The 45,362-nt window shown below is 64.3% G+C and carries 45 protein-coding genes; 20 read left to right on the forward strand and 25 right to left on the reverse strand.

All coding sequences use genetic code 11. The features are described from left to right. Window positions 1-207 precede the first annotated feature (207 nt). Both ACNFCI_RS21860 and rlmF read left to right on the forward strand, forming a co-directional pair. The gene (locus ACNFCI_RS21860; protein WP_416768215.1) at window positions 208-3,054 is read left to right on the forward strand and encodes a valine--tRNA ligase; all 2,847 of its coding nucleotides are present in this window, start codon (window positions 208-210) and stop codon (window positions 3,052-3,054) included. Between the two features lie 137 nt (window positions 3,055-3,191). Further along, window positions 3,192-4,148 carry a 23S rRNA (adenine(1618)-N(6))-methyltransferase RlmF gene (gene rlmF / locus ACNFCI_RS21865; RefSeq protein WP_324816890.1) on the forward strand — a complete coding sequence of 319 codons (957 nt, stop codon included), beginning with the start codon at window positions 3,192-3,194 and terminating at the stop codon, window positions 4,146-4,148. 51 nt (window positions 4,149-4,199) lie between these two features. Here rlmF and ACNFCI_RS21870 read toward each other — a convergent pair whose 3' ends face one another. Next, entirely contained in the window at window positions 4,200-4,481 is a 282-nt protein-coding gene (locus ACNFCI_RS21870; RefSeq protein WP_043210728.1) for an HU family DNA-binding protein, read from the reverse strand. 393 nt (window positions 4,482-4,874) lie between these two features. On the opposite strand from ACNFCI_RS21870, the gene yejK reads away from it, so the two are divergent. Further along, entirely contained in the window at window positions 4,875-5,882 is a 1,008-nt protein-coding gene (yejK, locus tag ACNFCI_RS21875) for a nucleoid-associated protein YejK (protein ID WP_084854523.1), read from the forward strand. A 43-nt stretch (window positions 5,883-5,925) separates the two neighbouring features. Here yejK and ACNFCI_RS21880 read toward each other — a convergent pair whose 3' ends face one another. Beyond that, a complete protein-coding gene (locus ACNFCI_RS21880) occupies window positions 5,926-6,207 on the reverse strand; it encodes a GIY-YIG nuclease family protein (RefSeq protein WP_143515157.1) in 282 nt (93 codons plus the stop codon). Between the two features lie 182 nt (window positions 6,208-6,389). Between ACNFCI_RS21880 and ACNFCI_RS21885 the strand changes: the two genes are divergently transcribed. Beyond that, window positions 6,390-7,163 carry a hypothetical protein gene (locus ACNFCI_RS21885; RefSeq protein ID WP_324816894.1) on the forward strand — a complete coding sequence of 258 codons (774 nt, stop codon included), beginning with the start codon at window positions 6,390-6,392 and terminating at the stop codon, window positions 7,161-7,163. A 2-nt stretch (window positions 7,164-7,165) separates the two neighbouring features. Here ACNFCI_RS21885 and ACNFCI_RS21890 read toward each other — a convergent pair whose 3' ends face one another. From ACNFCI_RS21890 to ACNFCI_RS21945, 12 genes are all read right to left on the reverse strand, one after another. Further along, a complete protein-coding gene (locus ACNFCI_RS21890) occupies window positions 7,166-7,633 on the reverse strand; it encodes a nuclear transport factor 2 family protein (protein WP_084854526.1) in 468 nt (155 codons plus the stop codon). Window positions 7,634-7,711: 78 nt separating this feature from the next. After that, window positions 7,712-8,989: a CynX/NimT family MFS transporter gene (locus ACNFCI_RS21895; RefSeq protein WP_416768216.1), complete on the reverse strand. Its 1,278-nt coding sequence runs from the start codon at window positions 8,987-8,989 to the stop codon at window positions 7,712-7,714. 113 nt (window positions 8,990-9,102) lie between these two features. Beyond that, the gene (hisC, locus tag ACNFCI_RS21900) at window positions 9,103-10,152 is read right to left on the reverse strand and encodes a histidinol-phosphate transaminase (protein WP_084854528.1); all 1,050 of its coding nucleotides are present in this window, start codon (window positions 10,150-10,152) and stop codon (window positions 9,103-9,105) included. 2 nt (window positions 10,153-10,154) lie between these two features. Beyond that, on the reverse strand, window positions 10,155-11,480 hold the full coding sequence (hisD, locus tag ACNFCI_RS21905) for a histidinol dehydrogenase (protein WP_084854529.1): 1,326 nt from the start codon (window positions 11,478-11,480) through the stop codon (window positions 10,155-10,157). A 125-nt stretch (window positions 11,481-11,605) separates the two neighbouring features. Beyond that, a complete protein-coding gene (gene hisG / locus ACNFCI_RS21910; protein ID WP_043213301.1) occupies window positions 11,606-12,241 on the reverse strand; it encodes an ATP phosphoribosyltransferase in 636 nt (211 codons plus the stop codon). Between the two features lie 114 nt (window positions 12,242-12,355). Next, on the reverse strand, window positions 12,356-13,621 hold the full coding sequence (gene murA / locus ACNFCI_RS21915) for a UDP-N-acetylglucosamine 1-carboxyvinyltransferase (protein WP_084854530.1): 1,266 nt from the start codon (window positions 13,619-13,621) through the stop codon (window positions 12,356-12,358). Between the two features lie 24 nt (window positions 13,622-13,645). Next, window positions 13,646-13,885 carry a BolA family protein gene (locus ACNFCI_RS21920; protein WP_029613593.1) on the reverse strand — a complete coding sequence of 80 codons (240 nt, stop codon included), beginning with the start codon at window positions 13,883-13,885 and terminating at the stop codon, window positions 13,646-13,648. A gap of 118 nt (window positions 13,886-14,003) precedes the next feature. Further along, window positions 14,004-14,306, reverse strand: coding sequence for an STAS domain-containing protein (locus ACNFCI_RS21925; RefSeq protein ID WP_224456808.1), 303 nt, complete (start codon window positions 14,304-14,306; stop codon window positions 14,004-14,006). Then, window positions 14,303-14,956 carry an MlaC/ttg2D family ABC transporter substrate-binding protein gene (locus ACNFCI_RS21930; protein ID WP_084854532.1) on the reverse strand — a complete coding sequence of 218 codons (654 nt, stop codon included), beginning with the start codon at window positions 14,954-14,956 and terminating at the stop codon, window positions 14,303-14,305. Before ACNFCI_RS21930 ends, ACNFCI_RS21925 begins: the two co-directional genes overlap by 4 nt. A gap of 9 nt (window positions 14,957-14,965) precedes the next feature. After that, window positions 14,966-15,451, reverse strand: a complete 486-nt coding sequence (gene mlaD, locus ACNFCI_RS21935; RefSeq protein WP_084854533.1) for an outer membrane lipid asymmetry maintenance protein MlaD — start codon at window positions 15,449-15,451, stop codon at window positions 14,966-14,968. Beyond that, the gene (gene mlaE / locus ACNFCI_RS21940; RefSeq protein ID WP_084854534.1) at window positions 15,451-16,248 is read right to left on the reverse strand and encodes a lipid asymmetry maintenance ABC transporter permease subunit MlaE; all 798 of its coding nucleotides are present in this window, start codon (window positions 16,246-16,248) and stop codon (window positions 15,451-15,453) included. The genes mlaD and mlaE overlap by 1 nt, the downstream gene beginning before the upstream one ends. Next, complete coding sequence (locus ACNFCI_RS21945; RefSeq protein WP_084854535.1) at window positions 16,248-17,057, reverse strand: ATP-binding cassette domain-containing protein; 810 nt, start codon at window positions 17,055-17,057, stop codon at window positions 16,248-16,250. The genes mlaE and ACNFCI_RS21945 overlap by 1 nt, the downstream gene beginning before the upstream one ends. A 232-nt stretch (window positions 17,058-17,289) precedes the next feature. On the opposite strand from ACNFCI_RS21945, the gene ACNFCI_RS21950 reads away from it, so the two are divergent. The 10 genes from ACNFCI_RS21950 (at window position 17,290) to ACNFCI_RS21995 (ending at window position 24,287) form a co-directional block, all read left to right on the forward strand. Continuing rightward, on the forward strand, window positions 17,290-18,267 hold the full coding sequence (locus ACNFCI_RS21950; RefSeq protein WP_084854536.1) for a KpsF/GutQ family sugar-phosphate isomerase: 978 nt from the start codon (window positions 17,290-17,292) through the stop codon (window positions 18,265-18,267). 14 nt (window positions 18,268-18,281) lie between these two features. Next, on the forward strand, window positions 18,282-18,806 hold the full coding sequence (locus ACNFCI_RS21955) for a KdsC family phosphatase (protein ID WP_084854596.1): 525 nt from the start codon (window positions 18,282-18,284) through the stop codon (window positions 18,804-18,806). 8 nt (window positions 18,807-18,814) lie between these two features. Beyond that, a complete protein-coding gene (lptC, locus tag ACNFCI_RS21960; protein WP_084854537.1) occupies window positions 18,815-19,387 on the forward strand; it encodes an LPS export ABC transporter periplasmic protein LptC in 573 nt (190 codons plus the stop codon). Continuing rightward, complete coding sequence (gene lptA / locus ACNFCI_RS21965) at window positions 19,374-19,898, forward strand: lipopolysaccharide transport periplasmic protein LptA (protein ID WP_324817955.1); 525 nt, start codon at window positions 19,374-19,376, stop codon at window positions 19,896-19,898. Before lptC ends, lptA begins: the two co-directional genes overlap by 14 nt. Further along, the gene (gene lptB, locus ACNFCI_RS21970) at window positions 19,899-20,624 is read left to right on the forward strand and encodes an LPS export ABC transporter ATP-binding protein (RefSeq protein ID WP_084854539.1); all 726 of its coding nucleotides are present in this window, start codon (window positions 19,899-19,901) and stop codon (window positions 20,622-20,624) included. Between the two features lie 156 nt (window positions 20,625-20,780). Further along, window positions 20,781-22,274, forward strand: a complete 1,494-nt coding sequence (locus ACNFCI_RS21975) for an RNA polymerase factor sigma-54 (RefSeq protein ID WP_084854540.1) — start codon at window positions 20,781-20,783, stop codon at window positions 22,272-22,274. A gap of 77 nt (window positions 22,275-22,351) precedes the next feature. Then, on the forward strand, window positions 22,352-22,660 hold the full coding sequence (gene hpf / locus ACNFCI_RS21980) for a ribosome hibernation-promoting factor, HPF/YfiA family (protein WP_043213265.1): 309 nt from the start codon (window positions 22,352-22,354) through the stop codon (window positions 22,658-22,660). Between the two features lie 12 nt (window positions 22,661-22,672). After that, complete coding sequence (ptsN, locus tag ACNFCI_RS21985) at window positions 22,673-23,137, forward strand: PTS IIA-like nitrogen regulatory protein PtsN (protein WP_084854541.1); 465 nt, start codon at window positions 22,673-22,675, stop codon at window positions 23,135-23,137. Window position 23,138: 1 nt separating this feature from the next. Next, the gene (rapZ, locus tag ACNFCI_RS21990; protein WP_084854542.1) at window positions 23,139-23,993 is read left to right on the forward strand and encodes an RNase adapter RapZ; all 855 of its coding nucleotides are present in this window, start codon (window positions 23,139-23,141) and stop codon (window positions 23,991-23,993) included. A 21-nt stretch (window positions 23,994-24,014) separates the two neighbouring features. Next, window positions 24,015-24,287, forward strand: coding sequence for an HPr family phosphocarrier protein (locus ACNFCI_RS21995; RefSeq protein WP_084854543.1), 273 nt, complete (start codon window positions 24,015-24,017; stop codon window positions 24,285-24,287). A 66-nt stretch (window positions 24,288-24,353) separates the two neighbouring features. Here ACNFCI_RS21995 and pmbA read toward each other — a convergent pair whose 3' ends face one another. Then, window positions 24,354-25,700, reverse strand: coding sequence for a metalloprotease PmbA (gene pmbA, locus ACNFCI_RS22000; protein WP_084854544.1), 1,347 nt, complete (start codon window positions 25,698-25,700; stop codon window positions 24,354-24,356). A gap of 109 nt (window positions 25,701-25,809) precedes the next feature. Here pmbA and yjgA point away from each other — a divergent pair, with 109 nt between their 5' ends. Then, complete coding sequence (gene yjgA / locus ACNFCI_RS22005) at window positions 25,810-26,331, forward strand: ribosome biogenesis factor YjgA (RefSeq protein WP_084854545.1); 522 nt, start codon at window positions 25,810-25,812, stop codon at window positions 26,329-26,331. A gap of 118 nt (window positions 26,332-26,449) precedes the next feature. Here the strand turns inward: yjgA and tldD are convergent, their stop codons facing one another. The 8 genes from tldD to mreB form a co-directional block, all read right to left on the reverse strand. Continuing rightward, window positions 26,450-27,889: a metalloprotease TldD gene (tldD, locus tag ACNFCI_RS22010; RefSeq protein WP_416768218.1), complete on the reverse strand. Its 1,440-nt coding sequence runs from the start codon at window positions 27,887-27,889 to the stop codon at window positions 26,450-26,452. Between the two features lie 2 nt (window positions 27,890-27,891). Continuing rightward, window positions 27,892-28,743 (reverse strand): carbon-nitrogen hydrolase family protein, encoded by an 852-nt coding sequence (locus ACNFCI_RS22015; protein ID WP_416768219.1) that lies wholly within the window; start codon window positions 28,741-28,743, stop codon window positions 27,892-27,894. Further along, window positions 28,740-32,549 (reverse strand): YhdP family protein, encoded by a 3,810-nt coding sequence (locus ACNFCI_RS22020; protein WP_416768220.1) that lies wholly within the window; start codon window positions 32,547-32,549, stop codon window positions 28,740-28,742. Before ACNFCI_RS22020 ends, ACNFCI_RS22015 begins: the two co-directional genes overlap by 4 nt. An 82-nt stretch (window positions 32,550-32,631) precedes the next feature. Continuing rightward, window positions 32,632-34,089 (reverse strand): ribonuclease G, encoded by a 1,458-nt coding sequence (gene rng / locus ACNFCI_RS22025; RefSeq protein ID WP_084854549.1) that lies wholly within the window; start codon window positions 34,087-34,089, stop codon window positions 32,632-32,634. 54 nt (window positions 34,090-34,143) lie between these two features. Further along, the gene (locus ACNFCI_RS22030) at window positions 34,144-34,743 is read right to left on the reverse strand and encodes a Maf family protein (RefSeq protein WP_416768222.1); all 600 of its coding nucleotides are present in this window, start codon (window positions 34,741-34,743) and stop codon (window positions 34,144-34,146) included. A gap of 31 nt (window positions 34,744-34,774) precedes the next feature. Then, on the reverse strand, window positions 34,775-35,263 hold the full coding sequence (gene mreD / locus ACNFCI_RS22035; protein WP_084854551.1) for a rod shape-determining protein MreD: 489 nt from the start codon (window positions 35,261-35,263) through the stop codon (window positions 34,775-34,777). Continuing rightward, a complete protein-coding gene (gene mreC / locus ACNFCI_RS22040; RefSeq protein ID WP_253249303.1) occupies window positions 35,263-36,324 on the reverse strand; it encodes a rod shape-determining protein MreC in 1,062 nt (353 codons plus the stop codon). Before mreC ends, mreD begins: the two co-directional genes overlap by 1 nt. 212 nt (window positions 36,325-36,536) lie before the next feature. Further along, on the reverse strand, window positions 36,537-37,574 hold the full coding sequence (gene mreB / locus ACNFCI_RS22045; protein WP_003255163.1) for a rod shape-determining protein MreB: 1,038 nt from the start codon (window positions 37,572-37,574) through the stop codon (window positions 36,537-36,539). A gap of 201 nt (window positions 37,575-37,775) precedes the next feature. On the opposite strand from mreB, the gene gatC reads away from it, so the two are divergent. The 5 genes from gatC (at window position 37,776) to ACNFCI_RS22070 (ending at window position 42,619) form a co-directional block, all read left to right on the forward strand. Further along, window positions 37,776-38,063 (forward strand): Asp-tRNA(Asn)/Glu-tRNA(Gln) amidotransferase subunit GatC, encoded by a 288-nt coding sequence (gene gatC, locus ACNFCI_RS22050; protein WP_084854553.1) that lies wholly within the window; start codon window positions 37,776-37,778, stop codon window positions 38,061-38,063. Between the two features lie 15 nt (window positions 38,064-38,078). Then, window positions 38,079-39,530 carry an Asp-tRNA(Asn)/Glu-tRNA(Gln) amidotransferase subunit GatA gene (gene gatA, locus ACNFCI_RS22055; protein WP_084854554.1) on the forward strand — a complete coding sequence of 484 codons (1,452 nt, stop codon included), beginning with the start codon at window positions 38,079-38,081 and terminating at the stop codon, window positions 39,528-39,530. Between the two features lie 11 nt (window positions 39,531-39,541). Further along, the gene (gene gatB, locus ACNFCI_RS22060; protein ID WP_084854555.1) at window positions 39,542-40,987 is read left to right on the forward strand and encodes an Asp-tRNA(Asn)/Glu-tRNA(Gln) amidotransferase subunit GatB; all 1,446 of its coding nucleotides are present in this window, start codon (window positions 39,542-39,544) and stop codon (window positions 40,985-40,987) included. 140 nt (window positions 40,988-41,127) lie between these two features. After that, complete coding sequence (locus ACNFCI_RS22065; RefSeq protein ID WP_416768224.1) at window positions 41,128-41,514, forward strand: septal ring lytic transglycosylase RlpA family protein; 387 nt, start codon at window positions 41,128-41,130, stop codon at window positions 41,512-41,514. A gap of 61 nt (window positions 41,515-41,575) precedes the next feature. After that, window positions 41,576-42,619 carry a calcium/sodium antiporter gene (locus ACNFCI_RS22070; protein WP_084854556.1) on the forward strand — a complete coding sequence of 348 codons (1,044 nt, stop codon included), beginning with the start codon at window positions 41,576-41,578 and terminating at the stop codon, window positions 42,617-42,619. Between the two features lie 40 nt (window positions 42,620-42,659). On the opposite strand, the gene ACNFCI_RS22075 is transcribed toward ACNFCI_RS22070, so the two are convergent. Both ACNFCI_RS22075 and ACNFCI_RS22080 read right to left on the reverse strand, forming a co-directional pair. Further along, a complete protein-coding gene (locus tag ACNFCI_RS22075; RefSeq protein WP_084854557.1) occupies window positions 42,660-44,021 on the reverse strand; it encodes an amino acid permease in 1,362 nt (453 codons plus the stop codon). 56 nt (window positions 44,022-44,077) lie between these two features. Further along, window positions 44,078-45,019 (reverse strand): AEC family transporter, encoded by a 942-nt coding sequence (locus tag ACNFCI_RS22080; RefSeq protein ID WP_084854558.1) that lies wholly within the window; start codon window positions 45,017-45,019, stop codon window positions 44,078-44,080. Window positions 45,020-45,362 lie beyond the last annotated feature (343 nt).

Here is a 45,362-nt window from a genome sequence, read left to right on the forward strand (position 1 = left end):
CGTATAAACGCGGCGCTTTACCCGCCGGGGGCCGCGGGGCGGCCCTTCCGCGCCACCCCGCCGCCCCACCCCCCCCCGGGGCCCGTGTCGGTGGGGGGTTGGCCCGCGAAAGGGCTGCAAAGCAGCCCCTGCTCCTGTCGCCTCAACCCCCCAGCTTGGTTATACTTCCCGGCTTTCCCGAATTAATGCCATAGGGTCCCGCCGCGCATGGATAAGACCTACCAGCCGCACGCCATCGAAACTTCCTGGTACAACACCTGGGAGTCCGAGAACTATTTCGCTCCACAAGGTGCAGGCGAGTCCTACACCATCATGATCCCGCCGCCGAACGTGACCGGCAGCCTGCACATGGGCCACGGCTTCAACAACGCGATCATGGATGCCCTGATCCGTTTCCGCCGCATGCAAGGCCGCGACACCCTGTGGCAACCCGGCACCGACCACGCGGGCATCGCCACCCAGATGCTGGTGGAACGCCAGCTCGAGGCCAAGGGCCAGAGCCGTCATGACCTGGGCCGCGAAAAGTTCCTGGAGAAGGTCTGGGAGTGGAAGGAGCAGTCCGGTGGCAACATCAGCCGCCAGATCCGCCGCCTGGGCTCGTCGGTAGACTGGAGCCGCGAACGCTTCACCATGGACGACGGCCTCTCCGAGGCGGTCAAGGAAGCCTTCGTGCGCCTGCATGAAGACGGCCTGATCTACCGCGGCAAGCGCCTGGTCAACTGGGACACCAAGCTGCACACCGCCATCTCCGACCTCGAAGTGGAAAACCACGACGAGAAGGGCCACCTGTGGAACCTGCGCTACCCGCTGGCCGATGGCGCCAAGACCGCCGAAGGCAAGGACCATCTGGTGGTCGCCACCACCCGTCCGGAAACCCTGCTCGGTGACGCGGCCGTTGCCGTGAACCCGAACGACGAGCGCTACCAGGCCCTGATCGGCAAGTTCGTCGAGCTGCCCCTGGTGGGCCGCCGCATCCCGATCATCGCCGACGACTACTGCGACCCGGAGTTCGGCACCGGCTGCGTGAAGATCACTCCGGCCCACGACTTCAATGACTATGAAGTCGGCAAGCGCCACAACCTGCCGCTGCTCAACATCTTCGACAAGAACGCCCTGGTGCTGGCAAGCGCCCAGGCCTTCAACCTCGACGGCAGTGTCAACGAAAGCATCGACACCACCCTGCCCGCCCAATACGCCGGCCTCGACCGTTTCGTCGCGCGCAAGCAGATCGTCGCCGACCTGGATGCCCAGGGCCTGCTGGTCAGCATCGACGACCACGCCCTGAAGGTGCCGAAGGGCGACCGCTCCGGCACTGTCATCGAGCCGTGGCTGACCGACCAATGGTACGTCTCCACCAAGCCACTGGCCGAGCCTGCCATCGCCGCCGTGGAAGATGGCCGCATCCAGTTCGTGCCCAAGCAGTACGAGAACATGTACTTCTCCTGGATGCGTGACATCCAGGACTGGTGCATCAGCCGCCAGCTGTGGTGGGGCCATCGCATCCCGGCCTGGTACGACGAGGCCGGCCAGGTCTATGTCGGTCGCAACGAGGCCGAGGTGCGCGCCAAGCACAACCTGGGCGCCGACGTGGCCCTGCGCCAGGACGACGACGTGCTCGACACCTGGTTCAGCTCGGGCCTGTGGACCTTCTCCACCCTGGGCTGGCCGGAGCAGACCGAATTCCTTAAGAAGTTCCACTCCACCGACGTGTTGGTCACCGGCTTCGACATCATCTTCTTCTGGGTCGCCCGGATGATCATGCTGACGATGCACCTGATCAAGAACGAGGATGGCACCCCGCAGGTACCGTTCAAGACCGTCTATGTCCATGGCCTGGTGCGTGACGGCCAAGGCCAGAAGATGTCCAAGTCCAAGGGCAACGTGCTCGACCCACTAGACATCGTCGACGGCATCACCCTCGAGGCCCTGCTGGAAAAACGCACCAGCGGCATGATGCAGCCAAAGCTTGCCGAGAAGATCGCCAAGCAGACCAAGGCCGAGTTCCCGGAGGGCATCGCCAGCTACGGCACCGACGCCCTGCGCTTCACCTTCTGCTCGCTGGCCTCCACCGGCCGCGACATCAAGTTCGACATGGGCCGCGTCGAAGGCTACCGCAACTTCTGCAACAAGATCTGGAACGCCGCCCGCTACGTGCTGGACAAGGGCGAGGACTGCGGCCAGAACGGCGAGGCCTACGAGCTGTCGCTGGCCGACCGCTGGATCATCTCGCAGCTGCAGCGCACCGAGGCCGAGGTCACCCGCCAGCTCGAGCAGTTCCGCTTCGACCTGGCCAGCCAGGCCCTGTACGAGTTCATCTGGAACCAGTACTGCGACTGGTACCTGGAGCTGTCCAAGCCGGTGCTGTGGGATGAGAACGCCCCGGTCGAGCGCGCCCGCGGCACCCGTCGCACCCTGGTACGCGTGCTGGAAGTGGCCCTGCGCCTGGCCCATCCGTTCATGCCGTTCATCACCGAAGAGATCTGGCAGCGCATCGCGCCGCTGGCCGGCATCGACGGCAAGACCATCATGCTGCAACCGTGGCCGGTGGCCAACGAGAGCCGTATCGACACTGCTGCCGAAGGCGACATCGAGTGGCTGCAGCAGCTGATGGTCGGCCTGCGCAACATCCGCGCCGAGATGAACATCGGCCCTGGCAAGCCGCTGCCGCTGTTCCTCAAGAACGCCAATGCCGACGACCAGCGTCGTCTGCAGGAAAACGAGGCACTGCTCAAGAAGCTGGCCAAGGTCGAATCGTTCACCGTACTGGGCGAGCAGGACGAAGCGCCGCTGTCGGCCACCGCGCTGGTGGGCGACCTGCAGGTCCTGGTGCCGATGGCCGGCCTGATCGACAAGGATGCCGAGCTTGCGCGCCTGAACAAGGAAATCCAGCGCCTGCAAGGCGAAGTCCAGCGCGTGGGCGGCAAGCTGTCCAACGCCGCGTTCGTCGACAAGGCCCCGCCTGCCGTGATCGAGAAAGAGCGCGCCAAGCTGGCCGAGTCCGAACAGGCCCTGGCCAACCTGACCGAGCAGCATGCGCGGATCGCGGCGCTGTAACATCGAGTGAAGCCATAGCGGGCTGCCCTGCAGCCCATCGCCGGCAAGCCGGCTCTCACAGGTAAAGTGCAAACCCTGAACCTTGCACCTGACCTGTGGGAGCCGGCTTGCCGGCGATGCTTTTTCAGGACCCTACCATGACCCAGAAACCCACCCTGCACCCGCGCAACCGTCACAAGGGCCACTACGACTTCCCCAGCTTGATCAAGGCCCACCCGGACCTGGCCCGCTTCACCCTCACCAACCCCTACGGCAAGCCCAGCATCGACTTCGCCAACCCCGAGGCCGTACGGGTGTTCAACCGCGCCCTGCTCAAGGCCCAGTACGGTATCCAGCACTGGGACATCCCGGCCGACTACCTGTGCCCGCCGATCCCAGGTCGGGCCGACTATATCCACGTGCTGGCCGACCTGCTGGCCGAAGACTGCGGCGGCGCCATCCCCCGCGGGGCCCAGGTACACGCGCTGGACATCGGCGTTGGCGCCAACTGTATCTATCCGTTGCTCGGCCATAGCGACTATCGCTGGCGCTTCCTCGGTTCGGACATCGACCCGGTCGCCCTGGCCTCGGCCAAGGCGATCGTGCAGGCCAATGGCTTGGCCAAGACGATCACCCTACGCCAGCAAGGCAACCCACGACATATCCTCGACGGGCTGCTGCAAGGCGATGAGCGTTTCGATGTGACCCTGTGCAACCCACCCTTCCATGCCTCCCGGGACGAAGCCACCCGCGGCAGCCAGCGCAAGTGGAAGAACCTGGGCAAGCAGGACCCCAAGCGCAAGCTACCGGTGTTGAATTTCGGCGGGCAGAACAACGAGCTGTGGTGCGAAGGCGGCGAGATCCGCTTCGTGAGCCAGCTGGTGGCCGAAAGTGCGCAATACGGGGAGCAGGTGCTGTGGTTCAGCAGCCTGGTATCGAAGGCCAGCAACCTGCCAGGTATCGAGGCCGCTCTGAAGAAGGCGGGCGCGAAGGCGCAACGTGTGGTCGCCATGGGCCAGGGCCAGAAGCAGAGCCGCATGGTCGCCTGGAGCTTCCAGGACGATGCCGCCCGCCAGGCCTGGCATGCCCGGCGCGAAGGCAAATCGCGGGCATGAAAAAACCGCGCCCGGGCAAGCCGGGCGCGGTTCGTTCAACGCATCAACGCATTACTTGTTGACGGCGTCGTTCAGGACCTTGGCAGGTACGAACTTGACGACTTTCTTGGCAGCGATTTCGATGGCAGCGCCGGTCGAAGGGTTGCGGCCGGTACGGGCAGGACGCTCGGAGACTTTCAGCTTGCCGATGCCTGGCAGGGTGATTTCAGCGCCGTTTTCCAGTTGGTCGGCGACGATCTGGCCCAGTTGCTCCAGGGCGTTGCGCGCGGTGGTCTTCGGCGCGTCGATGGCTTCGGCGATATCGGCAATCAGTTGGTCTTTGGTCAATGCCATGGTGGTGTTCCTTCCCTATCAAATTCAGTGATTATGCAGTGTGCCAGGTCGTAATCGGGCCAGCCCTGGGCGGCCAGGCGGGCCGCGCCAATCGCGTATGTAGATACGAAAATCAGCGTTTGGTTCGACACGGCCAGGCGATCTGCCGGCAATGCGCCACCCAAGGGGCGCAAGACCGCGCAAAGCTACCACAGGAATGGATAAATATCCGCTGCCGGCTTCGATTTTATGCAGGTTTTTCGGGGGCTTTAGCGGAAAACGCAAAAAATTGAACAAAAAACGAACAACAGGCATTTCCGCCAACATCTGGCCACTGCATCGCCCCTGCCCTGGGTTAAACTGGGCGACTTTGCAGCGCGGTCCGCTACCGCCCGAGACCTATTCGAGAGATCCATGCCAATCCGTCATTGCATCGTTCACCTGATCGACAAGAAGCCCGATGGCAGCCCGGCAGTACTGCATGCGCGCGACTCCGAACTCGCCGCCTCCGACGCCATCGAAAACCTGCTGGCCGACCTCAACGACAGCTACAACGCCAAACAGGGCAAGGCCTGGGGCTTCTTCCACGGCGAGTCCGGCGCCTACCCGCTCAGCGGGTGGCTGAAACAATACCTGGACGGAGAAAAGGACTTCACCGCCTTCAGCCGTGTCGCCGTCGAGCATCTGCAAAAGCTGATGGAGGAATCCAACCTGTCCACCGGCGGCCACATCCTCTTCGCCCATTACCAGCAAGGCATGACCGAGTACCTGGCCATCGCCTTGCTGCACCACAGCGAAGGCGTGGCGGTGAACGCCGAGCTCGACGTCACCCCGTCGCGCCACCTGGACCTCGGCCAACTGCACCTGGCGGCGCGTATCAACCTGTCGGAGTGGAAGAACAACCAGAACTCCAAACAGTACATCTCGTTCATCAAGGGCAAGAACGGCAAGAAGGTCTCGGACTACTTCCGCGACTTCATCGGTTGCCAGGAGGGCGTGGACGGCCCCGGTGAAACCCGCACGCTGCTCAAGGCCTTCAGCGACTTCGTCGAAAGCGAGGACCTGCCCGAGGAAGCGGCCCGGGAAAAAACCCAGACCCTGGTCGACTACGCCACCACCCAGACCAAGCTGGGCGAGCCGGTGACCCTGGAGGAGCTGTCGAGCCTCATCGATGAGGACCGCCCGAAGGCGTTCTACGACCACATCCGCAACAAGGACTATGGCCTGTCGCCGGAGATCCCGGCGGACAAGCGCACCCTCAACCAGTTCCGCCGTTTCACCGGCCGGGCTGAAGGCCTGTCGATCAGCTTCGAGGCGCACCTGCTCGGCTCCAAGGTGGAGTACGACGAGGAAGCCGGCACCCTGATCATCAAGGGCCTGCCGACCCAGCTGGTCGACCAGCTCAAGCGCCGCAAGGATTGAGGCTGCGCCCTATCGCCGGCAAGCCGGCGATAGCTGACGCCCCCTACCCTTCTGCCCCTTTGGCATAAGCCACCACCAGCGCCTCCTTGGCCGACTTGCGCAGCTTCTTCACCAAGCGCTCCTGGCGCAATGCCTCGGCCTTGTCCGGCCATTGCTCGACATACACCAGCGCCTGGGCCGGGCTGGTCTTGAAATAGCGCGCCCCCTGCCCCTTCTGATGCTTCAGGAAACGCCGCTGGGGGTCATCGCTGATACCGCAATACAACGAACCATTCGCCGCGCGAACCAAGTAGACATACCAGGGCTTTGCTCCCTGGACCGGCATTTCTTCACTCAAGACCTGTGCTCTTTGCGTCATTAGTTTGGTGAGCCCATCCACGAAAGGGCTGCACCATGTTCAAAACCCTACCCATCGCGACCCTCGTCGCAACAACCCTCCTTACCGCCCACGCATCGCCCGGCAAAACGTCGGCACACACATCGCTCGGCCAGCGCACCGCCGCCCAGATGCAACAAAACTACGATGCCACGCCGGCGCGCTGCGAAGGCAATGCAGTTCCGGCCCATGCATGCTCCGGCGTACTGCTCAGGGCCACCAAGCCAGGGCCGGGCTACCACACCTGGCATCATAGCCCCAACACCAAGGCCAAGGGCGGTCTGTCGTTTTCCTACATTCGGGCCGATATACCGACGTCCCGGCTTGCCGCCGACGGCCGCAGCGGCTTCACGCTGTATCCACAGCTGCAACGCCCGCGAGGCTCGTCGTACTACGAAGTGCTATGCGCATGGCCAACCGATGGCGATACCTGGACGCGCAACAGCAATGGCTGTGGCGACAATTCCCAGACCCCTCAGGTGGAGCAGGCCTGCCACCAAAAAGGGATCGACACCGCCGAGCAGTGGATCGCCGAGTTCAGGCGCAGCGGCGACTACAAGCAGCAGTGCGCCTTCGATGTACGTTATGCCCGCATCCCGGGCAGGGCCGATGCGTTCCATCAGAGCCTGCGTGCCAAGCAACTGTTCGGCAAGGAACTGCCTTTCCAGTGGAACGAGCTGATCCTGCGGGCCTGGGATGAATCCACTTCAGCCAGGCTGCCGATCCAGTCGTTCTTCCACATCGAAGGGATGCCCGGGGCCTTGCAACAGGCCCAGACCGACCAGCGCGACTGGTACAAGACCAATGGCACATTCATCCCGGTGATCCGGATACGCCTGCCAAGCGAAGGGAGCAAGCAGGCCAGGTTTACCTACCATGAGCATGAGCAGGCCGTTGCGCGCTGATCTCAGGCCTGCTGGAACCCCCGCAGCCCTTTGAAGGCTTGCCGGCGCACCTTGTCCTGCAGCCATGGCGACCAGCCCAGTACCAGCCCCGGCAAACCCAGAGCCTGGCGAGACCAGCGCCAGAAATCGAAACTGTCGTCATGCTGCAGGATCAGGCCATCGCGGATCACGAAGCGCGCCTGGATGTCGTTGACCACCGTGCGGCCGGTCTGGCTGAACAGGTAGCGCGCCACCCAATGGGCGCTGGCGCTGTCCTGACTGGCTTGGACGTGGTCGAAGGTCAGGGAGAAGTCCTTGGCCCGTGTGGTCAGCATCCGCCACATGTCGCCGACGTCCTGGCCTCGTAGAGTGCCGAACACCGGATCGCTGAAGGTGATGTCTTCGCTGTAGCAAGCCACCATGGCCTCGGCGTCCAAGCGCTGGAAAGCCTGATAGAAACGGGTGATCAATGCTTGGTTGGCGTCGCTCATGGCGCAATCCGTCGAGAAGTGGAAGCCTGAACGATAATCCGTGATGCGCACTGGCGCCATGCCCGTTCGAGCCTTCGGCTAAACCCGCTCGCTGTTCACCTGCACATGCAATGCCCGCCCAGCCCCCAGGCCGAACACGATGGCCCCAATGCCCAACGCCGCAAAGATCCACCCCACGGCAGCCCAACCGCCGGTCAGGTCATGCACCAGCCCCACCGCGAACGGCCCCATGGACGCCAAGGTGTAGCCCACCCCTTGCGCCATGCTCGACAGGTTGGCCGCGACATGGGCATCCCTGGAGCGCAGCACGATCAAGGTCAGGGCCAAGGCGAAGGTACCGCCCTGCCCCAACCCGAGCACCACCGCCCAACCCCAGAGGCCGGACAGCGGCGCATACAGGCAACCGAACAACCCCGCCAGGGTGATCAGCATGACGATGACGATCGCCAGACGTTGATCCTTGCCCCGGGTTGCCAACCAAGGCGCGCTGAGCGAACTGACCAGCTGCACGATCACCGAGCCGGACAGCACCAGGCCCGCTTCCGTCGGGCTCAGGCCACGGCCGATCAGGATCGAAGGCAGCCAGCCGAACACGATATAGGCCAACGACGATTGCAGGCCCATGTACAGGGTGACCTGCCAGGCCAGTGGATCGCGCCACAACCCGCGCACCCGGTAGGCCACCTTGTGCAGGCCATGCCCCTGGCGCGCCTGGGGCAGCCATACCAGCATCGCCAGCAGCGCGGGAAGCAGCCAGAAGCCAAGCCCCACAGGCCAGCTGTCGGCGAAATGGCGGGTCAATGGCACGGTCGCACCGGCGGCCAGCGCAGCTCCCAGGCACAAGGCCATGGTGTAGACGCCGGTCAGGGTGCCGGCATGCTGGGGGAAGTCGCGCTTGACGATGCCTGGCAACAGCACGCCGATGATGCCGATACTCGCGCCGGCCATGACGCTGCCCAGAAATACCCCGGTCACGCCCAGGGCACTGCGCACGAGAATGCCCAACGCCAGGGTCAGCAAGATGCCGAGGATCACGCGCTCGCTGCCAAAGCGCCTGGCCAGCGCCGGCGCCAGCGGCGCGAACAGGCCCAGGCACAGTACCGGCAAGGTGGTCAGCAAACCAGCCTGGGCGGCATTGAGCCCCAGGCTGCCGGAGACTTGCCCCAACAGCGGAGCCAGGCTCGACAATGCCGGGCGCAGGTTCAGCGCCACCAGCACCAGCCCTAGCAGCAACAGCCATGGGCGGCGCAGGGCCACAGGCTGCTGCACCTGTTCGTCGTCGGCCTCGGCGTCGATCAACAGTTCGTCGAGTTCCGTCTCGTGGGGCGGGCTGCGGTGGGTCGTGCGTTCGTCCATGGTTCTCTCGTGGTCAGGGTTCGTTGACGGCGGCGGTGATAGGGGCAGGCTAGAGGGTGAAGACACAACGCAACCCAAGCGCCGCTGCACGAACCTACGCCTGACCCGCCCGCTTATCCAAGCGCATCGAGCAACGCCTGGTTCATCTCCGGCGTGCCGATGGTGATCCGCAGGAACTGCGCAATCCGTTCCTGCTTGAAGTGCCGGACAATCACCCCCTGCTCACGCAACCGCGCCGCGATCCCAGCGGCATCCTGCTGTGGATGCCGGGCGAAGATGAAGTTGGCTGCCGAAGGCAGTACTTCGAATCCACGGGCGCACAATTCACCAACCAACGCCTCGCGGCTGTCGATGACCTTGCGGCACGTCTCGTCGAAGTAGGCTCGGTCCTCGAACGCCGCTGCCGCCCCCACGATCGCCATACGATCGAGCGGGTAGGAGTTGAAGCTGTTCTTGATCCGTTCCAGCGCCTCGATCAGGTCCGGGTGCCCCACCGCCAGGCCAACCCGCAGGCCAGCCAGGGAACGCGACTTGGACAGCGTCTGGGTCACCAGCAGGTTGTCGTAGCGGCCCACCAGGCTGATGGCCGTTTCGCCACCAAAATCGATGTAGGCCTCATCCACCACCACCACCGAATCGCGGTTGGCCTGCAGCAATTGCTCTACCGCCTGCAACGGCAGCAGGCAGCCGGTCGGCGCGTTGGGGTTGGGGAAGATGATCCCGGCGTTGGGCTTGTTGTAGTCCGCGATGCGGATCTGGAACTGCTCGTCCAGCGCCACCGGCTCGAACGGGATGCCGTACAGGCCGCAGTACACCGGGTAGAAGCTGTAGCTGATGTCCGGGAACAGCAGCGGGCCACGGTCGTGCTGGAACAGGCCGTGGAAGATGTGCGCCAGCACCTCGTCCGAGCCGTTGCCGACGAACACCTGCTGCGCCGTCACACCGTAGTACTCGGCTACCGCCTGCTTGAGGCGATCGCCGTTGGGGTCCGGGTACAGGCGCAGGTTGTCGTTCAGTTCCCCTTGCATGGCCGCCAGCGCCTTGGGCGATGGGCCATAGGGGTTCTCGTTGGTGTTGAGCTTGACCAGGCGGGCCAGCTTGGGCTGCTCGCCCGGCACGTAGGGCACCAGGTCCTTGACGAAGGGGCTCCAGAATCGGCTCATGTTCAGTTCCCCTTGTTTTCGGTGAGGATTCGGTATTCGGCGCTGCGCGCGTGGGCGGTCAGCGATTCGCCACGGGCCAGGACCGACGCGGTGCGGCCCAGCTCGGAAGCGGCCTGTTCGGAGCAGAAGATGATCGACGAACGCTTCTGGAAGTCATACACCCCCAGTGGCGAAGAGAACCGCGCAGTGCCGGAAGTGGGCAGCACGTGGTTGGGGCCGGCGCAGTAATCGCCCAGGGCTTCGCTGGTGTGGCGGCCCATGAAGATCGCGCCGGCATGGCGGATGTGCGGCAGCCAGGCCTGCGGGTCGGCCACCGACAGCTCCAGGTGCTCTGGGGCGATGCGGTTGGCGACGTCCATCGCCTGCTGCATGTCGCTTACCTGGATCAACGCACCACGGCCGTTGATCGACTTTTCGATGATCTCGGCACGTTCCATGGTCGGCAACAGCTTGCCGATGCTGGCGGCGACGCGGTCCAGGAACGCCGCGTCCGGGCTGACCAGGATCGCCTGGGCGTCTTCGTCGTGCTCGGCCTGGGAGAACAAGTCCATGGCGATCCAGTCCGGGTCGGTCTGGCCGTCGCACACCACCAGGATCTCCGAGGGCCCGGCGATCATGTCGATGCCGACCTGGCCGAAGACGTGGCGCTTGGCGGTGGCCACGTAGATGTTGCCCGGGCCGACGATCTTGTCTACCTGAGGCACGCTCTGGGTGCCATAGGCCAGGGCCGCGACCGCCTGGGCGCCACCGATGGTGAAGACGCGGTCGACCCCGGCGATGCAGGCCGCGGCCAGCACCAGTTCGTTGACTTCGCCACGTGGGGTCGGCACCACCATCACCACCTCGGACACGCCGGCGACCTTCGCCGGGATGGCATTCATCAGTACCGACGAAGGGTACGATGCCTTGCCGCCCGGGACATACAGCCCAGCACGGTCCAGCGGTGTGACCTTTTGGCCGAGCACGGTGCCGTCGGCCTCGGTGTATTGCCAGGAATCCTGCTTCTGCCGCTCGTGGTAGCTGCGCACACGGTTGGCGGCGGTCTCCAGGGCTTGGCGCTGGGCCTCGGTGATGCGGGTCAGCGCCAGTTCCAGGCGCTCGCGGTCGAGGATAAGGTCTTCGATGCCATTGGCATCGACCCCATCGAAGCGCTGGGTGAATTCCACAAGAGCGGCGTCGCCGCGCTCGCGCACGGCCTTGATGATGTCGAGCACGCGTTGGTTGACCGCGTCATCGGACACGCTTTCCCAGCTCAGCAGATGATCCAGATGTCGGGCGAAATCCGGATCAGCAGCGTTGAGACGGGCAATTGCAGTGGACACGGTCATGGCGAGGGCCTCGTTTTATTGGCGAATGCTCAGGCGCCCTAGGCTACCAGTCCATCCGCGCGGGCACCCGAGAAAGTTGGCTATGACGCGGATAGACGGGCGCGACGAGAAGTCGCGCGCAAAGGTCAGCCGCGGTGTCGGGACTCGACGGCCTGGCGCAGGGTGTCGATCAGGCTCTGGATGCGGGCGTGCTGCATTTTCATGGAGGCCTTGTTGACCACCAGGCGCGAGCTGATCGTGGCGATCAGTTCCTGGGGCTCCAGGCCGTTGGCACGCAGGGTGTTGCCGGTGTCGACCACGTCGATGATCTTGTCGGCCAGGCCGATCAGCGGCGCCAGCTCCATCGAGCCGTACAGCTTGATGATATCGACCTGACGGCCCTGCTCGGCGTAGTAGCGCTTGGCTACGTTGACGAACTTGGTGGCCACGCGCAGCCGGCCCTTGGGCTCCGGTGCGCCCACGGCACCTGCGGTCATCAGCTTGCAACGGGCGATCTGCAGGTCCAGGGGCTCGTACAGGCCCTGGCCGCCGTACTCCATCAGCACGTCCTTGCCGGCCACCCCGAGGTCGGCCGCGCCATGCTCGACATAGGTCGGCACGTCGGTGGCACGCACGATCAGCAGGCGCACGTCGTCCTGGGTCGTGGGGATGATCAGCTTGCGGCTCTTGTCCGGATTCTCGGTCGGCACGATACCAGCCTCAGCCAGCAATGGCAGGGTATCGTCGAGGATTCGGCCCTTCGATAGCGCGATGGTCAACATGGGAAACGTCGGTCCTTAAGCGGCTACTGCCGGCCAGGTCCTGGACCTGGCCGCATTTGATTCGTGTGTGGGAGCGAGCCTGGCCCGCTTCCACACCCAGCGCCAGTCAGATGACTAGCCCGGTACGCGGCGAATTTTCGCGCCCAGCATCTGCAGTTTTTCCTCGATGCACTCGTAACCACGGTCGATGTGGTAGATGCGATCGATCAGGGTATCGCCATCAGCGACCAGGGCCGACAGGACCAGGCTGGCCGAAGCCCGCAGGTCGGTGGCCATGACCGGTGCGCCCTTGAGTGCCTTGACCCCGGTGACGATGGCAGTGTTGCCCTCGACCTGGATCTGTGCGCCCATGCGGTGCATTTCGTAGACGTGCATGAAGCGGTTCTCGAAGATCGTCTCGATCACCGCACCTGTGCCTTCGGCGATGGCGTTGAGCGAGATGAACTGCGCCTGCATGTCGGTCGGGAAGGCCGGGTACGGAGCGGTACGCAGGTTGACGGCCTTGGGCCGCTTGCCATGCATGTCCAGCTCGATCCAGTCTTCGCCGGCAGTGACTTCGGCACCGGCTTCCTTGAGCTTCTCCAACACCGCCTCGAGGATGGTCGGATCGGTGTCCTTGACCTTCACACGGCCACCGGTCACGGCAGCAGCGACCAGGTAGGTACCGGTCTCGATACGGTCGGGCATCACGCGGTAGGTGGCCGAGTGCAGGCGCTCGACACCATCGATGACGATGGTGTCGGTACCGGCGCCCTGGATCTTGCCGCCCATGGCGTTGATGAAGTTGGCCAGGTCGACCACTTCCGGCTCGCGCGCAGCGTTCTGCAGGACGCTGCGGCCCTTGGCCAGGGCAGCGGCCATCATGATGTTCTCGGTACCGGTCACGCTGACGGTGTCGAAGAAGAAGTGCGCACCACGCAGGCCGCCTTCAGGGGCCTCGGCCTTGATATAGCCGCCTTCGACTTCGATCTTCGCTCCCATGGCCTCCAGGCCACGGATGTGCAGGTCGACTGGGCGCGAACCGATCGCGCACCCACCGGGCAGGGCGACTTCAGCCTTGCCGAAACGGGCGACCATCGGGCCGAGCACCAGGATCGAGGCGCGCATGGTCTTGACCAGCTCGTAGGGTGCGACCAGGGTCTTGATGGTGCGCGGGTCGATTTCCACCGAGAGCTTCTCGTCGATCACAGGCTCGATGCCCATGCGACCGAACAGCTCGATCATGGTGGTGATGTCGTGCAGATGCGGCAGGTTGCCCACGGTGACCGGGCCGTCAGCCAGCAAGGTCGCCGAGAGAATCGGCAGGGCGGCGTTCTTCGCCCCGGAAATGCGGATCTCGCCATCGAGACGCGCGCCGCCAGTGATAATCAGTTTGTCCATTGCAATCTCGCCGCCAACGTTGGCTCAGGTGCGCTCAGCCCAGGCTGCGCTGCTGAAAAATTTCATGGTTACCGCATGGATGCTGCCATCGGCGATCCACGGATTCAGGTGAGCATAGATCGCCTGCTGGCGCTTGACCGGGCTCTGGCCGGCCAGCTCGTCGCTGATCACGTTCAACTGGAAGTTGCAGCCTTCGCCTTCAACTTCGACCCGGGTTCCCGGCAATTTCTCTTCAAGGAAGCTTTTAACTTCTACGGCCTGCATGCTCAACCTCAATCGGCGCCCAGTGCGCGCGGGTCGGCCATCATACAAAAAAGCCCCCCGCCTGCGAAGCCCATGGTGGGGCCTGCTGACCGAGGGGCCATCCCTTAACGGCGAGCCATCAGCCCGCCAGCACTTCATCGAGGTCGTAGACCTCGGCAATATCGCGCATGTCGTCGGGCATGCCGCGCAGCTCCCAGCCCTTGCCGGCGGCCTGGGCGTCACGGATGAAGCCCAGCAGCAGCGAGAGGCCGACGCTGGTGGAGCGGGCCACGGACGAACAGTCGAGCACCACCTTCGATTCGCGACAGGCGGCGATCAATGCCTTGCCTTCCTTGCGCAGGGCTGGGCCGCTGCGGTAGTCCAGCACACCGGCCAGACGCAGGACGCCCGGCTCGGTCATGGTCACGCCGGTGTCGCTCATTTCACTTCCTTGTCGGGCGATTTGTCGGCAGCTTCCTTGGCCTTGGCCACTTCGCCGGCCCAGCCGTCGATGGTCTTGTCCAGGTCGTTGCCGTTGCGCTGCATGGCATCGGCGAACTGGTCGCGGAACAGCTTGCCGATGTTGATGCCGTTGACGATCACGTTGCGCACCTTCCACTCGCCACCGAGCTTGACCAGGGTGTACTGCACCGGATAGACAGCGCCGTTGTTGCCGGTGACCTTCATGCCGACGCTGGTACGATCGCCTTCTTCACCCTTGGCCGGGTCGACAGTGATGCCTTGGTTGTTGTACTCGAGCAGCGCATTGCCATAGAACTGTATCAGGCTGCGCTTGAAGTTCTCCTGGAAGCGCTGCATCTGCTCAGGGGTGGCCTTGCGCGAGTACTTGACGGTCATGATGCTCTTGGAGACGCCATCGGCATCGACCACAGGGCCCAGGATGCGGTTGAGGGCGTCGTAGAACGCCTGAGGGTTGCTCTTGTACTGCTCCTTGTTGGCCTTCAGGTCCGATAACAGCTCGGTGGTGGTGCCCTGTACCACGTCACGGGCAGACTGGCCCGGCGCGGCCATGGCCAGCAGGGGGAAGGCCGCCAGGAGAACCAGCAGGCCGCGTCGCAGGATCGAAATCATGGAAACTCCTTAATTAGCGGGTTGGGCTTCTTTGGGTTCCTTGCCCACGGTATTGAGCAGGAACTTGCCAATCAGATCCTCCAGCACCAGCGCCGACTGGGTGTCATGGATGGTGGAACCATCCTTGAGCACGTCCTCTTCACCGCCCACGCTGATACCGATGTACTTCTCGCCGAGCAGCCCTGCGGTCAGGATCGAGGCAGTGGAGTCGGTCGGCAGGTTGTCGACGTTCTTGTCCAGCTGCAAGGTCACCCGACCGGTATAGGAGTCGCGGTCCAGATCGATGGCCGTGACCTTGCCGATGGTCACACCGGCCATGGTCACTTTAGCTCTGACCGTCAAACCGGCGATATTGTCGAAGTACGCATAAACTTTGTATGTGTCGCTGCTCGGGCTGGCGGACAGCCCGCTGACGCGCAGGGCCAGCAGCAGCAACGCCAGGATCCCGGCCAGGAGGAACAGGCCGACACCGATTTCCAGGGTGCGGTTTTGCATCAGAAATCTCCAAACATCAAGGCGGTCAGAATAAAGTCCAGACCCAGGACTGCCAACGAGGCGTAGACCACGGTCTTGGTGGTGGCACGGCTGATCCCTTCTGAGGTGGGCTCGCAGTCATACCCCTGGAATACGGCGATCCAGGTCACGACGAAGGCGAACACCAGGCTCTTGACCAGCCCGTTGAGCACGTCGTCGGTAAAGGAAACACTGTTCTGCATGTTGGCCCAGAACGAGCCTTCGTAGACCCCCAGCCAGTCCACCGCCACCCAGGACCCGCCCCAGATGCCGACCACGCTGAAGATCAGCGCCAGCAGCGGCAGTGAGATGAACCCGGCCCACAGACGCGGGGCAACGATGTACTTGAGCGGGTCGACGCCGATCATCTCCAGGCTCGAGAGCTGCTCGGTGGACTTCATGTTGCCGATCTCGGCGGTCAACGCCGAACCCGCGCGGCCGGCGAAGAGCAAGGCGGTGACCACCGGCCCCAGCTCGCGCAGCAGGGTCAGGGCGATCATCTGCCCCACGGCCTGTTCGGAGCCGTACTTGGTGAGGATGCTGTAGCCCTGCAGCGACAGCACCATGCCGATGAAGATGCCGGAGACAACGATGATCGCCAGCGACAGCACCCCCACCGCATAGAGCTGCTTGACCAACAGCTGGAAGCTGCCGCCGATGCCGCCACGCCCACCCAGGGCATGGACCAGGAACAGGCAGGAGCGACCGAGCACGGCCAGGACATCGATGGCCGCGCGGCCGAACAAGCGGATACGTTCGAGTACGGATTTTCTGCGCATCACCGCGCTCCCAGCAGGTCGGCGCGATAGTCAGGCGCAGGGAAGTGGAAAGGCACCGGGCCGTCCGGGTCGCCCTTCATGAACTGGCGGATGCGCGGGTTGTCCGAGCCCATCAGCTCGTCGGGCGTGCCCTGCCCCAGCACCTGGCCATCCCCCACCACATAGATATAGTCGGCGATGCTCGCGGTCTCGGCCAGGTCGTGGGACACCACGATGCTGGTGATGCCCAGGGCATCGTTGAGCAGGCGGATCAGGCGCACGAGCACGCCCATGGCGATCGGGTCCTGGCCGACGAACGGTTCGTCGTACATGAGAATCTGCGGGTCCAGCGCGATGGCACGGGCCAACGCCACGCGGCGCTTCATGCCGCCGGAGAGTTCGTCCGGCATCAGGTCGATGGCCCCGCGCAGGCCCACGGCCTGCAGCTTCATCAGGACGATGTCGCGGATCATCTCGTCCGACAGCTGGGTATGGACCCGCAACGGGAAGGCGACGTTCTCGAACACATCGAGATCGGTGAACAGGGCGCCGCTCTGGAACAGCACGCCCATCTGCTTGCGCGCATCGAACAGGTCGCCCCGCGACAGGCTCGGCAGGTTCTGCCCTGCGACCCAGACTTCGCCGGCCGAAGGGCGCAACTGTGCGCCCATCAGGCGCAGCAGCGTGGTCTTGCCGCACCCGGAAGGCCCCATGATGCCAGTGACCTTGCCACGGGGGATGCGTATGTCCACATTGCTGAAAATGCTGCGCGAACCGCGCTTGAAGGTGACACCCTTCAACTCGACCGCGTAGGCGCTATCCACACTCATCTAGACTCCTTGCGATGCAGCCTCGTCTCAATGGACGCCTGCCCTCTTCGTGAAGGCACACGCGCCACCGGCGGGCCGAATAGCGGCGAACTATAGCACCGCTGCAACGCGCGCCCCAAGGCCATCACGCAGGCTGTTCAGGTCAACGACAGCCAGTACGACAATCGATGGATGAGCCTTTCGCACATTGCAGCTATAATCGGCGCCTTTTTATCAGACATTGCTTTTCGACATGAGCCAATCCAGCGAGCTGATCCAATCCGCCCAGCGCACCCTGCGCCTGGAACTCGAAGCCGTAGAGGGCCTGCTGCCGCGCATCGACGACAACTTCGTCAAGGCCTGCGAGCTGATCCTGGCCAGCACGGGCCGGGTCGTCGTGCTCGGCATGGGCAAGTCGGGCCACATCGGCAACAAGATCGCCGCGACCCTGGCCAGCACCGGCACGCCGGCCTTCTTCGTGCACCCGGCCGAAGCCAGCCACGGCGACATGGGCATGATCACCCGCGATGACGTCATCCTGGCCCTGTCCAACTCCGGCAGCACTGCCGAGATCGTCACCCTGTTGCCGCTGATCAAGCGCCTGGGCATCCAGATGATCAGCCTCACCGGCAATCCCGACTCGCCCCTGGCCCAGGCCGCCGAGGTCAACCTCGACGCCAGTGTCGCCCAGGAAGCCTGCCCGCTGAACCTGGCGCCCACGTCCTCCACCACCGCGGCCTTGGTCCTGGGCGACGCCCTGGCCATCGCACTGCTCGAGGCACGCGGCTTCACCGCCGAGGACTTCGCCTTCTCCCACCCGGGCGGCGCCCTGGGCCGTCGCCTGCTGCTGAAGGTGGAAAACGTCATGCATACCGGCGAGGCGCTGCCCATCGTGCAGCGTGGCACCCTGCTCAAGGACGCCCTGGTGGAGATGTCACGCAAGAGCCTGGTCGGCATGACCGTGGTGCTGGAAGCCGACGGCCGCCTGGCCGGCGTGTTCACCGACGGCGACCTGCGCCGCGCCCTGGAGCGCAACATCGATGTGCACAAGACCATCATCGACCAGGTGATGACCGTGCACGGCAAGACCGCCCGTGCCGAGATGCTCGCCGCCGAGGCCCTGCGCATCATGGAAGACAACAAGATCAACGCACTGGTGGTGGTCGACCAGAACGACCGCCCGACCGGCGCCCTGAACATGCACGACCTGCTGCGCGCAGGCGTGATGTGATGGAGGACAACACGATGAATCCGGATCTGCTGCAACGCGGCAAGGCCATCAAGCTGGCGGTCTTCGACGTCGACGGCGTGCTCACCGACGGGCGCCTGTACTTCCTCGAGGACGGCAGCGAGTTCAAGACCTTCAACACCCTCGACGGCCACGGCATCAAGATGCTCATGGCCTCGGGCGTGACCACCGCTATCATCAGCGGGCGCAAGACCCCGGTGGTCGAACGCCGGGCGCGCAACCTCGGTATCCCGCACCTGTTCCAGGGCCGCGAGGACAAACTCGTGGTGCTCGACGGCCTGCTGGCCGAACTGGGCCTAAGCTATGAACAGGTCGCCTACCTGGGCGACGACCTGCCCGACCTGCCGGTGATCCGCCGCGTGGGCCTGGGCATGGCAGTGGCCAGCGCCGCACCGTTCGTTCGTCAGCACGCCCATGGCGTGACCCAGGCGCGTGGCGGCGAAGGCGCAGCCCGCGAATTCTGTGAATTGATCATGCAGGCCCAGGGCAACCTGGACGCTGCCAACGCCAACTACCTCTAAGGCCGCACATGTTCAGCAAGAAAGCCCGAAATATCGTGCTGCTCGGTGCGATCGCCGCACTGCTGGTGGCGGTCGGCTACTGGAACATCAGCCCCGAGAGCTTCCTCGACAAGCCCGTGGCCCAGGTCGACGAAAGCGCTATCGACTACTACGCGATCAACGCCCACAGCGTGCAGTTCATGCCAGACGGCAAGATGCAGTACGAGATGACTGCCGACAAGGTCGAGCACCTCAAGGCCAGCGAAGTCTCCCTGCTGACCAAGCCCGACCTGCACCTGTACCGCGGTACCCAGTACCCGTGGCACGTGCAGAGCGAGCGTGCCGAGGTCAACCCGGACGGCACCGAGGTCGAGCTCATCGAGAAGGTCCGCGTGGCCCGTACCGATGAAAAGCAGCGCGAAATGATCGTCACCACGTCCCGCATGACCGTGTTCCCGCAGAAGCAATATGCGCAGACCGAGCAAGCCGTTAGAATCGACGGCGCCGGTGGGACCACTACGGGCAAAGGAATGAAAGCGTATTTGAAAGACGGCAGGATGGACCTGCTGTCCAACGTAAGAGGACAGTATGAGGCTCGTTAAAACCCTCCCCTTTTTGCTCAGCCTGAGCGCGGCACTGGGAAGCGCGAGCGCCTTGGCCCTGCCCAACGATCGTGACCAGCCTATCCGCATCCAGGCCGACAACGCTCACCTGGACGACAAGCAAGGCGTAGCCACCTATACCGGCGACGTGATCATCACCCAGGGCTCGATGATGATCAAAGGCAACACCGTGACCATCACGCGCGCCGCCTCCGGCGATATCGACGTGGTCACCTCGGTGGGCAACCTGGCGTACTTCGAGCAGCAGCAGAGCGCCGCCAAGCCCGACAAGATGAAAGGCTGGGCCGTGACCATCCAGTACCAGGCGCAGAAGGACCTGGTGATCCTCACCGACCGCGCCAAGGTCGAGAACGAAGGCAACACCACCGAAGGCGAGAAGATCGTCTACAACACCAAGACCCAGGTGGCTACCGCCGGTCGTGGTGGCAATGTGACTTCACCCCGTCAGCGCATCGACATGGTGATTCAGCCGAAGAAGAAGGCCGAGTAAATGGCAACCCTCAAAGCCCAGCACCTGGCCAAGAGCTACAAGGGCCGCCAGGTCGTCCGCGACGTCAGCCTGTCGATCGACAGCGGCCAGATCGTCGGCCTGCTCGGCCCCAACGGCGCCGGCAAGACCACCTGCTTCTACATGATCGTCGGCCTGGTCCGCGCCGACCAGGGCCGCGTGCTGATCGACAACCTGGACGTCAGCCACCAGCCCATGCACGGCCGCGCCCGCGCCGGCATCGGCTACCTGCCCCAGGAAGCGTCGATCTTCCGCAAACTGTCGGTGGCCGACAACATCATGGCCATCCTCGAGACCCGCAAGGACCTCGACCGCGACGGCCGCCGCAAGGAGCTGGAAAGCCTGCTACAGGAGTTCCACATCAGCCACATCCGTGACAACCTCGGCATGAGCCTCTCCGGTGGCGAACGCCGCCGCGTCGAGATCGCACGGGCATTGGCCACCGCGCCGAAGTTCATCCTGCTGGACGAACCCTTCGCCGGCGTCGACCCGATTTCCGTGGGCGATATCAAGCAAATCATCCATCATCTCAAGGCCAAGGGTATCGGTGTGCTGATCACCGACCACAACGTCCGCGAGACGCTCGATATCTGCGAGACCGCCTACATCGTCAACGATGGACAACTGATCGCCGAAGGCGATGCCGAGACCATCCTGGCCAATGACCTGGTCAAGGAGGTCTACCTGGGCCACGAGTTCCGACTCTGAGCCCGGAGTCTGCCCGGGGCACTGCCGCAAAGGTTGCAGTGCTCTAGGCAAACGCTACAATTTCAGGCATATAACTTGCTTAAAATTGGCGCCCCGGCGCCCTTCGTGTAGTGGATGGCGCATGCGCGCCGGCGAACAAGGTATTAAGCCCCAGCCATGAAACCATCGCTCGTCCTAAAAATGGGCCAGCAACTGACGATGACACCGCAGTTGCAACAGGCCATCCGTCTGCTCCAGCTCTCCACCCTGGACCTTCAACAGGAAATTCAGGAAGCGCTGGAATCCAATCCGATGCTCGAACGTCAGGAAGACGGCGACGACTTCGACAACAGCGACCCCATGGCCGACAACGCCGAGAGCAAGCCGGTCGCCGAAGCCCAGGACAACAGCTTCCAGGAAAGCACGGCCAACGCCGAAACCCTGGAAGAAGGCGAATGGAACGAACGCATCCCCAACGAACTGCCCGTCGACACGGCCTGGGAGGACATCTACCAGACCAGCGCCAGCAGCCTGCCGGCCAGCGATGACGACGAGTGGGACTTCACCACCCGCACCTCCACCGGCGAGAGCCTGCAAAGCCACCTGCTGTGGCAGTTGAACCTGGCACCGATGTCCGACACCGACCGGCTCATCGCCGTGACCCTGATCGACAGCATCAACGGCCAGGGCTACCTGGAGGACAGCCTCGAGGAAATCTGCGCAGGCTTCGACCCGGAGCTGGATATCGAGCTGGATGAAGTGGAAGCCGTACTGCACCGCATCCAGCAGTTCGAGCCTGCCGGCATCGGCGCACGCAACCTCGGCGAATGCCTGCTGCTGCAACTGCGCCAGCTGCCGGCCGACACCCCATGGATGGCCGAAGCCCAGCGCCTGGTCACCGACTTCATCGACCTGCTCGGCAGCCGCGACTACAGCCAGCTGATGCGCCGCATGAAGCTCAAGGAAGATGAACTGCGCCAGGTCATCGAGCTGGTACAGAGCCTCAACCCACGCCCGGGCTCGCAGATCGAGTCCAGCGAGCCGGAATACGTGGTACCCGACGTCATCGTGCGCAAGGACAACGACCGCTGGCTGGTGGAGCTCAACCAGGAAGCGATCCCGCGCCTGCGAGTCAACCCGCAGTACGCAGGTTTCGTCCGCCGCGCCGACACCAGCGCCGACAATACCTTCATGCGCAACCAGTTGCAGGAGGCACGCTGGTTCATCAAGAGTCTGCAGAGCCGCAACGAGACGCTGATGAAGGTCGCCACCCAGATCGTCGAGCACCAACGCGGCTTCCTCGACCAGGGCGACGAAGCGATGAAGCCATTGGTACTGCACGACATCGCCGAGGCGGTGGGCATGCACGAATCGACCATTTCCCGGGTCACCACGCAGAAATACATGCATACCCCGCGTGGTATCTATGAATTGAAATACTTTTTCTCGAGCCATGTGAGTACCGCCGAAGGCGGTGAATGCTCGTCTACGGCGATCCGCGCGATCATCAAGAAACTGGTTGCGGCGGAAAATCAGAAAAAGCCATTGAGTGACAGCAAGATCGCTGGTTTACTGGAGGCACAAGGCATCCAGGTAGCCCGTCGCACCGTCGCCAAGTACCGCGAGTCCCTCGGCATCGCACCGTCGAGCGAGCGCAAGCGACTGATGTAGCCCCTGGCTGTGCCATAGCGTTTCAGTGGCAGGTGCAATACCTGCCCTTTATGCACGGGCAACAAAGGAGAAGCTGTATGCAAGTCAACATCAGTGGACAGCATGTAGAAGTCACCCAACCACTGCGTGAGTACGTACTCGAGAAGCTCGCCCGGGTGGAAGGACATTTCGACAAGATCACCAACGTCACGGTGATCATGAAAGTCGAGAAACTGCAGCAGAAGGTCGAGGCCACGCTCCAGATTCCCGGCGGAGAAGTGGTTGCCAACGCCGAACACCAAGACATGTATGCAGCGATCGATGCCCTGGCTGACAAGCTCGACCGCCAACTGAAAAAACACAAGGAAAAACAGCAAAGCCTGCTGCAAGGTGCAGCCGCCCGCTGATCCCTCTCATCCATGATCCGACTTGAAACCATCCTGACCCCCGGCCGTTCCCTCGTGAACGTGCCGGGCGGCAGTAAGAAGCGCGCCCTGGAAAAGGTCGCCAACCTGATCGCCGAGCAAATTCCCGAACTGGAGATGCAAGACGTCTTCGAAAAGCTGGTTGCCCGCGAGAAACTGGGCTCCACCGGCTTCGGCAATGGCATCGCCATCCCTCACTGCCGGCTCGAAGGCTGCACGGCGCCCGTCAGCGCCCTGCTGCACCTGGATGCTCCCATCGACTACGACGCCATCGATGGCGCGCCCGTGGACCTGCTGTTCGTCCTGTTGGTGCCCGAGGCTGCCACCGATGCCCACCTTGAACTGCTGCGCCAGATCGCCAGCATGCTCGATCGCAAGGAGGTCCGCGATCGCCTGCGTGCCGCCGACAGCAGCGAGGCCCTGTACCAGGTAGTCCTGGACGCACAGAACGAGCACTAACATGCGCCTGATCATCGTCAGCGGCCGGTCCGGCTCCGGCAAAAGTACCGCCCTCGATGTCCTGGAAGACAACGGCTATTACTGCATCGACAACCTGCCCGCCGGGTTGTTGCCGCAACTGGCCGAAAACGCACTGATCAATACCGAGCTGTTGCAACCGAAGGTGGCCGTCTCCATCGACGCGCGCAACCTGCCCAGCCACCTGACCCGCTTTCCCGACCTGCTCGAAGAGGCCCGAAGCCGGCATATCCAATGTGATGTGCTGTACCTGGACGCCGACGAGGAGACGCTGCTCAAGCGCTTCTCCGAGACCCGCCGGCGCCACCCGCTGACCAACGCCAATCGCTCCCTGGCAGAGGCGATCCGGGTCGAAAGCGAGCTGCTCGGCCCGATCTCCGACCTGGCCGACCTGAAGATCGACACCACCAACCTGAACCTCTATCAACTGAGGGACTCGATCAAGCTGCGCCTGCTCAACCAGCCCGAGCCCGGCACCGCGTTCCTGGTCGAGTCCTTCGGTTTCAAGCGCGGCATGCCCGTGGACGCCGACCTGGTGTTCGACGTACGCTGCCTGCCCAACCCGTACTGGAAGCCGGAGTTGCGCGAGCATTCCGGGCTGGACCAGCCGGTGATCGACTACCTGGCCGCCCAACCGGATGTCGAGGAGATGTTCCAGGATATCTCCAGCTACCTGCTCAAATGGCTGCCCCGCTTCGCCGCCAGCAACCGTGCGTATGTCACCATCGCCATCGGCTGCACCGGCGGGCACCATCGTTCCGTGTACCTGACCGAGCGCTTGGGCCAGTTGCTGCAACAATCCCTGAAAAACGTCCAGGTTCGCCACCGCGACCTCTAGCCCAAGGATATCCGCCCCACGATGCCCGCCCGCGAAATCACCATCATCAACAAGCTTGGCCTGCATGCCCGGGCGGCGGCCAAGTTCGTCGGCGTGGCCGGCCGCTTCCCCTGCCAGGTCAGGGTCGGGCGCGCGCCGGACAAGCTGGTCGATGGCAAGAGCATCATGGCGGTGATGATGCTCGCCGCAGGCAAAGGTACCCAGGTACACCTGATGACCGAGGGCGAGCAGGACACCGAGGCCATGGATGCCCTGGTCGAATTGATCAACAACTACTTCGACGAAGGCGAGTAGCCCTAGCCAGCCAAACAACCGGGGCCGCGAAGCGGCCCCGGTTTTTTTTCAGCAATGCGGCAGGCATCAACTCCCCGCGACAGTCATCCGTTCGATCAGCACCGAGCCACTGTGGATGTTGCTGCGGGTTTCGATATCGCTGCCGATGGCCACGATCTGCTGGAACATGTCCTTCATGTTGCCGGCAATGGTGACTTCCTGGACCGGGAACTGGATCTCACCGTTCTCTACCCAGAAGCCCGCCGCGCCGCGGGAATAGTCGCCGGTCACCATGTTCAGGCCATGCCCCATCAATTCAGTTACCAGCAAACCGCGCCCCATGCGACGGATCAAGGCTGCCTGGTCTTCCACCCCGTGGGTGACGAACAGGTTGTGCACACCGCCAGCATTGGCAGTGCTCGGCAGGCCCAGCTTGCGCCCCGAATAAGTACCCAGCAAATAGGAAACCAGCTCGCCCTTGTCGACGAACGGCTTGGCATAGGTGGCCAGGCCATCGCCATCGAAAGCGGCACTGCCCAAGGCGCGCGGCAGGTGTGGGCGCTCGTCGAGGGTCAGCCAGGTGGGGAACAGACGCTGGCCGATGGCACCATCGAGGAACGATGACTTGCGGTACAGGTTGCCGCCGGAGATCGCCGACAGGAAGCTGCCGAACAGGCCACCGGCCAATTCGGCAGAGAACAGCACGGGCACTTCGCAGGTAGGCACCGGGCGCGCGCCCAGGCGGCTGGCTGCGCGCTGTGCGGCCCGCTGGCCGATGCTGCGCGGGTCGGCCAGCAGGTTGCCCTGACGATTGACGTCGTACCAGTAGTCGCGCTGCATCTGCCCTTCGCCTTCGGCGATCATCACGCAACTCAAGCTATGACGCGTGGAGGCATAGCTGCCGATGAAACCATGGCTGTTGCCATAGACCCGGCAGCCTTGGTGAGTGTTCAGGGTCGTGCCGTCGGCATTGAGGATGCGCGGGTCGGCATCGAAAGCCGCTGCCTCGCAGGCCAATGCCATCTCGACGGCCTTTTCCGGCTCCAGGGCCCAATCATGATAAAGATCGAGGTCCGGGATCTCGCGGGCCATCAATGCCGCGTCGGCCAGGCCTGCACATTCATCCTCGGAGGTATGCTGGGCGATGGCCAGCGCGGCCGCGACGGTCTCGCGAATCGCCTCCGGGCCGCTGGCCGAGGTGCTGGCCGAGCCCTTGCGCTGGCCGACGTAGAGGGTGATGCCGAAGCCTTGGTCGCGGTTGAACTCGACCGTCTCGACCTCACGCTGGCGCACCGTGGTGGACAGGCCCTGCTCCAGCGACACCGCGACCTCGCAGGCGCTGGCACCTTGGCGGCGCGCTTCTGCGATGATCGCCTCGACCTGCTCCTGCAAGGCTGGCAGGTCCTTGGGGCCTACGCTCTGGACTGCACTCATGGTTTTCTCCACTCAAAATTCTGCGTTCGGCTTGGGTCATTGTACGACCGGGCCGGACAAGCGGCCCCCGACTGGTTATCATGGCGGCGATTTCCAGCGGACTGCCACCATGGTTGATTCTTACGACGACGCCTTCGACGGCGAAAAAAGCAAAACCCAGATCAAGCGCGAGCTGCATGCGCTGGTCGAACTCGGCGAGCGCCTCACCACGCTCAAGGCCGAAACCCTGGCGCGCCTGCCCTTGACCGACGAGCTGCGCAAGGCGCTGGCCGAGGCCTCCAAGCACACGGCTCATGGCGCCCGCAAACGCCATATGTCGTTCGTCGGCAAGCTGATGCGTGTACAGGACATCGACGCGATCCACGCCGTGCTCGAGCAGATGGACAGCTCGACCCGCCAGTACAACGAGCGCTTCCATAACCTGGAGCGTTGGCGCGATCGCCTGATCGATGGCAACGACGACGACCTCGAACGTTTCGTCAACGAGTACCCCGACACCGATCGCCAGCACCTGCGTTCGCTGATCCGCCATGCCCAGCACGAGAAGGCACGGAACAAGCCACCCGCCGCCGCGCGCAAGGTCTTCAAGTACATCCGCGACCTCGACGAACTGCAGCGCGGGCTGCGCTGATCCCTGCCGAGGAGCCCTGCCGGGGCGGGCGCGAAGCCGGCGACACGGTGCCGCCTGGCACCGGCTTCGCCGGCATTCGCGGGATATGCCCGCTTCCAGATCGCCCCTCCCGCCGGCATCACGCGCCGGTACCACCCACGGTGATCGCATCGAGCTTCAGGGTCGGCTGGCCAACGCCCACCGGCACCGATTGTCCATCCTTCCCGCATGTCCCCACGCCGCTGTCCAAGGCCAGGTCGTTACCGACCATCGACACCCGGCTCATCGCCTCCGGACCATTGCCGATCAGCGTGGCGCCCTTGACCGGCGCGGTGATCTTGCCGTCTTCGATCAAATACGCCTCGCTGGTGGAGAACACGAACTTGCCGCTGGTGATATCCACCTGGCCACCGCCAAGGTTCGCGCAATAGATGCCCTTTTTCACCGAGGCGATGATTTCCTGCGGGTCGCTCTCACCCGCGCGCATATAGGTGTTGGTCATGCGCGGCATCGGCAGGTGCGCATAGGACTCGCGACGACCATTGCCGGTGACCGCCATGCCCATGAGCCGCGCATTGAGCTTGTCCTGCATGTAGCCTTTGAGGATGCCGTTCTCGATCAGGGTGGTGCATTCGGTCGGGGTGCCCTCGTCATCGACGCTCAGGGAACCGCGGCGGCCCTCAAGGGTGCCATCGTCGACGATGGTGCACAGCGTGGACGCCACCTGTTCACCGATACGCCCGCTGTAGGCCGAACTGCCCTTGCGGTTGAAATCGCCTTCCAGGCCGTGGCCCACCGCTTCGTGCAGCAGCACGCCGGACCAGCCTGGGCCCAACACCACTGGCAAGGTACCGGCCGGTGCCGGCTTGGCCTCGAGGTTGACCAACGCCTGGCGCAGGGCCTCGCGGGCGTAGCCCATGACGCGCTCTTCGGTGAAGTAGCGGTAGTCGGTGCGCCCGCCGCCGCCCTGCCCGCCACGTTCGCGGCGGCCGTTCTGTTCGACGATCACGCTGACATTGAAGCGCACCAGCGGCCGCACGTCGGCCGCCAGGCTGCCATCGACCGCAGCCACCAGGATGCGCTCCCAGACCCCGGCCATGCTCACCGTAACCTGCTGGATACGAGGGTCCAGGGCACGGGTCGCGGCGTCCACACGCTTGAGCAGCTCGACCTTCTCGGCACGGCTGAGCACGTCCAGCGGGTTGTCCTGGGCGTACAGCGCCGTCACCTGCTGGCTGCGGAAGGCCTGCACACGGCCCTCCTGCCCGGCGCGGGAAATCGAACGGGCGGCACGGGCCGCCGAGGTCAGGGCTTCGAGGTTGATCGCGTTGCTGTATGCGAAACCGGTCTTCTCACCGGACTGGGCACGCACGCCCACGCCCTGGTCGAGGTTGAAGCTACCCTCCTTGACGATGCCGTCCTCCAGCGCCCAGGTTTCCGAGATCTGGCCCTGGAAATACAGGTCGGCGGCATCGATGCCTGGGCCTGCCAACTCGCCCAGCACAGCCTGCAGGCTGTCCAGGGTCAGTCCGCCCGGGGCCAGGAGCTGTTCGCTGACGGTGGATAACATCTGGCTCATAGTCACTCCGAGGTGTGCGCAGGCCGCAAGGCGTCCTGCGAGAAAAAGCGCCGGTGCTGGGCAACCGGCATTCGCGCCCTGATGGACGCCTGTTCAATGCTGTCGCGCTCGGCCAGCAATACTGCTTCGCCGCGCGCCTGTTCGGCGACGATCCGCCCCCAAGGGTCGACGATCGCCGCATGGCCATGGGTTTCCCGTGGCCCCGGGTGGGTACCGCCCTGGGCGGCGGCGAGCACGTAGCACTGGGTCTCGATGGCGCGCGCACGAATGAGCACCTCCCAATGCGCGGCCCCCGTCACCGCTGTGAAGGCCGATGGTGCGCTGATCAGTTCGGCCCCGGCGGCGCGCAGTGCGCTGTACAGCTCAGGGAACCGCAAGTCGTAGCACACCGAAAGCCCGAGGCGCCCCACCGGGGTATCGGCCACCACCACCTGGGCACCATGGGCGTAGTCATCGGACTCGCGATAGCGGCCCCGGTTGTCGGCCACGTCCACGTCGAACAGGTGCAGCTTGTCGTAGCGCGCCGCCACTTCACCGTGCTCATCGATCAACAACGAGCAGGCATGGGCCTTCGCGTCAGGCTGACCGACCGGCGGCAGGGGCAAGGTGCCGGCGACAATCCATAACCTGAGGTCGCGGGCGGTACGTTTCAACCATGGCAGGATCGGCCCCTGACCAAGGGCTTCGGCACGACCGATCGCCGCTGCATCGCGCCGCCCCATGGCGGCGAAGTTCTCGGGCAACACCGCCAGCCGGGCACCGCCACTGGCAGCCTGCTCCAGCAGGGCCCTGGCGTGTTGCAGGTTGGCCAGTACATCGTCCTGGCTGACCATCTGGATGACCGCAGACTTCATTGGCGTTTCTCGAAAGGTTTCACAAAGGTGATTCTAGGCTCTTTCCACGGCCCCTCGACGCGGTAGTGCACGCTGGCGAAACGCGACACCCGATCACCGATCAGGCGATCGACCAGGAACAACGCACCGCCGACGGCCGGTGCACCGACGATCAGGGCAGCCAGCGGCAGGTTGTTGGTGACCGGCAGGCTGACCTGCAAGTTGGCATCGACGCGGTCGCGGACCAGGTCAAGGGTGCCATCGAGCTCGAAGTTGCTCGACGGCCCGGTGATGGTGATCGGCTCGCGGGTCACGTAGACCCCTTCGCTGGCGACCAGCAGGCCTTTGACCCGGTCGTAGGCCAGGCCTTTGTCGAACAGGTCGGAGAAGTCCAGGCGCAGGCGGCGGCCGATGGAGTTGAAATTGAGCAGGCCGAACACCCGCAGTGCCTGGGCCCCGCCCTCCACCTCGACGAACTGGCCGGAACGCAAGGCGGCATCGAGGCTGCCGGAGAAGCGCTTGAGCGCGACCCAGGCCGGCGAACCTGGCCAGCGGCCATCCACGTCCAGGCGGAAGTCGCGGCTGGTAGCGGTGGGCGCAAAGCCCCAGGCCTTGAGCACATCGGCGAGGTTCTTGCCTTCCAGGCGGCCTTTGTACCAACTGCCCGTGCTCCCCGGCTCCCCTTCCCAGCCACCGCTGCCATCGATGCGTAGGCCCTTGAGATCCAGATCGACATCATCGAATTTCATGCCGCGCGGGGTAGGCCGCAGCTTGACCGCGAAACTGCCGAACAGGTCATCACCGCGGTACAGCTTGTCGACGGTCAGATCCAGGGCTGGCACCTTGCGTGGGTCGAAGCTGCCCAAGGGGTCGGGTGCATCCTCGGGTTGCTGGCCGGCAGGCTCGCCGGGGGGCAGGCGCAGGGTCTGCAACCTGACGACCATAGGCGCGGCCTTGGCATCGGGGATGCGCGCATTACCGATGACTTCGCGGCTGTCCAGGCGCAAGTCCCAGGTACCGGCCCCACGCACCAGGCGCACGACAGCCTGGTTCAAGTCCATGTCGAACGCCTTGAGCCGGCCGATGCTCAGGTCCACGCCCTGCAGGCGCTGCCTGGCGTTACCGCCTGGGTCCTGGCCTGCCAAGCGCTCCATCTGTGCTTGCCAGGGCGCCAGGTCCAGGGTTTCCAGGCGCCCACGAACCCGCACGCCCTGGCCCGCCGGAAGCTGTGCGCGACCGCTGCCCAGCAGCAGCTCGCCTCGCCCTTGGGCAAGGTTCTCGACGGGCGCGGCATAGGCCAGGTGCGCAAGGTCGCCGTAGCTGGCGTCCAGGCGTCGCTCGGGCCCTTGCAGGGTCATGCTGAAGCGGCTGTCCAGAGTTTCCTGCGCCGCCTTGGTGAAAGGCGCAGGCAGGTCAATGGCCAGCCCCTTGAGCGAGGAGTTCACGGTCAAGCGGTTGTCGCGGCTTCCCAGGATCACCTGCAACTGGTAGGGCAGCTCGCCCGCAGCCGGCAAGGGCTGATCGAACTTCAACCAATCGGTCAGCGCCTTCAGGGCCACGGCTCCCTTGGCATCGATGCGGGTCTGGATCTGCCCGGGCTGGCCTTCGGCGAAGATCTGCGCCGTGACGGGTTTGCCGAATGCCTGGAAGGCGATGCCCTTGCCGCTCAGGCCTTTATCCAGGTCGAAGCTGAAATCACCCTTGAGCCGGCTCAGATCCAGGGTCGGCGGCGCCACCTTCAGGCGCGCGTCGGCCGTGGCGAAATCGACCACGACCTTGGGCCGCTCGCCACGGGCCAGGGGAATGTCGAGCTTGACCTTGCCCTTGAGCGGCCCCTCGCCTTCCCAGCCGGCGAAGATCTCGCCCGTGCCGATGGGCGCTTGCTGCAGGATCTTCAAACCGTCGCCCAAGCGTCCGTCGAAATCGCCGTTCAGGTACAGGTGGCTGTGCTGGCCCTCGTCGACGTGGGGAATGTCGACGCTGACATCGCGTACCTGGGTATCGAGCAACAGACCGCGCCGGGCCTTGATGCGCACGCCGCTGTCCTCGATGTAGACATCACCGTCGACCTGCTGCACCTGGGGCCAGCCAGGCTGGAAGTCCAGGGCGGCGTCATGCACCTTGAAGAACAAGCTGATGCTGCGGGCCTCAGGGGCCACACCATGGTTCAGGGAGCCCTGGTACTGGAAATAGCCCTCGTCCACGGCGCCCTTGACGATGGCACTGCGCAGCCATTCATCCAGCGCAGGGCTGAGTACTTCAGGCAGGTACTTGGCGGTATAGCGGCCGTCGCCCTCGGTCAGGCCCACCCGCAGGTCCATGTAGTCCTCGCGGCCTTCCTCGAACAGCAGGCGGATGAGGAAGTCGGCAGCGATCCGGCCCTCCTCGCCGAGCACCTTGATATAGGGCGCTACGAGGGTGAAACCTTCCTTGTCCAAGCGCCAGGTAAGCCGTGCGTTGGCCTTCTGGTAGTGCCAGGGTTTGGCGAAGATCGGGTACAGGTGCAGCATGAAGGCGTCGGTGTCCAGGCGCAGCTCGCCCTGGCCGAGATCGCCGCTGATGCTGCCGTTGACGTTTCCGGCCGCCGGGGCGTTGTGGTAGGCATCGAAGCCGACCTTCTCCAGGTTGGCAGCGAACGCCAGGCGCTGGTCGCCTTCGGCCTTGGGGCGGATATCCAGGCGCAGGTTACGCAGCGAGCCGGTGACCTTGAGCCCATCGACCACGGCCATGAGTTTGTCCGGCAGCGGCGCCAGTGCATCGACCAGGGGCGTCAACGGCGTCAGGTCCAGGCGGTCGGCCTGCACCTGCCAGCGGTCCTGGGTCGGGTCCTGCCTGACCTGCAGATGGGTCTCCCAGCGGGTGTCGCCCAGGCTCATGGCGAGCGAATCGACCACACCCTCGACACCTTTCTCGCCCCGCTGGAGCCACGCCGACACCGCCAGGTTATCCACGGTGACCGCCTTGCGCCCGGTGTAGGCACCGCGCAACTGCGGAGCGTTGAGGCGTACCACGGCGCGCTGCAGTTGGCCGTTGCGCCAGTCGACCCAGAATTCACCGCCGGCCCGCAGTGTCTCGGCCTGCCATTGCCCAAGCAAGCGCGGGGGCAGCCAGCGGGCCCAGTCGCTTTGCGGCAGGCTCAGGTAGGCCTGCACCTGGCCATCGCGCCAGGCCTTGGCAGTGGCACGGCTGCGCAGGTTGACCGCCAGGGGTTGACCGTCGGGCAAGGTGCCGCGCAGGTCCAGGGCCTGGCGCGACGGGCCGGCCTCGAGGCCAAGGCTGACATAGGTAAGGGTAAGTGGGTCGCGCTGCCAGGGATGAAGGGTGACCTGGCTGTCGAAGGCATCGACCCTGCCCAGCTGCTGCAGGCGCTGCAGGACCTGCGCGGGGTCCAGGGGAGCATCGTCCTGGCGCGGCAAGCCTTCGAGCGCCCAGGCGCCCTGCTCGTCTTCGCGCAGGATCAGTTGCAGCCCGCCGAGCTGGATACGCGCCAGGCGCAGTTCGCGAGCCTTGAGGCTGGCCCACAGGTCGGGGACCACCTTGACTTCATCCAGGCGCAACGCCGCAGCCCCTTCGCCCACCTGCAGGTCACGCACGTGCAACACTGGCGCCAGGCCGCTCCAGCGCCCCTCCAGGGCTCCCACGTGCACCGGCAGGCCCAGCGCCTGCTCGGCCTTGCTCTGGACATCGGCACGGTACTCGGCCACCAGCGGCACCAGTTCCCGACCGAGGCTGACATACAGCGCCACCAGCACCGCCAGCAGGGCGCAGACTCCCAGCCCCCAGCGGGTCAAGGCGCCTAGAACGTGGGTCAGACGTCCCATGGCCATGGCCCTCCAAGTCGTGCCTTAACTATGGCTCGGTGCCGTGGTTTTACCAGTGCCGCCGAACGCAGAAGGGTTTCAGAACGCGTCAGAGCAGCACCACATCGTATTGTTCCTGGGAATACATGGACTCAACCTGGAAGCGAATGGTTCGGCCGATGAATGCCTCGAGCTCAGCCACGTTGCCGGACTCTTCATCCAGCAGGCGGTCGACCACCTTCTGGTTGGCCAGCACCCGATAGCCCTCGGCCTGGTAGGCGCGGGCCTCGCGGAGGATTTCACGGAAGATTTCATAGCACACGGTTTCTGGGGTCTTCAGCTTGCCGCGCCCCTGGCAGGCGATGCACGGCTCGCACAGCACCTGCTCGAGGCTCTCGCGGGTACGCTTGCGAGTCATCTGCACCAACCCAAGCTCGGTGATGCCGATGATGTTGGTCTTGGCATGGTCACGCTCGAGCTGCTTCTCGAGGGTACGCAGGACCTGGCGCTGATGATCCTCATCCTCCATGTCGATGAAGTCGATGATGATGATGCCGCCGATGTTGCGCAGGCGCAGTTGCCGGGCAATGGCGGTGGCGGCCTCGAGGTTGGTCTTGAAGATGGTTTCCTCGAGGTTGCGGTGGCCGACGAAGGCGCCGGTATTGACGTCGATGGTGGTCATGGCCTCGGCCGGGTCGACCACCAGGTAGCCACCGGACTTGAGCGGCACCTTGCGCTCCAAGGCACGCTGGATCTCGTCCTCGACGCCATACAGGTCGAAGATCGGCCGCTCGCCTGGGTAGTGTTCGAGACGGTCGGCGATTTCCGGCATGAGTTCGGCGACGAACTGCGTGGTCTTCTGGAAGGTTTCCCGCGAGTCGATACGGATCTTCTCGATCTTGGGGTTGACCAGGTCGCGCAGCGTGCGCAGGGCCAGCCCAAGGTCTTCGTAGATCACCAAGGGGGCACCGCAGGTCTTGATCTGGCTGCCGATCTGCTCCCAAAGCCTGCGCAGGTAGCGGATGTCCTGCAGGATGTCGTCGGCCCGGGCGCCTTCGGCAGCGGTGCGCAGGATGAAGCCGCCGGCGTCCTTGATGTCTTCCTTTTCGACACAATCGCTGACCACCTGCTTGAGCCGCTCGCGCTCGGCCTCGTCCTCGATCTTCAGGGAAATACCCACATGGCTGCTGCGTGGCATGTAGACCAGGTAGCGCGACGGGATCGACAGCTGGGTAGTCAGGCGAGCGCCCTTGGTACCGATCGGGTCTTTCGTGACCTGCACCACCAGGGCCTGGCCTTCGTGGACCAGCGCGGTGATGTTTTCCACCGCCGAGCCTTCGCGCTGGGAGATCTCCGATGCATGGATGAACGCAGCGCGCTCCAGGCCGATATCGACGAAAGCCGCCTGCATGCCTGGCAGCACGCGCACCACCTTGCCTTTGTAGATATTGCCGACGATGCCCCGGCGCTGGGTGCGCTCGACATGCACCTCCTGCAACACGCCGTTCTCCACCACTGCCACGCGTGATTCCATCGGGGTGATGTTGATCAGGATCTCTTCACTCATGGCAGGCTCTCGTCAAAGGTCTTGGGTAATGATGGATCGCCGTCAGGTCGCTGGCTAGCGCGAAGCTGGAACCTCATGTTGCTGCCAGCATGGGATGGAGAACTGCTCCAACAGCTGGGCGGTCTCGAACAGGGGCAGGCCGACGACGGTCGAATAGCTGCCCATCAACTCCCTGACGAACACCGCGCCCAGGCCCTGGATGGCGTAGCCCCCGGCCTTGTCCAGCGGCTCGCCGGTGGCCCAGTAGCGCTCGGCCTCTTCCCGGGTGATGGGGCGGAAATACACGTGGGTCCCGACGCAGATGTCCAGGCAACGCTGGCCGTCGGTCACCGCGATGGCCGTGATGACCTGATGATGGTCATCGGACAGTTCGGCCAGCATGGCCAAGGCGTGCTCACGATCACGAGGTTTACCGAGGATCCGTCCGCCGATCGACACCACGGTGTCGGCCCCCAGCACCACGCCAGGCCCGTTCAGCTGCGCAAAACCTGCACCAGCCTTGGCCCGGGCCAGACGCACGGCGTAGGCAGAAACGCCCTCGTCGGGTAGCGGGGTTTCGTCGATGTCGGCCTTGATGGTGGTGAACGGTACGCCGATCTGGGTAAGCAGCTCACGGCGGCGTGGCGAGGCGGAGGCCAGGTACAGCGGCTTCATGTCGACATCTCCCTGTCAGTCGGCGGTGCCGTCAATTGATGTGCAAGCGTCGGCGCAGGTCGCGCAGGGCGAAACTGATCCAGGGCCAGAGCAAGGCACTGATCACTGCCGACCAGACCAGTGCCAGCGTCGGCAGGCGGTTGCCGGTCAGGGCGCTGAGCCACAGCTGGATCAACTGGGCGATACCGAAGATCACCAGGATCACCAGGCTCTGCTGCCACATCGGGTACATGCGCAGGCGCTGCTGCAGGGACAGCACCAGGAAGGTGATCAAGGTCAGTACCAGGGCGTTTTGCCCAAGTAGCGTGCCGTACAGGACGTCTTCGGCCAGACCCAGGACGAAAGCGGTGGTCATGCCGACCTTGTTGGGCACCGCGAGGGTCCAGAAGGACACCAGCATCGCCAGCCACATAGGACGGAACACTTCCATGAACTGGGGCATCGGCGAGACGCTGAGCAACAGGCCGATCGCGAAGGTCAGCCAGATGGCCCAGCCGTTCTTGCTGCGGGAACGCGCCATCATTCTCTCCGGGGTGGGTTCGGGGCCGCTGGGGCCGATGCCGGGCTGGCAGGCGCCACGGGCGCAGGTGCAGCAGCAGGCACCGCAGGTGCAGTCGAAGGCGTTGCAGGTGCCGCGCCGGACGTTGCCGGTTCAGCGCCAGGTGTAGCGGGCGCCGGCGCGGGCGCGGTCTGCCCGTTTCCACCGGTGGCCTGGCCTTGTTCCGGTGTGCCCTTGCGGTCGGCCTCTTCCTGGGCGAGTGCAGCGTCCGTGGCCCGTTCCTCTGGCGTACGCCGGTCGCTGAACACCAGCAGCATGTAGCGGCTGCGGTTGAGTGCGGCCGTGGGAATGGCGCGGACGATGGCGAACGGCTGGCCGGAATCGTGGATCACTTCGTTGACCGTGGCCACCGGATAACCGGCCGGGAAACGCTGGCCCATACCGGAGCTGACCAGCAAGTCACCTTCCTTGATGTCGGCGGTATCCGCCACATGGCGCAGCTCCAGACGCTCCGGGTTGCCGGTGCCGCTGGCGATGGCGCGCAGGCCGTTACGGTTGACCTGTACCGGGATGCTGTGGGTGGTATCGGTCAGCAACAACACCCGGGCGGTGTAGGGCATCAGCTCCACCACCTGCCCCATCAGGCCCCGGGCGTCGAGCACCGGCTGGCCGAGAAACACGCCGTCGCGTTCGCCCTTGTTGATCAGGATACGGTGGGTGAACGGGTTGGGGTCGACACCGATGAGCTCGGCCACTTCGACCTTCTCGTTGACCAGCGCCGAGGAATTGAGCAGCTCGCGCAGCCGCACGTTCTGTTCGGTCAGGGCCGCCAGTTTCTGCAGGCGCCCCTGCAGCAGCAGGGCTTCGGTCTTGAGTTTCTCGTTTTCCGCGATCAGCTCGGTACGGCTGCCGAACTGGCTGGCCACACCCTGCCACAGGCGCTGCGGCAGGTCGGTGATCCAATAGGACTCCATCAGCACCAGCCCCATCTGGCTGCGCACTGGCTTGAGCACGGCGAAACGCGAGTCGACCACCATCAGCGCGACCGACAGCACCACCAGTACCAGGAGACGAACGCCCAGCGAAGGGCCCTTGGAGAAAAGCGGTTTAATGGGCCGTTCCTCGTGGACGACGATTCAGGAGGTCATTGGACATGGGGCAATGCACCGGCCTGCTTGCGGGTTGAACGGAAACGACGCCCGGACGGACGCCAGCCCAGCGCATACAGGTAGCACTGTGCGTGCCACCTGTAAACCGGGCGAACACAATCCATGCATGCATGGATGGCGCAGGATCACTCGCTGGAGAGCAGGTCCATGGCGTGTTTGTCCATCATCTCCAGCGCACGGCCACCACCACGGGCGACGCAGGTCAGGGGATCTTCGGCGACGATCACCGGCAAGCCGGTTTCCTGGGCCAGCAGCTTGTCCAGGTCGCGCAGCAGCGCGCCACCACCGGTCAGCACCAGGCCACGTTCGGCGATGTCCGAGGCCAGCTCCGGCGGCGACTGCTCCAGGGCGCTCTTGACCGCCTGGACGATGGTCGCCAGGGACTCCTGCAGCGCTTCGAGCACTTCGTTGGAGTTCAGGGTGAAGGCACGCGGTACGCCTTCGGCCAGGTTACGACCACGGACGTCGACTTCGCGCACTTCGCCGCCCGGGTAGGCAGTACCGATTTCCTGCTTGATGCGCTCGGCGGTGGATTCGCCGATCAGGCTGCCGTAGTTGCGGCGCACGTAGGTGACGATGGCTTCGTCGAAGCGGTCGCCGCCAACCCGTACGGATTCGGCATAGACCACGCCATTGAGGGAGATCAGGGCGATTTCGGTGGTACCGCCACCGATGTCCACGACCATCGAACCACGAGCCTCTTCGACCGGCAGGCCGGCACCGATGGCAGCGGCCATCGGCTCTTCGATCAGGAACACCTCGCGGGCGCCGGCGCCCAGGGCGGATTCGCGAATGGCGCGACGCTCCACCTGGGTCGACTTGCACGGCACGCAGATCAGCACGCGCGGGCTGGGCTGCAGGAAGCTGTTCTCGTGAACCTTGTTGATGAAGTACTGCAGCATTTTTTCACAAACGCTGAAATCGGCGATCACGCCGTCCTTCATCGGACGAATGGCAGCGATGTTGCCAGGCGTACGGCCCAGCATGCGCTTGGCCTCGGTGCCGACCGCGACGACGCTTTTCTGGTTGCCGTGGGTACGAATGGCAACAACCGAGGGTTCATTCAGGACGATACCGCGCTCACGCACGTAAATAAGGGTGTTGGCAGTACCCAGGTCGATGGACAGATCGCTGGAAAACATGCCACGCAGTTTCTTGAACATGGGAAAGTGACCCTAGGCAAAGCGTGGGTAAAAAAGTGCGGCAAACTCTAACAATGGCAGGGATTTTGGGCAAGGAGCCAATATGTTAAATTGGCAGTTTTTCCGAGCACGCCAGCAGATGATCGTCGCCGTATGACCATCAAAATGCTGGCATGTTCCTCACTTCGGACCCCATCCGTTCCGTTTCTCCTGGAGATCCCCATGGCGCTTCAACGCTGCGACGTGGAAAAGATCGCCCATCTGGCCCGCCTGGGCCTGAATGAAGGCGAACTGCCACGCATTACCGATGCCTTGAACAGTATTCTCGGGCTGGTCGACCAGATGCAAGCCGTCGACACCAGCGGCATCGAGCCCCTGGCCCACCCCCTGGAGGCCAGCCAGCGCCTGCGCCCCGACCAGGTCACCGAAAGCAACCAGCGCGACCGCTACCAGGCCATCGCCCCGGCGACCGAAAACGGCCTGTACCTGGTTCCGAAAGTCATCGAGTAAGGGAAAGAGCCTGCCATGCATCAATTGACCCTGGCCGAGATCGCCCGCGGACTCGCCGACAAGTCGTTTTCTTCCGAAGAGCTGACCGGCGCCCTGCTGGCGCGTATCAAGCAGCTCGACCCTCAGATCAACAGCTTCATCAGCGTCACCGAGGAACAGGCACTGCAACAAGCTCGCGCCGCCGACGCCCGCCGCGCCAACGGCGAAGCCGGTGCCCTGCTTGGCGCACCGATCGCCCACAAGGACCTGTTCTGCACCAGCGGCATCCGCACCAGCTGCGGTTCGAAGATGCTCGACAACTTCAAGGCACCCTATGACGCCACCGTGGTCGCCAAGCTGGCCGAAGCCGGCATGGTCACCCTGGGCAAGACCAACATGGACGAATTCGCCATGGGCTCGGCCAACGAGTCCAGCCACTATGGCGCGGTGAAGAACCCGTGGAACCTCGAGCACGTCCCGGGCGGCTCCTCGGGCGGTTCGGCCGCCGCGGTGGCCGCGCGCCTGCTGCCAGTGGCCACCGGCACCGATACCGGCGGCTCTATCCGCCAGCCGGCGGCCCTGACCAACCTCACCGGCCTCAAGCCGACCTACGGCCGCGTCTCGCGCTGGGGCATGATCGCCTATGCCTCGAGCCTCGACCAAGGCGGCCCGATGGCCCGCACCGCCGAAGACTGCGCCCTGCTGCTGCAAGGCATGGCCGGTTTCGACGCCAAGGACTCCACCAGCATCGACGAGCCGGTGCCGGACTACAGCGCCAACCTGAACGCGCCGCTCGAAGGCCTGCGCATCGGCCTGCCGAAGGAATACTTCGGCGCCGGCCTCGACCCGCGCATCGCCGACCTGGTCCAGGCCAGCGTCAAAGAACTGCAGAAGCTCGGCGCGGTGATCAAGGAAATCAGCCTGCCGAACATGCAGCACGCTATCCCCGCGTACTACGTGATCGCACCGGCAGAAGCTTCCTCCAACCTGTCGCGCTTCGACGGCGTACGCTTCGGTTACCGCTGCGAGGAGCCCAAAGACCTCACCGACCTGTACAAGCGCTCCCGTGGCGAAGGCTTCGGCGTCGAAGTGCAGCGCCGTATCATGGTCGGCACCTACGCCCTGTCCGCCGGCTACTACGACGCCTACTACGTGAAGGCGCAACAGATCCGCCGCCTGATCAAGAACGACTTCATGGCCGCCTTCAACGATGTCGACCTGATCCTTGGCCCGACCACGCCGAACCCGGCCTGGAAGCTCGGCGCCAAGAGCAGCGACCCGGTCGCCGCCTACCTCGAGGACGTCTACACCATCACCGCCAACCTGGCGGGCCTGCCGGGCCTGTCGATGCCGGCCGGTTTCGTCGATGGCCTGCCGGTCGGCGTGCAGCTGCTGGCCCCGTACTTCCAGGAAGGCCGCCTGCTCAACGTCGCGCACCGCTACCAGCAAGTCACCGACTGGCACACCCGCGCTCCTAACGGCTTCTGAGGAATTCACACATGCAATGGGAAGTTGTGATCGGGCTGGAGATTCATACCCAGCTCGCCACCCAGTCGAAGATCTTCTCCGGCAGCGCCACCACCTTCGGCTCCGAACCGAACACCCAGGCCAGCCTGGTCGACCTCGGCATGCCTGGCGTCCTGCCGGTGCTGAACCAGGAAGCCGTGCGCATGGCCTGCATGTTCGGCCTGGCCATCGATGCCCAGATCGGCAAGCGCAACGTGTTCGCGCGCAAGAACTACTTCTACCCGGACCTGCCCAAGGGCTACCAGATCAGCCAGATGGACCTGCCGATCGTCGGCAAGGGCCACCTGGACATCGCCCTGGAAGACGGCACCATCAAGCGCATCGGCATCACCCGCGCGCACCTGGAGGAAGACGCCGGCAAGAGCCTGCACGAAGACTTCAGCGGCTCCACCGGCATCGACCTGAACCGCGCCGGCACCCCGCTGCTGGAGATCGTCTCCGAACCTGACATGCGCAGTGCCAAGGAAGCGGTGGCCTACGTCAAGGCGATCCACGCCCTGGTGCGCTACCTGGGCATCTGCGACGGCAACATGGCCGAAGGCTCGCTGCGCTGCGACTGCAACGTCTCGGTACGGCCGAAGGGCCAGGCCGAGTTCGGCACGCGCTGCGAGATCAAGAACGTCAACTCGTTCCGCTTCATCGAACGCGCCATCAACAGCGAGATCCAGCGCCAGATCGACCTGATCGAGGACGGCGGCAAGGTGGTCCAGGAAACCCGCCTGTACGATCCGAACAAGGACGAGACCCGCTCCATGCGCAGCAAGGAGGAAGCCAACGACTACCGTTACTTCCCCGACCCGGACCTGCTGCCGGTGGTCATCGAGGACAGCTTCCTCGAAACCGTCCGCGCCGGCCTGCCGGAGCTGCCGCAACAGAAGGTCGAGCGTTTCCAGAGCCAGTATGGCCTGTCGGCCTATGACGCCAACGTGCTGGCCGCCAGCCGTGAACAGGCCGACTACTTCGAGGAAGTCGCTCGCATCGGTGGCGACGCCAAGCTGGCCGCCAACTGGGTGATGGTCGAACTGGGCAGCTTGCTCAACAAGCTGGGCGTGGAGATCGACCAGGCACCGGTGAGCGCCGAGCAGCTCGGCGGCATGCTGCTGCGCATCCGTGACAACACCATCAGCGGCAAGATCGCCAAGACCGTGTTCGAGGCCATGGCCGCCGGTGAAGGCGATGCCGACAGCATCATCGAAAGCCGTGGCCTCAAGCAGGTCACCGACACCGGCGCGATCGACAAGATGCTCGACGAAGTGCTCGCCGCCAATGCCGAACAGGTCGAACAGTATCGCGCCGCCGACGAGGCCAAGCGCGGCAAGATGTTCGGCTTCTTCGTCGGCCAGGCGATGAAGGCGTCCAAAGGCAAGGCCAACCCGGGGCAAGTGAACCAATTGCTCAAGGCCAAGCTCGAAGGGTAACGCGGTATTGGGGCCGCTTGGCGACCCATCGCGGCACAAGGCTGCTCCTACAGGTTCGAAGCCCTGTAGGAGCGGCCTTGTGCCGCGATCGAGGGCAACGCCCTCGCCTGCTGCTTCCTTATAACGGAGCACCTGAATTGATACGCCGTTCTTTCAGCGCCCTCGCGCTCTTCTCCCTGCTGGCCGGCTGTGCCAGCTATGACATCGCTTCCCGCGACATCGATTCCCGAGGCTATGACCAGACCGGCGTCGCCTCCTATTATGGCTCCCGCCATCACGGCAAACGCACTGCCAGCGGCGAGCGCTTCAACCAACATGGCCTGACCGCTGCCCACCGCAGCCTGCCCTTCGGCAGCCGGGTGCTGGTCACCAACCTGGCCAACAAACGCAGCGTCGTGGTACGCATCAACGACCGAGGCCCGCATACCCGCGGCCGATTGATCGACCTGTCACGGGCCGCAGCAGAAAAAATCGGCATGATCCGTAGCGGAACGGCGCGCGTCCGGGTACAAGGGCTAAGCGACTGACCTGACAGGAGTCCCGACCATTTTCGACCTGGCCACCCTCCCCACCTTCAGCCTCCTGCAACTGGGCTTCGGCCTGGTGTTGCTGGTGATCGGTGCCGAGCTGCTGGTGCGCGCCGCGCTTCGCCTGGCCCTGCGCCTGCACGTGCGCCCGCTGATCATCGGCCTGAGCCTGGTGGCCTTCGGCAGCACCGCGCCACAATTGACCGTGAGCCTGCAGGCGGCCTTCCAGGGCGCCCCTGACGTCGCGGTGGGCAGCGTGATCGGCAGCAACATCTTCAATGTGCTGGTGATTCTCGGGCTGGCGGCGCTGGTTATTCCCCTGCGCGTTTCCCGGCAGTTGGTGCGCCTGGATATCCCACTGATGATCGCCGCCAGCGGCCTGGTCTACCTGCTGGCCGGCAATGGCCTGCTGGGCCGGCTCGAAGGCCTGCTGCTGGTCCTGGGCTTGCTGGGCTACCTGGGCATGCTGTGGCACCAGTCACGGCATTACGCCCGTACCTACCCTGCCCCGGAAACCGTGCACACCAGTGCCGGGCGCTTCTGGAGCGGCGCAATACTGCAGGTGCTGCTGGGCCTGGGCCTGCTGAGTCTCGCCGGCCATTTGCTGCTCGAAGCTGCCGTAGAAGTGGCCACCGACCTGGGGCTCTCCGAACGCATCATCGGCCTCACGGTGGTTGCCGTCTGCACGTCCTTGCCGGAGCTGGCCGCCGCCCTGATCGCAGCGCTGCGTGGTGAACGGGAGATCGCGGTGGGCACGGTGATCGGCAGCAACCTGTTCAACCTGCTGGCCGTGCTGGGCCTGACCGCAGTGGTCGCGCCAGAGCCTCTGTCGATTTCGCCCAACGCCCTGGACTTCGACCTGCCCGTGATGTTGGGTGTCGCGGTGTTGAGCCTGCCGGTGTTCTATTCCGGCTACCGCGTCACCCGTGCCGAAGGGCTGGTATTTCTCTGCCTCTACCTGGCCTACGGCCTGCATGTGGTGGCCTTCACCACAGGCATGCCTCTGGCCGGGCGGCTGGAACACCTGATGTTGTTCTACGTCTTGCCGGTGCTGGCTGCGGTGTTGCTGTACACCACGGTACGGGCGTGGCGGCGCCAGCACTGATTGATATAGGGCTTAGGCGGGTCTCTTAGGCGCAGAAAACCTAACGACGAACCTGACGCGCCTTCTTCATCCGGAACGCGATCCACAGCACCGCGATCCACAACGGGATCAACATCACCGAGATGCGGATCGGCGGCGTCAGGTACATCACCACCAGGATCAGTACGATGAACGCCAGGCACAGGTAGTTGCTCAGCGGGTGCCACAAGCTGCGGTAGAACGGGGTGATCCCAACGGCCAGCTTGGCCTTGCGGAACTTCAGGTGGGTGATGCTGATGCTTGCCCAGTTGATCACCAGGGCCGACACCGCCAGGGCCATGAGCAGACCGAAGGCCTCGCCCGGCATCAGGTAGTTGATCAGCACGCACAGGCCGGTGGCGAATGCCGAAACGCCCAGCGCCGTCAACGGTACGCCACGGCGGCTGACCTTGAGCAGCTGGCGTGGCGCATCGCCCTGGCTGGCCAGGCCGAACAGCATGCGGCTGTTGGCATAGACACAGCTGTTGTACACCGACAGCGCAGCCGTGAGCACCACGATGTTGAGGACGGTCGCCACCAGGTCGCTGTCCAGTTCATGGAAGATCATCACGAACGGGCTGCCGCCCTGCACCACTTTCTGCCACGGGTACAGCGACAGCAGCACGGCCAGCGCGCCGATGTAGAAGATCAGGATGCGGTAGACCACCTGGTTGGTGGCCTTGGGGATGCTCTCGCGCGGGTTGTCCGCCTCGGCCGCGGTGATGCCCACCAGCTCCAGCCCACCGAAGGAGAACATGATCACCGCCAGGGCCATGATCAGGCCAGTGACGCCGTTGGGGAAGAACCCGCCGAACTGCCACAGGTTCGCCACACTGGCATCCGGCCCGCCATGGCCGCTGCCCAGCAACCAGGCGCCGAAGCCGATCATGCTGACGATCGCCACCACCTTGACCAGGGCGAACCAGAACTCCAGCTCACCGTAGACCTTCACCTGGGTCAGGTTGATGGCATTGATCACCACGAAGAAGATCGCCGCCGTGGCCCAGGTGGGGAAGTCCGGCCACCAGTACTGGACATAGATGCCCACCGCGGTCAGCTCGGCCATGCCCACCAGCACGTACACCACCCAGTAGTTCCAGCCAGAGACGAAGCCTGCGAACTCGCTCCAGTACTGGTGGGCGAAGTGGCTGAAGCTGCCGGCGACCGGCTCCTCGACCACCATCTCGCCCAGCTGGCGCATGATCAAGAAGGCCATCAGGCCGGCAATGGCGTAGCCCAGCAGCACGGACGGGCCGGCCAGCTGGATGGTCTGGGCGATGCCCAGGAACAGCCCGGTGCCGATGGCCCCGCCCAGCGCGATGAGCTGGATATGGCGATTCTTCAACCCGCGCTGTAACCGCTCGGGCGTGCTCTGGTCTTGCATGAAGTGTCCTCAGGTCGGGAGGCGTGTTGTTGTAGGTGTCATGTGCAGTGAAGGATCTAGATCCAACCTCCCCACTGCAAGATGAAAATGCCGATATTGGTGGTGATCGCGGCGAGCAAGGTGGTGATCACGATGATCGAGGCCGCCAGTTCGTGGTTGCCGTTCGCCGCCCGCGCCATCACATAGCTGGCCGCCGCGGTCGGGCTACCGATATAGAGGAACAGGATGCCCAGCTCGGCACCACGGAACCCACAGAGCCAGGCGCCCAACGTGCCGATCAGGGGCAACCAGACCACCTTGACCAGGCTGGCATCGATGGCCAGCCTGCCACTGTCACGCAACGCGGCCATGGACAAGGTCCCGCCGATGCAGATCAGGGCCAATGGCAAGGTCATCTGGGCGAGGTAGTCGCTGGAGGTCAGCAACCAGTTGGGCAGTGGCACCTGGCCGTAGGCCATGGGCGTAGCGAGCAGCACGCTGATGATCAGCGGGTTGCTGAAGATGCTCTTGCAGATGCTCACGGGGTCGGACTTGAGGTCCGGGCTGTAGACGGCGAGCACGATGGTGGACAAGGAGTTGTACATGAGGATCACCAGGCCGGCGAGCACCGCGCCCAGGGAGATGCCGTAGTCGCCGTACAAGCTGGCCGCCAGGGCCAGGCCGATCACCCCGTTGTTGCCGCGAAAGGCGCCCTGGGTGTAGATGCCGCGGTCGGGCCTGGGGCTGCGCCAGATGGCCAGGCCCCAGGACAGCGCGAAACTAGCCAGGGTCGCGATGATGAAATAGAGCAGCACGCCGGGTTTGACGGCAGTGGTAAGGTCGGCGTGGTAGATGCCGAGGAACAGCAGGGCCGGCATGCAGACGTTGAACACTAGCGACGAAGCGACCTTGATGAAGTTGTCGTCGATCAGGCGGATACGCTTGAGGAGCACGCCCAGGAACAGCATGGCGAACACCGGGGCCGTGATGTTCAGCGTCTGGATGAGAAGGGCGAGCATTGCGGGTCCTGAGGGGTTGCCGTTAGGGGGCTGATGATACGCGAACTGGGGGGATTTGCGGGGAACGGAGGCGTTCCGCGAAATTTCACTGGCAACGGTGGCCGCTGCTGGCAGGCTCATGGAGTTGGGTTGGCTGCCCTGGCCCTATCGCCGGCAAGCCGGCCCCCACGGAGGGGCGCCTGTCTTGGTCCCTGTGGGAGCCGGCTTGCCGGCGATGGGCTGCGGAGCAGCCGGAAGTGTCAGATTTTTTGTGTGCGGGCCGGTAACGGCCTGCCGTCAGGCAGGCCCTGATTTTCACCAGGTCGGCCTGATGAACCGATCTCCGTACAAAATCGCGAATTGA

It is taken from the genome of Pseudomonas sp. NY15356 (assembly GCF_048068175.1).
Lineage (GTDB): Bacteria > Pseudomonadota > Gammaproteobacteria > Pseudomonadales > Pseudomonadaceae > Aquipseudomonas > Aquipseudomonas putida_K.

Excerpts from the sequence above, each read along its gene's own strand:
- mlaD (WP_084854533.1), bottom strand. The coding sequence starts at position 15,451 with ATGCAAAACCGCACCCTGGAAATCGGTGTCGGCCTGTTCCTCCTGGCC.
- lptC (WP_084854537.1), top strand. The coding sequence starts at position 18,815 with ATGTTCAGCAAGAAAGCCCGAAATATCGTGCTGCTCGGTGCGATCGCC.
- murA (WP_084854530.1), bottom strand. The coding sequence starts at position 13,621 with ATGGACAAACTGATTATCACTGGCGGCGCGCGTCTCGATGGCGAGATC.
- hisG (WP_043213301.1), bottom strand. The coding sequence starts at position 12,241 with ATGTTGACCATCGCGCTATCGAAGGGCCGAATCCTCGACGATACCCTG.
- rlmF (WP_324816890.1), top strand. The coding sequence starts at position 3,192 with ATGACCCAGAAACCCACCCTGCACCCGCGCAACCGTCACAAGGGCCAC.
- hisC (WP_084854528.1), bottom strand. The coding sequence starts at position 10,152 with ATGAGCCGATTCTGGAGCCCCTTCGTCAAGGACCTGGTGCCCTACGTG.
- ACNFCI_RS21870 (WP_043210728.1), bottom strand. The coding sequence starts at position 4,481 with ATGGCATTGACCAAAGACCAACTGATTGCCGATATCGCCGAAGCCATC.
- lptB (WP_084854539.1), top strand. The coding sequence starts at position 19,899 with ATGGCAACCCTCAAAGCCCAGCACCTGGCCAAGAGCTACAAGGGCCGC.
- gatB (WP_084854555.1), top strand. The coding sequence starts at position 39,542 with ATGCAATGGGAAGTTGTGATCGGGCTGGAGATTCATACCCAGCTCGCC.
- ACNFCI_RS21975 (WP_084854540.1), top strand. The coding sequence starts at position 20,781 with ATGAAACCATCGCTCGTCCTAAAAATGGGCCAGCAACTGACGATGACA.
- ACNFCI_RS21890 (WP_084854526.1), bottom strand. The coding sequence starts at position 7,633 with ATGAGCGACGCCAACCAAGCATTGATCACCCGTTTCTATCAGGCTTTC.
- ACNFCI_RS21880 (WP_143515157.1), bottom strand. The coding sequence starts at position 6,207 with ATGCCGGTCCAGGGAGCAAAGCCCTGGTATGTCTACTTGGTTCGCGCG.
- yejK (WP_084854523.1), top strand. The coding sequence starts at position 4,875 with ATGCCAATCCGTCATTGCATCGTTCACCTGATCGACAAGAAGCCCGAT.
- rapZ (WP_084854542.1), top strand. The coding sequence starts at position 23,139 with ATGCGCCTGATCATCGTCAGCGGCCGGTCCGGCTCCGGCAAAAGTACC.
- mlaE (WP_084854534.1), bottom strand. The coding sequence starts at position 16,248 with ATGCGCAGAAAATCCGTACTCGAACGTATCCGCTTGTTCGGCCGCGCG.
- tldD (WP_416768218.1), bottom strand. The coding sequence starts at position 27,889 with ATGAGCCAGATGTTATCCACCGTCAGCGAACAGCTCCTGGCCCCGGGC.
- hisD (WP_084854529.1), bottom strand. The coding sequence starts at position 11,480 with ATGACCGTGTCCACTGCAATTGCCCGTCTCAACGCTGCTGATCCGGAT.
- ACNFCI_RS21995 (WP_084854543.1), top strand. The coding sequence starts at position 24,015 with ATGCCCGCCCGCGAAATCACCATCATCAACAAGCTTGGCCTGCATGCC.
- ACNFCI_RS21945 (WP_084854535.1), bottom strand. The coding sequence starts at position 17,057 with ATGAGTGTGGATAGCGCCTACGCGGTCGAGTTGAAGGGTGTCACCTTC.
- mreB (WP_003255163.1), bottom strand. The coding sequence starts at position 37,574 with ATGTTCAAGAAACTGCGTGGCATGTTTTCCAGCGATCTGTCCATCGAC.
- ACNFCI_RS21930 (WP_084854532.1), bottom strand. The coding sequence starts at position 14,956 with ATGATTTCGATCCTGCGACGCGGCCTGCTGGTTCTCCTGGCGGCCTTC.
- ACNFCI_RS22030 (WP_416768222.1), bottom strand. The coding sequence starts at position 34,743 with ATGAAGCCGCTGTACCTGGCCTCCGCCTCGCCACGCCGCCGTGAGCTG.
- pmbA (WP_084854544.1), bottom strand. The coding sequence starts at position 25,700 with ATGAGTGCAGTCCAGAGCGTAGGCCCCAAGGACCTGCCAGCCTTGCAG.
- hpf (WP_043213265.1), top strand. The coding sequence starts at position 22,352 with ATGCAAGTCAACATCAGTGGACAGCATGTAGAAGTCACCCAACCACTG.
- ACNFCI_RS21895 (WP_416768216.1), bottom strand. The coding sequence starts at position 8,989 with ATGGACGAACGCACGACCCACCGCAGCCCGCCCCACGAGACGGAACTC.
- ACNFCI_RS22075 (WP_084854557.1), bottom strand. The coding sequence starts at position 44,021 with ATGCAAGACCAGAGCACGCCCGAGCGGTTACAGCGCGGGTTGAAGAAT.
- ACNFCI_RS21950 (WP_084854536.1), top strand. The coding sequence starts at position 17,290 with ATGAGCCAATCCAGCGAGCTGATCCAATCCGCCCAGCGCACCCTGCGC.
- gatC (WP_084854553.1), top strand. The coding sequence starts at position 37,776 with ATGGCGCTTCAACGCTGCGACGTGGAAAAGATCGCCCATCTGGCCCGC.
- yjgA (WP_084854545.1), top strand. The coding sequence starts at position 25,810 with ATGGTTGATTCTTACGACGACGCCTTCGACGGCGAAAAAAGCAAAACC.
- ACNFCI_RS21925 (WP_224456808.1), bottom strand. The coding sequence starts at position 14,306 with ATGAGCGACACCGGCGTGACCATGACCGAGCCGGGCGTCCTGCGTCTG.
- ACNFCI_RS21920 (WP_029613593.1), bottom strand. The coding sequence starts at position 13,885 with ATGCAGGCCGTAGAAGTTAAAAGCTTCCTTGAAGAGAAATTGCCGGGA.
- ACNFCI_RS21885 (WP_324816894.1), top strand. The coding sequence starts at position 6,390 with ATGCAACAAAACTACGATGCCACGCCGGCGCGCTGCGAAGGCAATGCA.
- lptA (WP_324817955.1), top strand. The coding sequence starts at position 19,374 with ATGAGGCTCGTTAAAACCCTCCCCTTTTTGCTCAGCCTGAGCGCGGCA.
- ACNFCI_RS21860 (WP_416768215.1), top strand. The coding sequence starts at position 208 with ATGGATAAGACCTACCAGCCGCACGCCATCGAAACTTCCTGGTACAAC.
- ACNFCI_RS22020 (WP_416768220.1), bottom strand. The coding sequence starts at position 32,549 with ATGGCCATGGGACGTCTGACCCACGTTCTAGGCGCCTTGACCCGCTGG.
- gatA (WP_084854554.1), top strand. The coding sequence starts at position 38,079 with ATGCATCAATTGACCCTGGCCGAGATCGCCCGCGGACTCGCCGACAAG.
- ptsN (WP_084854541.1), top strand. The coding sequence starts at position 22,673 with ATGATCCGACTTGAAACCATCCTGACCCCCGGCCGTTCCCTCGTGAAC.
- ACNFCI_RS22015 (WP_416768219.1), bottom strand. The coding sequence starts at position 28,743 with ATGAAGTCTGCGGTCATCCAGATGGTCAGCCAGGACGATGTACTGGCC.
- rng (WP_084854549.1), bottom strand. The coding sequence starts at position 34,089 with ATGAGTGAAGAGATCCTGATCAACATCACCCCGATGGAATCACGCGTG.
- mreD (WP_084854551.1), bottom strand. The coding sequence starts at position 35,263 with ATGGCGCGTTCCCGCAGCAAGAACGGCTGGGCCATCTGGCTGACCTTC.
- ACNFCI_RS22080 (WP_084854558.1), bottom strand. The coding sequence starts at position 45,019 with ATGCTCGCCCTTCTCATCCAGACGCTGAACATCACGGCCCCGGTGTTC.
- ACNFCI_RS21955 (WP_084854596.1), top strand. The coding sequence starts at position 18,282 with ATGAATCCGGATCTGCTGCAACGCGGCAAGGCCATCAAGCTGGCGGTC.